Origin of the sequence: Collinsella aerofaciens (assembly GCF_028206995.1) — a bacterium.
Classification (GTDB): domain Bacteria; phylum Actinomycetota; class Coriobacteriia; order Coriobacteriales; family Coriobacteriaceae; genus Collinsella; species Collinsella aerofaciens_AQ.
On the sequence record NZ_JAQLFL010000011.1, the window covers coordinates 1 to 55,280 of the forward strand.

At 60.4% G+C, this 55,280-nt stretch carries 45 protein-coding genes and 1 tRNA gene; 29 read left to right on the forward strand and 17 right to left on the reverse strand.

Annotated elements, in window-relative coordinates; all coding sequences use genetic code 11:
- Positions 1-196: 196 nt before the first annotated feature.
- Both trmB and PMX60_RS08125 read right to left on the reverse strand, forming a co-directional pair.
- Positions 197-1,036, reverse strand: coding sequence for a tRNA (guanine(46)-N(7))-methyltransferase TrmB (gene trmB, locus PMX60_RS08120; protein WP_260699364.1), 840 nt, complete (start codon positions 1,034-1,036; stop codon positions 197-199).
- A gap of 118 nt (positions 1,037-1,154) precedes the next feature.
- Entirely contained in the window at positions 1,155-2,027 is an 873-nt protein-coding gene (locus tag PMX60_RS08125; RefSeq protein WP_271747506.1) for a methyltransferase domain-containing protein, read from the reverse strand.
- Between the two features lie 267 nt (positions 2,028-2,294).
- Between PMX60_RS08125 and PMX60_RS08130 the strand changes: the two genes are divergently transcribed.
- From PMX60_RS08130 to PMX60_RS08145, 4 genes are all read left to right on the forward strand, one after another.
- Positions 2,295-3,017 (forward strand): helix-turn-helix domain-containing protein, encoded by a 723-nt coding sequence (locus tag PMX60_RS08130; protein ID WP_271747507.1) that lies wholly within the window; start codon positions 2,295-2,297, stop codon positions 3,015-3,017.
- Positions 3,017-3,916, forward strand: a complete 900-nt coding sequence (locus tag PMX60_RS08135; RefSeq protein ID WP_271747508.1) for a DUF4097 family beta strand repeat-containing protein — start codon at positions 3,017-3,019, stop codon at positions 3,914-3,916. The genes PMX60_RS08130 and PMX60_RS08135 overlap by 1 nt, the downstream gene beginning before the upstream one ends.
- Positions 3,917-4,014: 98 nt before the next feature.
- Complete coding sequence (locus tag PMX60_RS08140; RefSeq protein ID WP_271747509.1) at positions 4,015-5,922, forward strand: elongator complex protein 3; 1,908 nt, start codon at positions 4,015-4,017, stop codon at positions 5,920-5,922.
- Positions 5,923-6,801, forward strand: coding sequence for a spermidine synthase (locus PMX60_RS08145; RefSeq protein ID WP_271747510.1), 879 nt, complete (start codon positions 5,923-5,925; stop codon positions 6,799-6,801).
- Positions 6,802-6,827: 26 nt separating this feature from the next.
- Here the strand turns inward: PMX60_RS08145 and PMX60_RS08150 are convergent, their stop codons facing one another.
- The 9 genes from PMX60_RS08150 to PMX60_RS08190 form a co-directional block, all read right to left on the reverse strand.
- Complete coding sequence (locus PMX60_RS08150) at positions 6,828-9,272, reverse strand: DEAD/DEAH box helicase (protein ID WP_271747511.1); 2,445 nt, start codon at positions 9,270-9,272, stop codon at positions 6,828-6,830.
- A 116-nt stretch (positions 9,273-9,388) separates the two neighbouring features.
- On the reverse strand, positions 9,389-10,693 hold the full coding sequence (locus tag PMX60_RS08155) for an ATP-binding protein (protein ID WP_271747512.1): 1,305 nt from the start codon (positions 10,691-10,693) through the stop codon (positions 9,389-9,391).
- A complete protein-coding gene (locus PMX60_RS08160) occupies positions 10,686-12,446 on the reverse strand; it encodes a TerB N-terminal domain-containing protein (RefSeq protein WP_271747513.1) in 1,761 nt (586 codons plus the stop codon). Before PMX60_RS08160 ends, PMX60_RS08155 begins: the two co-directional genes overlap by 8 nt.
- An 88-nt stretch (positions 12,447-12,534) precedes the next feature.
- The gene (locus tag PMX60_RS08165) at positions 12,535-13,251 is read right to left on the reverse strand and encodes a DUF554 domain-containing protein (RefSeq protein WP_271747514.1); all 717 of its coding nucleotides are present in this window, start codon (positions 13,249-13,251) and stop codon (positions 12,535-12,537) included.
- 118 nt (positions 13,252-13,369) lie between these two features.
- Positions 13,370-14,800: a hypothetical protein gene (locus PMX60_RS08170; RefSeq protein ID WP_271747515.1), complete on the reverse strand. Its 1,431-nt coding sequence runs from the start codon at positions 14,798-14,800 to the stop codon at positions 13,370-13,372.
- Between the two features lie 18 nt (positions 14,801-14,818).
- On the reverse strand, positions 14,819-15,100 hold the full coding sequence (locus PMX60_RS08175; protein ID WP_035137055.1) for a hypothetical protein: 282 nt from the start codon (positions 15,098-15,100) through the stop codon (positions 14,819-14,821).
- Positions 15,084-15,683 (reverse strand): hypothetical protein, encoded by a 600-nt coding sequence (locus PMX60_RS08180; RefSeq protein ID WP_195363185.1) that lies wholly within the window; start codon positions 15,681-15,683, stop codon positions 15,084-15,086. The genes PMX60_RS08175 and PMX60_RS08180 overlap by 17 nt, the downstream gene beginning before the upstream one ends.
- A gap of 90 nt (positions 15,684-15,773) precedes the next feature.
- Positions 15,774-16,283: a hypothetical protein gene (locus PMX60_RS08185; protein ID WP_195363184.1), complete on the reverse strand. Its 510-nt coding sequence runs from the start codon at positions 16,281-16,283 to the stop codon at positions 15,774-15,776.
- The gene (locus PMX60_RS08190) at positions 16,280-16,576 is read right to left on the reverse strand and encodes a hypothetical protein (protein WP_117746255.1); all 297 of its coding nucleotides are present in this window, start codon (positions 16,574-16,576) and stop codon (positions 16,280-16,282) included. The genes PMX60_RS08185 and PMX60_RS08190 overlap by 4 nt, the downstream gene beginning before the upstream one ends.
- 346 nt (positions 16,577-16,922) lie before the next feature.
- Here PMX60_RS08190 and PMX60_RS08195 point away from each other — a divergent pair, with 346 nt between their 5' ends.
- Genes PMX60_RS08195 through PMX60_RS08205 form a run of 3 tightly spaced genes read left to right on the forward strand, consistent with a single transcriptional unit; the run spans position 16,923 to position 20,548 of the window.
- Positions 16,923-18,524 carry an FAD-binding oxidoreductase gene (locus tag PMX60_RS08195; RefSeq protein WP_271747516.1) on the forward strand — a complete coding sequence of 534 codons (1,602 nt, stop codon included), beginning with the start codon at positions 16,923-16,925 and terminating at the stop codon, positions 18,522-18,524.
- A gap of 2 nt (positions 18,525-18,526) precedes the next feature.
- A complete protein-coding gene (locus PMX60_RS08200) occupies positions 18,527-19,342 on the forward strand; it encodes an electron transfer flavoprotein subunit beta/FixA family protein (protein ID WP_271747517.1) in 816 nt (271 codons plus the stop codon).
- The gene (locus tag PMX60_RS08205; RefSeq protein WP_250786996.1) at positions 19,343-20,548 is read left to right on the forward strand and encodes an electron transfer flavoprotein subunit alpha; all 1,206 of its coding nucleotides are present in this window, start codon (positions 19,343-19,345) and stop codon (positions 20,546-20,548) included.
- On the opposite strand, the gene PMX60_RS08210 is transcribed toward PMX60_RS08205, so the two are convergent.
- Positions 20,545-21,357: an HD domain-containing protein gene (locus PMX60_RS08210; RefSeq protein WP_271747518.1), complete on the reverse strand. Its 813-nt coding sequence runs from the start codon at positions 21,355-21,357 to the stop codon at positions 20,545-20,547. The genes PMX60_RS08205 and PMX60_RS08210 overlap by 4 nt on opposite strands.
- A gap of 162 nt (positions 21,358-21,519) precedes the next feature.
- Here PMX60_RS08210 and PMX60_RS08215 point away from each other — a divergent pair, with 162 nt between their 5' ends.
- The 4 genes from PMX60_RS08215 to PMX60_RS08230 all read left to right on the forward strand — a co-directional run bounded on the left by PMX60_RS08215 (position 21,520) and on the right by PMX60_RS08230 (position 24,984).
- Positions 21,520-22,176 (forward strand): AzlC family ABC transporter permease, encoded by a 657-nt coding sequence (locus PMX60_RS08215; RefSeq protein ID WP_271747531.1) that lies wholly within the window; start codon positions 21,520-21,522, stop codon positions 22,174-22,176.
- Positions 22,166-22,489 (forward strand): AzlD domain-containing protein, encoded by a 324-nt coding sequence (locus tag PMX60_RS08220; RefSeq protein WP_271747519.1) that lies wholly within the window; start codon positions 22,166-22,168, stop codon positions 22,487-22,489. Before PMX60_RS08215 ends, PMX60_RS08220 begins: the two co-directional genes overlap by 11 nt.
- A 141-nt stretch (positions 22,490-22,630) precedes the next feature.
- A complete protein-coding gene (locus PMX60_RS08225; RefSeq protein WP_195246483.1) occupies positions 22,631-23,653 on the forward strand; it encodes a 2-keto-3-deoxygluconate permease in 1,023 nt (340 codons plus the stop codon).
- Between the two features lie 188 nt (positions 23,654-23,841).
- On the forward strand, positions 23,842-24,984 hold the full coding sequence (locus tag PMX60_RS08230; RefSeq protein ID WP_271747520.1) for a GGDEF domain-containing protein: 1,143 nt from the start codon (positions 23,842-23,844) through the stop codon (positions 24,982-24,984).
- Positions 24,985-25,172: 188 nt separating this feature from the next.
- On the opposite strand, the gene PMX60_RS08235 is transcribed toward PMX60_RS08230, so the two are convergent.
- Together PMX60_RS08235 and PMX60_RS08240 are read right to left on the reverse strand one after the other, a co-directional pair.
- The gene (locus tag PMX60_RS08235) at positions 25,173-26,108 is read right to left on the reverse strand and encodes a DMT family transporter (protein WP_271747521.1); all 936 of its coding nucleotides are present in this window, start codon (positions 26,106-26,108) and stop codon (positions 25,173-25,175) included.
- 99 nt (positions 26,109-26,207) lie between these two features.
- Positions 26,208-29,954 (reverse strand): phosphoribosylformylglycinamidine synthase, encoded by a 3,747-nt coding sequence (locus tag PMX60_RS08240; protein WP_271747522.1) that lies wholly within the window; start codon positions 29,952-29,954, stop codon positions 26,208-26,210.
- A gap of 184 nt (positions 29,955-30,138) precedes the next feature.
- Between PMX60_RS08240 and PMX60_RS08245 the strand changes: the two genes are divergently transcribed.
- A complete protein-coding gene (locus PMX60_RS08245) occupies positions 30,139-31,701 on the forward strand; it encodes a cation:proton antiporter domain-containing protein (RefSeq protein WP_006234446.1) in 1,563 nt (520 codons plus the stop codon).
- A gap of 283 nt (positions 31,702-31,984) precedes the next feature.
- Here PMX60_RS08245 and PMX60_RS08250 read toward each other — a convergent pair whose 3' ends face one another.
- Both PMX60_RS08250 and PMX60_RS08255 read right to left on the reverse strand, forming a co-directional pair.
- Complete coding sequence (locus PMX60_RS08250; protein ID WP_271747523.1) at positions 31,985-32,734, reverse strand: SDR family NAD(P)-dependent oxidoreductase; 750 nt, start codon at positions 32,732-32,734, stop codon at positions 31,985-31,987.
- Positions 32,735-32,950: 216 nt separating this feature from the next.
- Positions 32,951-34,294, reverse strand: coding sequence for a homoserine dehydrogenase (locus tag PMX60_RS08255; RefSeq protein WP_271747524.1), 1,344 nt, complete (start codon positions 34,292-34,294; stop codon positions 32,951-32,953).
- A gap of 250 nt (positions 34,295-34,544) precedes the next feature.
- Here PMX60_RS08255 and PMX60_RS08260 point away from each other — a divergent pair, with 250 nt between their 5' ends.
- The 8 genes from PMX60_RS08260 to PMX60_RS08295 all read left to right on the forward strand — a co-directional run bounded on the left by PMX60_RS08260 (position 34,545) and on the right by PMX60_RS08295 (position 42,644).
- The gene (locus PMX60_RS08260; RefSeq protein ID WP_271747525.1) at positions 34,545-35,711 is read left to right on the forward strand and encodes an ABC transporter substrate-binding protein; all 1,167 of its coding nucleotides are present in this window, start codon (positions 34,545-34,547) and stop codon (positions 35,709-35,711) included.
- Between the two features lie 271 nt (positions 35,712-35,982).
- Positions 35,983-37,170 (forward strand): ABC transporter substrate-binding protein, encoded by a 1,188-nt coding sequence (locus PMX60_RS08265; RefSeq protein ID WP_117758807.1) that lies wholly within the window; start codon positions 35,983-35,985, stop codon positions 37,168-37,170.
- Between the two features lie 139 nt (positions 37,171-37,309).
- Positions 37,310-38,191 (forward strand): branched-chain amino acid ABC transporter permease, encoded by an 882-nt coding sequence (locus tag PMX60_RS08270; protein ID WP_035137220.1) that lies wholly within the window; start codon positions 37,310-37,312, stop codon positions 38,189-38,191.
- A gap of 9 nt (positions 38,192-38,200) precedes the next feature.
- Positions 38,201-39,280 (forward strand): branched-chain amino acid ABC transporter permease, encoded by a 1,080-nt coding sequence (locus PMX60_RS08275; RefSeq protein ID WP_117758808.1) that lies wholly within the window; start codon positions 38,201-38,203, stop codon positions 39,278-39,280.
- Positions 39,270-40,130, forward strand: coding sequence for an ABC transporter ATP-binding protein (locus tag PMX60_RS08280; protein ID WP_055310550.1), 861 nt, complete (start codon positions 39,270-39,272; stop codon positions 40,128-40,130). Before PMX60_RS08275 ends, PMX60_RS08280 begins: the two co-directional genes overlap by 11 nt.
- Positions 40,131-40,844: an ABC transporter ATP-binding protein gene (locus PMX60_RS08285; RefSeq protein ID WP_006234438.1), complete on the forward strand. Its 714-nt coding sequence runs from the start codon at positions 40,131-40,133 to the stop codon at positions 40,842-40,844. It begins immediately after the preceding gene.
- A gap of 318 nt (positions 40,845-41,162) precedes the next feature.
- The gene (locus tag PMX60_RS08290; protein ID WP_271747526.1) at positions 41,163-41,840 is read left to right on the forward strand and encodes a copper homeostasis protein CutC; all 678 of its coding nucleotides are present in this window, start codon (positions 41,163-41,165) and stop codon (positions 41,838-41,840) included.
- A gap of 3 nt (positions 41,841-41,843) precedes the next feature.
- Positions 41,844-42,644 (forward strand): DUF4931 domain-containing protein, encoded by an 801-nt coding sequence (locus PMX60_RS08295; protein ID WP_271747527.1) that lies wholly within the window; start codon positions 41,844-41,846, stop codon positions 42,642-42,644.
- A 27-nt stretch (positions 42,645-42,671) separates the two neighbouring features.
- Here PMX60_RS08295 and PMX60_RS08300 read toward each other — a convergent pair whose 3' ends face one another.
- Positions 42,672-43,670, reverse strand: a complete 999-nt coding sequence (locus PMX60_RS08300; RefSeq protein WP_215673385.1) for a bile acid:sodium symporter family protein — start codon at positions 43,668-43,670, stop codon at positions 42,672-42,674.
- A 276-nt stretch (positions 43,671-43,946) separates the two neighbouring features.
- Between PMX60_RS08300 and recJ the strand changes: the two genes are divergently transcribed.
- From recJ to rplT, 9 genes are all read left to right on the forward strand, one after another.
- On the forward strand, positions 43,947-47,234 hold the full coding sequence (gene recJ / locus PMX60_RS08305; RefSeq protein ID WP_271747528.1) for a single-stranded-DNA-specific exonuclease RecJ: 3,288 nt from the start codon (positions 43,947-43,949) through the stop codon (positions 47,232-47,234).
- Positions 47,235-47,249: 15 nt separating this feature from the next.
- A complete protein-coding gene (locus tag PMX60_RS08310; protein ID WP_271747529.1) occupies positions 47,250-49,610 on the forward strand; it encodes a RelA/SpoT family protein in 2,361 nt (786 codons plus the stop codon).
- Between the two features lie 88 nt (positions 49,611-49,698).
- Positions 49,699-50,382 carry an MBL fold metallo-hydrolase gene (locus tag PMX60_RS08315; protein WP_334203716.1) on the forward strand — a complete coding sequence of 228 codons (684 nt, stop codon included), beginning with the start codon at positions 49,699-49,701 and terminating at the stop codon, positions 50,380-50,382.
- Positions 50,383-50,576: 194 nt separating this feature from the next.
- The gene (gene fba, locus PMX60_RS08320) at positions 50,577-51,443 is read left to right on the forward strand and encodes a class II fructose-1,6-bisphosphate aldolase (protein ID WP_217107712.1); all 867 of its coding nucleotides are present in this window, start codon (positions 50,577-50,579) and stop codon (positions 51,441-51,443) included.
- A gap of 255 nt (positions 51,444-51,698) precedes the next feature.
- Positions 51,699-53,132, forward strand: coding sequence for a transglutaminase-like domain-containing protein (locus tag PMX60_RS08325; protein WP_271747530.1), 1,434 nt, complete (start codon positions 51,699-51,701; stop codon positions 53,130-53,132).
- Positions 53,133-53,171: 39 nt separating this feature from the next.
- A tRNA-Leu gene (locus PMX60_RS08330) sits at positions 53,172-53,258 on the forward strand.
- A gap of 433 nt (positions 53,259-53,691) precedes the next feature.
- The gene (infC, locus tag PMX60_RS08335) at positions 53,692-54,261 is read left to right on the forward strand and encodes a translation initiation factor IF-3 (RefSeq protein ID WP_006234423.1); all 570 of its coding nucleotides are present in this window, start codon (positions 53,692-53,694) and stop codon (positions 54,259-54,261) included.
- 32 nt (positions 54,262-54,293) lie between these two features.
- Entirely contained in the window at positions 54,294-54,485 is a 192-nt protein-coding gene (gene rpmI, locus PMX60_RS08340) for a 50S ribosomal protein L35 (protein ID WP_006234422.1), read from the forward strand.
- A 46-nt stretch (positions 54,486-54,531) separates the two neighbouring features.
- The gene (gene rplT, locus PMX60_RS08345; protein WP_006234421.1) at positions 54,532-54,891 is read left to right on the forward strand and encodes a 50S ribosomal protein L20; all 360 of its coding nucleotides are present in this window, start codon (positions 54,532-54,534) and stop codon (positions 54,889-54,891) included.
- Positions 54,892-55,280: the final 389 nt, after the last annotated feature.

Sequence of the window (55,280 nt, forward strand, 5' to 3'; positions counted from 1 at the left end):
TATTACGAGCTCCTGTGCGAATTGGAGAGAGCGCTCCCGCAAACTGCCTCTTGACAACTTATAGGAGCGTCGGTTTTAGTTTTCGTTATGCGGGTTGTGCTTGGCTATTGCAAAAAAGTCTACTCACTTAGGTTTGAGGGTCGTTCGCTGACGCCTATTTTCACTTGTTTGCCGACGCCGCGACCATCAGAAGCCCCTAGGACTCCTGCGGCAGGCGCTTCTTGCCTTTGCGGGCGCGGTTTCTAAAGTTCTCGACGGCCTCTTCCATGCCCAGAGGTACATAGGTGAGCGCATCGAGGTTTTCGGGCAGGTAGCAGGCAAGGCTTTGCTCCTGCGCGCGGCCCGCCGCGAGCTGTTCATCGCTGGGCTGCGCTCCAGGTGTGGCGCGAATGCCATAGACGGCGGCACCCATCTCGCGCGTGCGGCGCTCGTACTCGGTCTCGGGATGCTCGGGATGGTCGCGGCGTACGTCGTCACTTACCCAAAGCGTGTCGTAGCCGGCCGCGGCAAACTGTCCCAGGGCGTAATCGCGCAATGGTTTGCTGTCGGTGCGCAGCGTGACGGTGGCGTTGGCTGCAAAGAGCGGGCGGTAGAGCATCAAATGGTCGACATGGACGAGTCGTTTTTTGGCGTACTTGGCCTTGGGCTGCGGCGTGGGAAAGTTGATGGTGATGGCATCGAGCTCGCCTGCGGCAAATAGCTGTGGCAGCGATGCGGCGCCTCGGGGCAGGACGAGTGCGTTGGATAGCTCCTGCTCGCAGATTTTCTGCGCGGCATAGGCAATGCAGATGGGCTCCTGGTCCATGCCGATAAAGAGGGTGTTTGGCTCGTGGCCCGCGCGTTCTACAAGGTACGTTCCCTTGCCACAGCCAAGATCCAGGTGAAGGTGCTCGAAGGGCTTGCTGCCTGCGGGCGCACAGGCCTTGCGCCAATCTCCGGCATAAGCCTCGGGGTTTGTCTCAATCGCATCGGCGTAGCGTTCCAGGCGCTCCTCGAGCACAAAGTTCTTAGGCGTGCGAACGTGGACGGCTCCCATGAGGCTCCTTGGTCATAAGTATGGAACGCATAGCTGCACGTTCCGTCAATGGATTGAAAAAGGGCGGGCATAGTTTGCCCGGAAGATGCGGTGCGGCTCGGCGGCGAGTCGTCGATGCCTACAGGCGCTTGAGAATCACATAGCGGTTGAGCTCGCCGCTACGACCGTCGGCATGGAAGCGCTCAAGCTCACGCACGGGGACCTCGCCGCTCTTGTAGAACGTACGGACGCCGCGCACCAGGTCGGTGATCTGCTGATCGTCAAAGTGATGGCAATAGCGGTAGGCGTGGCGGTCGTTTTGCCAGCCAATGAGGTGGTCGCCGGCTTCAAACTGGGCGGAATCGTAACCCTCAAACGGCGGGGTGAGCTCGGCGCGGGCTTCGGCGCGAACAGCCTTGCGCGCCATGCGCTCGTCGTTCATAAACTCCCAAAAGCTGATGGCGATGATGCCGCCCGGGCGCGTCTGGCGCACCAGGGCGTCGAGCACGCGTACACGGTACTCGCACGACGGCACATGGTGCATAAAGCCAAAGCAGACCGAGATGTCGGCGAGCGGGGCGTCGAAAAGCACGTCGGGCGTCTCGGCGGGGTTGAGCTTCATAAGGGCGTCGAGCACGTCGAGTTCCTGGAAGTGCAGGTTGGGAATGCGCAGCGCGTGGCCATGTGCATCGATGGCCAGGTCTTGGCACGAGTCGACACCATAGAACTCAAACGGGCAGCTGGCATCTGCCGAGGGGTTTGCGCCATCGACGCCCTTGGCGGCAAGTGCGCCGCCGGCGGCAAAGTTCTCGAATCGCATATTGCCACAGGCAAGATCGAAGACGCGGACGGGATGCTCGATCGTGGCGACGTCGAGCTGTTCGAGCGCGATACCCATGGTGCGTACCCAGCCGGGCCACGGGGCCTGGCGCGTATCGGAAAAGGAAGCGGAGTGCTCGCGATAGAACGTGTTGTTGAGCTGGATGAGCGATGAGGCGAAATCGCGGTTCACGGCGCGGAACTCCCTCCGTTGGCGGTGCGGAATAAACAGTACGACCATACTACCGTTAACGCCGCAACGGGGACAACCAAGCTACGGGTCATTGCTTTGTTTGGACACATTTCCGCAGCTCATATGCGCCCGCAACCGCCGGTTGTCAAAAATCTCACTAGAATAGGTGGCATGCTTTTGGCGGTGGCGGATAGATTTTTAACTGTGCAAGGCGCCTTAAGAACAAAAGCGGTCCGGCGGTACGGCTGGCATCACATAGGAGGAACCATGAATGTAGAAACTGCGCAGCGGCTCGCCGACCTTCGCCGCAGCAAAGGCTTTAGTCAAGAAGGACTGGCACGAAAGCTGGGACTGTCGCGCCAGGCGGTCAGTAAATGGGAGCGCGCGGAGAGCTCGCCCGATACCGAGAACCTGATCTCGCTCGCCAAACTCTATGGTGTGAGCCTGGACGAGCTGCTCAATCCGAGCGACGAGATTGAGGACGATATCGAGTTTGAGAACGAGGACCGCGCTCGTCAGCGCGAGGCCGAGGCGGCAGAGCGCGCACGCACCCATGAGGCGGCGGCACGAGCTACCGAGGCGGCAACACAGGCGAGTGACGCCGCCGCCAAGGCGGCGCAGGCGGCAAGCTGGAGTGCGCAGGCTGCCAATGCGGCGACGGCTCAGGTGACGGGTACCGGTGCGGCTGGTTCGACTCCGGTGAAGGGTCCGTTCCAGTCATTCCCGTATTGGGCCGTGTGCTGGCTGCTGTTCTTTTTACTGATGTTCCTGTTTGGTGCCGGCCCCTTTGCTGCGCTGATCTTCTTCACGATTCCCATCTATCACTGGGTGGCGCGTGCACTCGATGGCGATTGGGCGCGCGGGGATATTCAGGTTGGTCCGGCACCGGTGGCGGTCAGGGCCCAGGGGAAGGATACTTCTGCGGAACCTGATGCTGACGTGGCTACCGCGGCCACCGCTGAGCCATGTGCCAAAGAAGGTGACGAATGATGAAGCTTTCGCATGAATCCAAGCTGCGCCTGGGCGTCGGCATCGGAGCGTTTGTACTGATTATCGGGCTTGTTTTTGGCGTTTCGCGGACTTTGATTCATTTTGATGGCCCGTGGGATCTCGACGATGTTATACCCGGCTTGTCCGGTATGGACGATGTGGTTGATGACGACGATTTTATGAACGATGGCGGTAACTATTCCGCTCGGCCTCAGCAGCTTTCGTGTACGACCTTTGATGCCGATGAGTTTCGCTACCTCGATTTCGATATCGATGCGGCTACGGTGGACGTCAAGGTTATCGATGGTAACAAGGCTCGCGTTATCGAGCGGGGACGCGTTGCCAATGGTATGGATGCCTCCAAGGCCGCGACGCAGAACATCGCATCCGTCGAGGACTCGACGCTCAAGGTTTCCCAGTTTGGAAGTGATGACGGTAAGGCAATCGATCGCTCAGTTACGGTCGAGCTGCCGCGCCGTGTTGCCGAACATCTGAAGGGAGTCAACGCGCACGTGGGCTCGGGTGATCTGCAGATTGCCGGTGTCACCTGTGATGGTTTCGACCTTTTCCTGGGTGCGGGAGATGTAGAGTTTGCGGGCAGCGTGACTGATGCGCTCAGTGCTGAGGTCGGTTCGGGCGATGTGACGTTCGAGCTCTACCAGGCCCCCGCGAAGTCGATGGACGTGAGTGTGGGCTCGGGCGATGTGGAGATGATGGTTCCGAACTCGACGGGCTTTAAGGCGAGCCTTACCTTGGGCAGCGGCGACTTCGAGAGCGATTTCCTTCCGCTTGGCTACGACGGCGAGACCATTTTGAATCTTGAATTCGATAACGGCGATAAGTCTGCTACGTATCGTTTTGAGGTCGGTTCGGGCGACATGTCATTTAATTCAGAGTGACGGGCGGTTATCGAAGACTTATATACCATAGCTGCGCTGTTTGATGGAGGCGTCGGAGCCGTGACGGGCTCCGACGCCTTTGCCTTTACAATGGGGTCATGGAACAGATTATCTTGAACATACTCGAGGCTCTGCGTCGCGGCGAGACCGTGGACGACAAAGCGCTCGTCAAACTGATACATGCCGAGGCGCGCCGTGAGGGTGCCGACAAACGCGATTTGGCCAAGCGCCGTCTGCTGCCGTTCTACCAGCGGGTAAAACGTGAGGAGCCGGCTCGTTGGGCTGGGTGGAATGTCGATGCCGAGCTGGAACGTCGACTGCTGCAGGTGCTGCGTATGAAGCCTCGTCGCACGGCTTCGGGCGTGGCGACCATTACCGTTATCACCAAGCCCTGGCCATGCTCGGGCGATTGCCTGTTTTGTCCCAACGATCTGCGCATGCCCAAAAGCTACCTGCACGCCGAGCCGGCGTGCGCCCGTGCGGAGCAAAATTGCTTTGACCCGTATCTGCAGGTGAGCGCTCGTCTGACCGCGCTTTCGCAGATGGGGCACGCAACCGATAAGATTGAGCTCATCGTGCTCGGTGGCACCTGGAGCGACTATCCGCAAGGGTATCAGACGTGGTTTATGTCGGAGCTTTTCCGTGCGCTCAATGACGATGCCGTCGCCGGCGTGGCGGCCAACCCCATGCTGGCGCGTCCGGGCATCAGCCGTGCCGAGGTGGGGCGCCTGCTCGATGACGCTCCCGCCGATGCGCTGCCGCCGGTGGTAACAGAGCGCCGCGAGCGCTATCGGGTTGCCGGCATTGCGACAGACGAGGCTGAGCTTGCTGCTGGCGTTGCCGACGAGCAGGAGCGTGTGGATGCTGCCGTGGGCGGCTACAACCGCGCGGTGCGTCGTCTGTACGGCCCTGGTACGCCGTGGGGCGAGGTTGCCAAGTGGCAGACGGCAACGATGGAGGAACTTGAGCGTCAGCAGCGCATCAACGAGACGGCGAAGCATCGCGTGGTGGGGCTCGTTATCGAGACGCGCCCCGATGCCGTAACGCCGCAGGCGCTTACGCTCATCCGCCGCCTGGGCTGCACCAAGATTCAGATGGGTATTCAGAGTCTCGACCAACATTTGCTCGATATCAACGAGCGTCGTATTTCGGTGGCGCAGATCGAGCGGGCGTTTTCGCTTGCGCGCCTGTTTGGCTTTAAGATCCACGCGCATTTTATGCTTAACTTGCTGGGCGCCACGCCCGAGGGGGACAAGCGCGACTACGAACGCTTTATGACCGAAGGGGCCTTTATGCCCGACGAGGTCAAGGTTTACCCGTGTGCGCTCATCGAGGGCTCGCGTCTGGTGGGCTGCTACGAGCGCGGCGAGTGGCGTCCCTATACCGAGGAAGAGCTGCTCGATGTGCTGGCCGACGACATCGTGGTGACGCCGGCGTTCTGCCGCATCAGTCGCATGATCCGCGACTTTAGTTCCGACGACATCATGGTGGGCAACAAGAAACCCAACCTGCGTCAGCTCGTCGAAAACCGCTTGGCCGCTCGGGGTGACGGTGCGACGGTGCGCGAGATTCGCTATCGCGAGATCAGCACGGCGGGTGCCGACTTGGATGAGCTATCTCTTGATGAGGAGGTGGCGTACGAGACGCCGGTGACGCACGAGTGCTTTTTGCAGTGGGTGACGCCGCAGGGCAAGATCGCGGGCTTTTTGCGGTTGTCGCTGCCCGACCATTCGTTTGTTGCCGCGCATGCGGACGAGTTGCTGACGATGCCGGACGAGGCGATGATTCGCGAGGTACACGTGTATGGCATGGCGGCGCGCGTGGGGTATCAAGGCCAGGCGGCCCAGCACCATGGGTTGGGGCGTCTGCTCGTAGAGCGTGCGTGCGAGATTGCCCGGGATGCGGGTTATACGCGCATCAACGTGATCAGCGCGATTGGTACGCGCGAGTACTATCGCCATTTGGGTTTTTACGATCATGGACTCTATCTGCAAAAGGAGCTCTAGATGAACAAGCCGAGTGTTTCTGCTGGCGTCGTTGCCGGCGTTGCCCTGGGAGCCGCGGCGCTTGGTGCGGCCGCCGTCGCTGTTCGTGCTGCCTGTCTGCAGGTTGCGCGAACCCGCAATGGGTTGGCGCGTGTGAAACGCGTGCACGATGGGGACGGCGATGAGATTCGCGTGTTGGTGCAAGGCGGCGTCTACCAAAGCGCAAGCTACGTTGGTGAGCGTTGGGCGGAGCCCGTCTTTGCGTACTATCGTGCGTTTGACGACGTGTTTGAGTCCGAGGATGCGATGCACGATGCTTATGGTCACGGCATCAACCGCATGCTTGTGCTGGGTGGCGGCGGGTTTGCCTATCCTAAGTTCGCGCTGATGTCGCACGAGGGCTTGCGCATGGACGTCATCGAGTATGACGGAGAGATTACGCGCCTGGCGCGCCGCTGGTTCTACCTAGACGAGCTGGAGCGCGCGGCGGGCGATCGCCTGCGGGTGATAACCGCTGAGGCTCGCTCGTATTTGGGTGTGACGAGCGTGGGCCATCGTCGCTACGACGTGGTCGTGAGCGATTGCTTTGGCGGTGCCGAGCCCGTACGCGAGCTGGCGACGGTTGAGGCGTTGCGTTTGGTGCGAGGCAGCCTGAACCCCGGGGGTATCTACGTTGCCAATATCGTGAGCGCAAACGAGGGGAGCGACGTAACGTTCCTGCGCGATTGCGCCGCCACGGCGCTCGAGGTGTTCGCCCACGCCTGGGTGGTCCCATGTGGCGATGCAGAGTTCGGCGGCGAGGAGAACTACCTGCTCATCGCCAGCGACGGCAACTACGCCTTTGCCGAAGCCGTGCCCTTCGACACCGACTTCCTCGGCACCGTTCTTCACGACAAATAGGTCTCCCCGTCCCAAAAAGACTGGTCTTAGGCGTGGTCGCGCCAGCCGAGAACGCGCTGCTTCATGCCCTCTATGTCGAGCACGCCTTCGGCAAAGCCCTTGCGCACGAGCTCTTCGGGAACAAACTCGTCGTAGCGGTCAAAGTAAGGCACCTCGCCAGGATAGACGAGCTCGATGGGATCGAAGTCTTTCTCGGCCTCGGCGGCGAGTACCTCAAAGAACGTCTCCTCGTCGGCCTTCATCTTAAACTGCATAAAGTACGGGCGTGACGGGTCGAGTCCGCGAAGGCCCAGCTCCGCGGCACATTTAATCTTGAGCATGCGCTCGAGCGCCAAAAAGGCGTAGCTTCCCAACCAGGGGAAGAGCACCCAGGTGTCGCCGCCCAGGTTAATGAGCGGCTTGGTTCCCGCGCCCGAAATCTCGGCGGTATGACGAGCCTGCGCAAGGCGGGCCCGTGCGTTACCCATAAGGTACGGATATGCTGCGTGCTCGTTGAGCGCCTTGCGCATGCGCTCGAGTACGTGTGTATTGATATCACCGGGGCAGTCGCCAAAGTAGGCCGGCACCCGGCCCTTGACCTGCGTGGCAAAGACGGTGTGGCGCTTCCAGTCCACTTCCTCGACAATCCAGCAGTGTCCGGCGATGGCGATGCGCTCACCGGGCGGTGGCGGATTGACGATCGTGCCCAACTCGGCCGACTCACTGCGAACGGTGAACTCCTCGTTTTCCTGGAACACAGCGTAGAACTTAAAGTTGTTAATGATGCGCTCGCCCGCGAGGCCCACGATGAGCCCGCCGCCCTCGGTGACTTGGATATGGTCGATCTTAATGAGGTGACGCAGCAACACGCGATAGTCATCGGCCGAGATGCGATGAAAATAGCTGAGTGTGAGCACGCGCTGGGCAAGCTCTGCCGGCGTGAGTTCGCCGGTGCTGGCAAGCGTCGACATAGTCTGGTGGTAGAGCAGGCTGTAGGGGAGTCGATCGAGTTCGGGTGGCTCGACCCACTTTTCCTCGCGATAGAGTTGTACGAGCGCGATGCCCTGCAGGAGCTTCCACGGAATGGTCTCGGGCATCATCGTGCGCGGCTCGGGTTCTTCCTCGCGCATGACAAACCACATCTCGGGCGGAAGATCGCGGCGCCCCGTGCGGCCCATTCGCTGCAAAAAGGAGCTGACGGTAAACGGTGCATCGATCTGAAACGCACGCTCCAGACGGCCGATATCGATACCGAGCTCCAGTGTAGATGTGGTGACGGTTGTCTGTGCCTGCTCCTCATCGCGCATGAGCTCTTCTGCCGTCTCGCGCAGCGATGCTGAAAGATTGCCGTGGTGGATGAGAAAGCGGTCGGGCTCGTGCCGGCTCTCGCAGTAGCTGCGCAGCATGGAGCACACGGCCTCTGCCTCCTCGCGCGAGTTGGCAAAGACCAGGCACTTGCGGCCGCGTGTGTGCTCAAAGATATAGCCCATGCCGGGGTCGGCGTTGTCTGGCGCCGTGTCGGTGGGGTTGAGTAATGCCTGTTCGGGTGCTCGGGGGATGTCGACTTCGCCCTCGGGGGCCGACGAAGTGCGGCGATCCCTGGAGGTAGCCTTGTCCCGTGCCCGCTCACGACGTTGACGGCGCTCCTCTTGTGTGAGCTGTCCGCTGTGACGCATGTCTTGGGCGCCGGCGGGCAGTGCCGCGGGTGCCGCTGCCTCAATGCACTCGCACGCAAGCACTTCGGCCTCTTGAGGACCCGTGCTCTCGAATCCTCGTTGTTGCGCCTGGGGACCCGAGTTGTAGAAGTGCTCCATGGAGATACGCCACACGCGGCGCGGCTCCTCAAAGCGGGGGATGATGCAATCGCGTCCTGTTCCCTGCGAGAGGAAGGCACCCGTACGCTCGGGGTCACCGATGGTGGCCGAAAGGCCGATGCGGCGGGGCTGCACGCCTGCCATGCGCGAGAGGCGCTCGATAAGGCAGAGCGTCTGACCGCCGCGGTCGCCGCGCATGAGCGAATGGACCTCGTCGATGACCACGTAGCGCAGGTCGCAGAACATGCGCGGGATCGCCATGTGCTTATGGATTAAGAGCGCCTCGAGTGACTCGGGCGTAATCTGCAAGATGCCGCTCGGTTTTTTTATGAGCTTAGCCTTGTGCGACTGCGAGACATCGCCATGCCAGTGCCAGACAGGGATATCGGCCTCTTCGCAGAGGTCGTTGAGACGGACGAACTGATCATTGATGAGCGCTTTGAGGGGGCCGATGTAGAGGGCGCCTACGCTCGCGGGCGGGTTCTCCCAAAACTCGGTCAGGATGGGAAAGAAGGCTGCCTCGGTTTTGCCGGAAGCCGTGGATGCCGTCAGGAGCACATTATCTTGCGTGTTAAAGATGGCGTCTGCCGCTGCAACCTGGATAGAGCGCAGACTCTCCCAATCGTGGGAGTAGATGAAGTCTTGGATAAACGGAGCATATCGGTCAAAGGCGTTCACGGGGCCTCCTCTCAAATACGAATCTCTTAACGCGGTGAGCAGTGGCTCGCTACATTACTGTCTCGACGTTTGCCCAGATAAAACCTGCCAAAATAAACCTGTCCCTTTTTGGCAGGTTAGATGGTGAACTCGGCGAAGTTGCGGTCTTCGCTTGCGGTGTCGGTGTTGTCCGTTACGGCTGCCGGCGCCAGCGCGTCGCCACCGACGCTTTGCAGCAACTCGGCCACGTTAGCATCGGGGTTTTGGCATAGGATGTCGAGCAGCTCGATAAAGTCACGAATGACTTCACGCGGCGTTAAGTGCGTATCGGCTCCCACGCGGCCAAACTCAATCTTGAGGAAGTCCACCAAGTCGTTTTCGGTAAGCGAGGGCGTCCAGCCAAAGTAGCCGGCATGGATCTGCATGAGTTTTTCGATCAGCACCAGCAGTTCCTCATAGGTGAGTGGCTGTAGGCGGATGATGGGCGCGAGCATGTCCTTAAGGTCCTCGCGCGCAAAGCGGCCCTGAGCGAGTCGGCTGCGCAGGGCTTCGTAGGAGAACACGCCGCGGCGGCGGTCTTCGATGGAGGTTGGCGTGCCGCCCATAATCATGCCCAGGTACTGCGCTTTGCCCTGAAGCGTGTCGTTGTACATGGTCAGGATTTTCTCGTAGTTGTACTGGCGCGTGATAGCGTTGGGAATCTTATACAGATTCACGAGCTCGTCGATGAGCACCAGCATGCCCTTGTAGCCGCTGCAAACCAAAAAACGAGCGATGAGTTTGACGTAGTCGTACCAGTCGTCATCGCTGATGATGGTTGAGGAGCCCAGCTCGGCGCGTGCCTCACTCTTGGTGCGGTACTCGCCGCGAATCCATTTGGTCACGCGGCTCATAGCTTCTTCGTCGCCCTCGGATACGGCCGCGCGGTAGCGGCGGAGCATACGGGAGAAGTTGAAGCCGTGGACCATTTCCTCGAGCGGGGCCAGTTGGGCATTGACGGCAGACTCATCGGCATCGGCACACGAGGCGACCCAGCGATCCAGGATAAGGTTGAGTGCACCGCCCTCGGGGCGCGTTTTAGTCGATATGTTGCGGATGAGCTCACGGTAGGTGGCAAGGCCCTGTCCCTGGCCGCCCTGCAGGCGGCGCTCAGGGGATAGGTCGGCATCGGCGACGACGAATCCCTCGCCCATGGCGTGCGTGCGGATGGTCTGGAGCAAAAAGCTCTTGCCGGCTCCGTAGCGACCGACTAAAAAGCGGAAGCTCGCGCCGCCATCGGCGATGAGACTCAAATCGGTGAGCAGGGCGCGAATCTCGACCTCGCGTCCCACGGTGATATAGGGAAGGCCGATGCGCGGGACCACGCCGCCCTTGAGCGAGTTTAGGATAACGGCGGCGACGCGTTTGGGTACGCGGGGCGCTGCGGATGCGGTGTCACTCATGGTCTAGGTATCCTCTCACGTCTGCTTCGTAATCCTCGATAATCTGCGGTCCTGCCGTTCCAAACTCGATAACGGTGTCACCCACCAGGTCAAAGAGCGCCTCGTTGATGGTATCGACGAGCATGTCCTCGCTCTGGCCCGATTGCACTACCGCCGATTCCGCCTGTACTGCGTTGTGCTCGAGCAGCGCGCGGAGATAGGCGTCTGCGGCAGGCGTGAGTTCGTTCGTGGCGTCAGCGGGCGCAACAGCTGCGAACGCGGGCGTCGGCGCGAGAAGCGGTGCCACGACACCAAACTGTTCGGTGGATATGGTTGGCTCGTCGGTCTCGTCCTGCCGAATGGGTGCCGCGACCGCCTCGACAATCGCGTCGGCTACGGGCTCGGCTTCCGGTTGCCCTGAGTCCGCTGCCTCGGCTTCCACAGGTGCGCCGTCCTCGCGCTCTTCGTCGATTAAAAGTGCTTCGCGCGTTTGCGCAGCGGCGCTCCGAATGTGCCCCAGCTGAGTCAGGTCGATATCGATCTTGACGGGCTGGTGTGCGGCGTCCCACGAAAGCCATGCCACAATCTCGTCATCGATAATCTTGGCCAGATATTTGGGGACCTTTTCTTCCTTAAGGGGATGGGCGGGGTCCAGCGCCAGGCGCAGGCGTTGGTCGCAGGCGCGCATCATTTCACCGAGCTTGCTGCTCTTTTGCCTACTACCATGGATACGCATACATTCCCAAAAGCCGTTTTGGCAACGGTAGATATGGATGGGATCCAGGCGGTATTCGCAGTTCTCGTGGCGCTCGGGCGCAAAGAATACGGCCGAGGCAAACATGGTGTAGGGCATGGCCGTCTCCTCCCCAAACAAGCTCGCTACGATGCCGGTCTTTCGATGCGTGTCATAGTAGCGCGCCATGCGGACATACGCGGCGCATGCCACGTGGCGCAGATCGCGGTGGTGGCTGCGGTCGAGCCGCGAGTTACTTAGGTTGTACGTGGAGAGGGCGTTGATGGCGGCCATGAGTCGCTCCTCGCGCACCTCATCGGGCGGAAGGGGGAGCGTGGGCTCGGAGGTTTTGCGACGTTTGGGGGTCTGGTCGGACGGTGCCGGTGCCGGTACAAGGTCTCGTGCCGCGCGCCGCAGCTCGATAAGGGCGTTATCGAACATGACGGTTTTAGAGTCGCGGAGCAGCTTGGGGTCGAGCCCATGGAATACGGCGTAATCCTGCAACCACACGCGTGCAAACCGATCAATGCCGGGCTCGAAGGCGCGATAGACATCCCAAAAGGCCTTGATCTTGTTAAAACCGTCGAGCGGGTCATCTACGCCAATGCCGCAAATCAGCTCATAGAGATACAGAAAGGCAAAGGACGTAGACGTTTCCTCGACGGTTCCGCGGCGCACTTGGGCACGCCAGGTAAAGTAGCCGCGCAGCTGCCGGTCGCTCATGGCGTTGTAGGTGGGAAAGTACGACTTAAAGGTGCCGTTGTAGGGACAGTCGTCCTCAAAGTCGGCCATCAGCAGGCCCTGGCGGTAAAAAAGCTCGGCTTCCGAAAGCCAGCGGCCCGCACCGCCCTTGGGGTCATCCTGCCAGCGCGATATCTCGCGCATTTTACGGTACTGGTCGGGGAGGAAATTCTGCATCTGTCGGCCGGTTTTGAGAATCGGCTCGTCTGCGTAGATTTCGTTTGAGAAGCGGGTGGACTGATGGGTCCGGGCCTCGGCCATAATGCGCTCGATGAGCATCTTGATGTCCTGGTCGGCCACCGCTTCTCCTCTCCTAACGCAGCTACGGTGACCTCATATCATAGCACAGCATCAAACAGATGTTCGAGATACCGCTGCGTTGATAGATTTAGAACAGGAGGGCGTAGATGACGGCGATGACGACGGAGGGGAGCATATTGGCCGTGCGGAAGGTCTGAGGACGGATGAGGTTGACGCCGACGCAGAAGATGAGCATGGAGCCTACGAGCGAAAGGCTGTCGAGGGCTGCCGTGGTCATGATGGGGGAGAGCGCGCCGGCAAACAACGTGATCGTCCCCTGGAACACGGCGACGGGCAGGGCGGAGAAAATGCAGCCGCGGCCAAGCGACGCCGTCATGGTGCAGACGATGATGCAGTCCAATGCGCCTTTCAAGGCAAGCGTTGACCAGTCACCGAGCAGACCGTCCTGGATCGATCCCACGATAGCCATGGCACCGATGCAGACGGTCAGCGATGTCGAGACAAAAGCGTTGGTGAACTCGTTATCGCCCTCACTGCCAGTCTTGCGCTTGAGCCATTCGCCAAGGTTCTCGATGGCGGCCTCCAAGTTGATGGCCTCGCCGATGAGCGAACCGAGCGCAAATGAGACGATGAGCATGGTGGTACCGGTGGTCGCTAGCGCCTTTCCATCGATGATGAGCATCTTTTGCATGGTGCCGCCCAGGCCGATAAACAGGACGCACAGCCCCGATGCTTTCATGAGCGTGTCTTGGATGCGCGGTATAATGAAGCGGCCGCCCGCTAATCCCAAAAGACCGCCCGCAACTAAAAGCACAACGTTGATGATTGTTCCCAAGCCCGGCATGAGCCCTCCTGTATTGATGCCAACGTGGCAATCGTAGCAGAACGAAATGCGAGGCACATCGCGACTCATCTAATACGTTATATAAGTGGTGTTAGGAATGATGCGCAGCATTTAAGCCTCAGGTGGTTGTCGGGACATAGGGATAGTATTCAAAGCGCAGTGTCATAAGCCGCTGCGGGAATTCAATAGCCGCGGCGATGATATTGGCATCGCGGGCACGATCAAACCCTTCGAGTTCGATCTGATACGAGACGTCTTGCATAATGTCCAGACGCCGCCAGGCTAGGAGTGTGTCGCCATCGAATTCCAAGGTCTTGCCTCCATCTGGAGCAACGGCGTATAGACGCAGCTTGGCGGTGGTTGCAGGGTCGACAACCGTGACCTTTTTAATTTCGTTTCGAGTATTCTTGGCGCCCAACAAGGTGAGCAGTGTTGGGGCCACGACCTCGCCCGATGGCAAAAAGACGACTTCGATGGATTCGGGAAATGCGATGATGGCCGACTTGCGGACGGGTTGATTGGCGGCGGCAACTTCGATGTTCGCAGCGTCGATGACCTCTGTGTGGTCGAGCGCGGCAAGCACGCAGCAGTTACCTTCATCGATCTCTTGAGGATCAGCAAGCCCCAGACTGTCCGCGAGTTCGGAATCGTTTGGATCGGTAGCGGGTTCATTCGGTGCTTCGAGAGAAGCTGGGACGCTGTTTGTCGGCGACGGCGTGTCGCCCGCACCTGCTTCTTTGTCCGCGCTCTCTTCTTGTATGGTTGCGTTGATGGGTTCGTCGTTTGGGGGGAGCGTCTTGGCGTCAAACGCGGAGGGGAGAATTCCGATAGCTCCGGATCCGTTCCACTCCATTTCGAGAAGCGCCGGGTCGGCAAGAATGCGTTGCCTGCTTTGCGCGTGGGAATCGATTTCAAAAGGACCTGCCTCTATCCCTCGTGTAAGGCTGAGTGATCCGGCTGGCTTCTCGAAATGAGCGTCTGTGTCTTTGGTACTGACGGCGTAGAACAGCAGGGACGCTTCTCCCGCCGCGATGGCATCGGTGCCGGCTTTGGTCAGCCGCAATGATGCCGTGAATGAGAGGGTGGGCTGCGCATCGTCTGCATTCGCGGCGGCGCAGCCCAGACATATACCGCCTCCTTTCTCAAAAAACGTACCGTCGAAGGCGACCTTCGCTCCGTTCGCCGAGTCATCGACCGAAGCGATGTCGATGCACAGCTCTAAATTGCATGGATCGCCATCTGCATCGAGCACAGCCGAGCGCCACGTGCAGACGGCGCACCCCGCCCGGGAGCCGTTTGCCTTGTTCGAACGATCGATATCCACGACTATCGAGCCGTCCGTATTACGACGAAGACATCCCGAGGTCGAGATTGCGGCCTGTGCGATCGAAAAACGCTTGCACGCAATGGCGCTCGATGGATTTGGTGCGGAACTTAGGGCTGCTGGTAAGGAGTCTGCCATGACGGGAGCCGCCCAAGCGGCGACAGACGTTCCGGTTGCGAGCGCGCCGCAGAGTGCGACGACGGGCAAAAGGTTCTTCGATGCCATGGGGTCTCCTTAGCTAATTTAGTGCGGCCTGTCCGTGTTTTGTTTCTGGCTGCGTTTGATGTGCAGACCGAGGCCGGCGGTTCCCGCGCCTGCTGCTGTGGCGCCTGCTGCCAAGAGCCATCGTCTGTCGCCTGTCTGCGCCAACGGTTCCTCGCGGTCGCCGCGGTCGAGCTCCGAGAGGTCGACCGTCACTTGCGTGGCGGCCTGCGCCTGTTCTTGCTGGGCAAAGGCCATGGCTGGCCCAAACGCTAGGATGCTGACGGCGGCGGCCAGGGCGACGGCCTTATGCCGTGTGCGCACCGGGCTCGACCGTCCAGGTGATCGTTGCAACCTGATCGCCTTCGCCGGTTACGCGGAAGATGTCGCGCGTGACGCGGGCGACGTTTCCGCTTGTCTTGAGCTTAATTTTGTCCGTGCCGCCGGCAATGCCCTGGTAGCCCATGTCGAAGGCTGCGTTCTTGGAAAGATCGAGGCCCGTCTCCTGCATTGCGGCGCTGGCGTTTTGGAGTGCGCCGTCGGGGCCGACCTTAAAGTCGATGGAGTTCTGTGCGGTTCCGGCCTTGGCGTCGGCGGCAATGGTCCAGGTGTTCATGGCGTCGATCTTCATGTTGGTGACATGGATGCCGTAGGCCGAATGATTGTCGATGGTGGTCGCGTCTTCTGAGGGGCCCTGAAGCGTGCCGTCGGCCTTGGCGACGAAGGGAATAACCGTCGGAACTTTGAACTCAACGTTGTCGATCTCGGTCCTGACCATTACTTTCGTGGTTCCAACGCGCCCGGCTGCCATAGCTGGCGTCGGGACGGCGCCCATTGCGAGCGCGAGCGCGAGCCCTGCGCCCACGACGAGCGCTCTGGCTCCGTTCATGTTCCTGGTGATGTCCATGGTCGTTCCTTTCTATTCGCCGCGGGCCGTCCCCGCGATGATTGGACGAATGCTGGTGAATTGCGTGCGGTGTCGCGTCGACCGGAAAAGCTAGTTCTCGGTTTGCTCAACCCGCACCTTGACACGTGTCGGATTGCCGTGGCTGTCGAGGGTCTTGGCATCGAGTGCCTGGATCTCGATGTACGCCTCGCCTTCTTTGATGTCGCCGGCGGGGCACGTCTCGATTGTCTTGCCGGTCTCGACCACACCGGATTCGTACATGGTCTCGTCGTTTTGGATGACGCGGAATCGCTGGGGAAATTTATTGTCTTGGACGTTTTGCACGTTGACGCGCAGCTTGCCGTCCTCCTGCAGCTGAGCGACCGGTGCGACCGAAATCGTCATCATGTTGTCGCGGACTATGGCGTCGAGCTCATCTTGGATTTCCTGACGCGTTTTGCCCTCGGCCGTCGTAACCGAAGCGCCCGCCTCGGGTACGGGCTGCGACTGCCAAGCGTATAGTCCTACGGCGACAAGGGCACAGACGATGGCCAAGCAGGCAACGATGAGCTTCTTGCGACGACCCAGGCCTGCAAAGTGGGGTGGCTTCTTCGCGCTCATGCGGCATCCTTGGCGGTATAGATGCGCGCAAAGGTGGACGGGTTCGCTCCAAAGAGCATGTGAAGCATCAGGCGGCGTGAGTAGACAAGCTCGTCGAAGTCGGGAGGGAGCTCGATGTCGTGGATATGCGCGATGCGGTGGGCGAGCGCCGAGAACGACTCGGGGTCGCAGATCACATCGGTGGTAACGTGGTAGACCGTCGTATCGGGGAATGCCTCTTCGTCGAAAGGCAGGAGATGGGGATCGTCGTCGACTTCGATGGCGATGCCGTACTGGGGCCAGTAATATGCCATGGGAACCTCCCTGCTTCTGGGGCCAAAACTTCTGTCGGTTTTGGCTGTCGATGCCGACCGTATCAGCCGTTACTTGACCAATTGCTGACCAAATGCTTGACGGATTGGCGTCTCCGCAGGTAAAAGGCGGCAAAAAATACTCCAACTTTTTTCGAGCGGCAATCGCGCGGTCAGTGACGGCGGGGCCATATGTGTTAAAAGCATCGTCTGCCGAGGAAATCCAGCCGCTCGCCGAATTGCACGAACGTAAAAATCGCCAATTATGGAGACGGTCTCGAACACGTCGACGAAACGATGCGGTAACATCTCCCTGCAAACACTGTAGTTAGCTAAAGGGGGAGTTCGCGTGTCTGTAACCATCAAACCCTTCACCGACGAGTTCGAAGAGTATGGCCGCGATGAATCTCGCGCATCGGGCGAAGCATCGAGCATCTCGTTTCCGACAACGGAAGACGAGGTCCGTGCCATTTTGGAAAAGCTCCATGCCGAGCGTGTCCCGGTAACGGTTCAGGGCGCCCGAACCGGCCTTGCCGCCGGTGCCGTGCCCCACGGCGGGCATATCCTCAATACTTCCCGTATGAATCGCTACTTGGGCCTTCGCCGCGATGAACAAGGCCAATTTTTGCTGCGCGTGGAGCCGGGCGTTGTGCTCTCGGAGCTGCGCAAGCAGCTGAGCAAGAAGGTGCTGCCGACCGCTGGTTGGGACCAGGCATCGCTTAAGGCCTACGATGAGTTTCAAGAGGCCCCCGAGCAGTTCTTTCCCACCGATCCCACCGAGGCGTCTGCCTGTCTGGGCGGCATGGCGGCATGTAACGCCTCCGGTGCCCGCAGCTACGCCTACGGCCCCATGCGCCCGCATATCACGGGACTCCACGTCGCGCTGGCTGATGGCGATTTGCTTGAGCTTCAGCGCGGCGAGGCTTTTGCCCAGGGCCGCCACCTGTCGCTCGTGACGGCAGTGGGCCGTACGCTCGAGCTCGATCTTCCCGGCTATACCATGCCCAAGACAAAAAATGCCTCAGGCTATTTCGTTGCGGACGAAATGGACGCCATCGACCTCTTTATCGGTGCTTGCGGCACGCTCGGCGTTATCACCGAGCTCGAGATTGCCCTGCAGGCGGCGCCTGCGGTCGTTTGGGGCGTGAGCTGCTTCTTTGACAGCGAAGACAAGGCTGTGTCCTTCACCGATTCTGTGCGTCCCGTCCTCTCCCACGCGGCTGCCATCGAATATTTCGATGCGGGCGCTCTGGATATCCTGCGTCGTCAGCGCGAGCAGTCGACGGCGTTTGCCTCGCTGCCGGCGCTCGACAAAGAGGCCATGGTCTGTGTCTACGTGGAGCTCGACTGCGATGACGAGGCCCAGGCGACCGAGGAACTGTACCACCTGGGATGGGTGCTCGAGTTTGCGGGTGGCCGCGACGATGCGACATGGGTCGCGCGCACCGAAGTCGATCGCGAGTGTCAGCGATTCTTCCGCCATGCGGTGCCCGAGAGCGTCAACATGCTCATCGACGAGCGTCGCCGCACGGATCCTACTATCACCAAACTGGGGTCGGACATGTCGGTGCCCAACGCACGCTTGGCCGATGTCATCGCCCTTTATCGCCGTACGTTGTCCGAAAGTGGGCTTGAATCTGCCGCCTGGGGGCACATCGGTAACAACCATCTGCATGTGAACATTCTGCCGCGCGATGCGCAGGATTACCGCCGCGGCGGAGAACTCTTTGCCCAGTGGGCTTCCGAGGTCACGGCCATGGGCGGTGCCGTTTCTGCCGAGCATGGCGTCGGCAAGATCAAGGCGGGCTTCTTAGAGACGATGTACGGTCACGAGGCCATGGTCGAGTCGGCGCGGCTCAAGCTCCAGCTCGATCCCGACGGGCAGCTGGGTCGCGGCAACCTGTTTTCGGAGAAGCTCTTGGATGAGCTCGTCCAGAAAGGGGGCGCGTGAAGATGAGCGATTTCCATATGGTGGTGTGCGTCAAGGCCGTGCCGGGCAGCACCGAGGTCAAGATGGACCCCAAGACCAATACCATCGTGCGCGATGGCAAGCAGGCGGTCATTAATCCCTTTGATGCGAGCGCTTTGGAATGCGCGCTGGCGCTGAAAGACGACTTTATCGGCTTTGGCATGGACGTGCGCGTAACGGTGGTGTCGATGGGCATCCACGCGACCGAGCCGCTGCTGCGCGACTGCATCGCTCGAGGCGCCGACGACGCGCTGCTGCTGACCGATCGCGCCTTTGCAGGTGCCGATACTCTAGCCACCACCTATGCCCTCAAATGCGGCATCGAGGCTCTCGACGAGGACTTCGACCTGCTCATCTGCGGCAAGATGGCAGTGGACGGCGATACGGCCCAGATCGGCCCCGAGCTGGCCGGTGCTTTTGAGATTCCCTGTGTGACCGACGTGAGCTGCGTGCAGAGCGCGGGCTTTACGACCTGTGGTTCACTAGCGCTTGTTCACGGCTGCGATGCCGGCGAGGAGACGGTCTATCTTGAGATGCCGTGTGCGATGACGACCGCCAAGGAGATTGGCCAGCTGCGTATGCCGAGTATTGCCGGTATCCGCGCATCCGAGGATGCGGACGTGCGCGTGGTCAGCGCTGCCGACGTGAACGCCGACCCCTCGCGTTGCGGTCTTGCCGGATCGCCGACGCAGGTCGTGCGCTCGTTTGTGCCCGACCGTGATCAAACGTGCGAGGCCGTTGACGGAACGGCGTCCGAGCAGGCGGCAAAACTTGCCAAGATCATCGAGGGGATGGCATAGATGAGCGGACTGATTATCGATAGCGAAGCCTGTATCGGCTGCGGTCGCTGCGTTCGCGCCTGCGCCTCGGGCGGCATTGTGGTGGAGGGCGAGCGTCCCAACCGATGCGCCCGCGTAACCGACGGCTGTATCCTATGCGGTGGGTGCGTCGACGCCTGCCCTGTCAACGCTATCTCGATCGAGTGTGACGAGGCCGCTGGTGCGGTGGACCTTGATGCATATCGAGACATTTGGGTCTTCGTGCAGACCGACGAGCACGATACGGTGACTCCTGTTGCCTATGAGCTTATGGGCAAGGGGCGCGAGCTTGCCGATGCTCGCGGCTGCCGTCTGGTGGCACTGGTCGGCATGAGCCCCGAGGGCTCGCTCGGGGACCTGGAGCATCTGGTTTGCGCGGGCGCCGACGAAGTCCTGGCCTGTCGCGACGAGCGCCTGCGCCAAAACGATGCGGAGGTCTACGCCCGCTTGATCTGCGATTTGGTAGCCGAACGCAAACCCGAGGCCATCCTATACGGTGCGACCGCTTTTGGTCGCGAACTGGCACCCGGCGTTGCCGTGCGTTTGCAGACGGGCCTTACGGCTGACTGCACCGTACTTTCGATGGATACAGAGACGGGACTGCTGCAACAGACGCGTCCGGCGTTTGGCGGCAACCTGATGGCCACCATCATTTGCCCCAACCACCGTCCGCAGATGGCAACGGTGCGCCCCGGTATCTTTAAGGCTCCCGACTTCGACTACGGCCGCTCTGGCACGATCACCCAGATATCGCTTGCGGATGATGCTAAGGCTCGTGTCGAGATCTCGATTCCCGCCGAGGAGTGGGGACAGCAGCCCTCGATCGCCAATGCCGAGCGCCTGGTCGTGGTGGGTCGCGGCATTGGTTCCAAGAAAAACCTGCCGTTGATGCGAAGGCTCGCCGAGGCTCTGGGTGCCGAGCTTGGTTGCACGCGTCCCGTCGTGGAGGCGGGTTGGCTGGAGTATCGCCACCAGATTGGCCAGACGGGCGTATCGGTTTCGCCCAGGCTTCTCGTGAGTATCGGTGTTTCGGGCGCCATCCAACATCTTGCCGGCATCGGTGGGGCGGAGTGCATCATCGCCATCAACGAGGACCCGGATGCCCCCATTTTCGGTGCTGCCCAGTACAAGGTTGTTGGGGACGCCGTCGAGGTCGTCGAGGAGCTGCTGGCCCAGCTTGAGCGCTAGGCGCGCGCCAGCCAGTCGCGCATCTCGTCCTTTAGGCGGCTCCAAGTTGCCTGCGTGGCGGGGTCGGTAAAGGGCCGCGTAATGCCAAAGGGCGCGTCGAGCAGGCGGTGGATATCGCCCTGTTCGCGCGCCAGCGCGCGGCTTGCTGGATAGACGAGCTCAAACATAAAGCAGATAAGCCCCACCAAGAAGTCGGCGGGCCCATCGCGCTCATCGCGTGCGACGCAGCGGTGCTCGTCAAAGGCGGCAAGTGTCGGCGACGAGAAACGGCTGCCGAGAAACGTCTTCTCGTCCACCTTGAGGATAGTGTCGACAGTGCTGTCGGCGATGGTGCGCATAATGTCGATCTTGTCGCCATCGCGCACGATATCGCAGAAGCTCCGCGTGCGCTCGTCGAGCTGCGCGGGTAGACGGAAATCGCTGTGATAGGCAATGCTCGCTCGGATGAGCTCATCTTCTGCCGGGTCATCGATAAAGTCGCGGATGCTCGTTACGGCGGGTGCATCGGCGGGATTCTCGCCAAAGAGGACCTCGATGCCCAGCGCCGCATGGCTCATGCTCTCGGCGTCCTTAAAGGTGTCCCAGCGTCGCAGCTGCTCAAAGCGGCCCATATCGTGTAGCAGGCCGCAAAGCCATGCCAGGTCAATATCTTCTGACGACCAGCCCTGCTCGCGCGCTACGGCATCGCATGCCTCGGCCACGTGGTACGTATGCTCGATTTTGAGCGCGATGCGTGGGTTGGTGGCGTCGTAGGCATCGGTGTAGCTTTTGAAGGCCGCGCGCGCCCGGTCTCGATCGATAGCTGTCATAATGACTTCCTAAAAAGTTGTGTCTTTCGATCCGGTGGCAATTGTAGGTGAACTCGGTTGCTGCCGGATGATGATTCTGCCGTGTCGCTACATGCGGCTCGGAGACCTTGTCAGGATGAGAAACGTATGGTGCTCAAAATCGTTAGAACCGTCTGGCCAGTGATGCTTACCTATGTTGCAATAGGCGCGCCGTGCGGAATGATCATGGGGCAGACGGGAATGGAGCCCTGGATGGTCTTTGCTCTAAGCAGTACGTTTGTGACGGGCAGCGGCCAGTTTATGATCTGCAACCTGTGGCTGGCGGGTGTGCCTGCAGCATCGATCGTCGCGAGCGTCGCCGCAATCTCCTCGCGCTTTGCGCTTTACTCGGCATCGATCGCACCGCATCTGAGGGGTGCCTCGAAGCGTCAGACGCTGGCTGTTGCCGCGACACTTACCGAGGAGGCATATGGCATCTCGCTTGCCAAGTTGGTTGAAGGGGAGGATTGGGGCCCGCGCGAGTCCTTTGTGCTCAACGTAATCCTCATCGCAACATGGGGCGTTTCGTGTACGATGGGCGCCATCGTCGGCGCCGTTGTCGATGTTCCCACCGACATTGCAGCCTTTGTCTGCACCTCGCTCTTTATCTGCCTGCTCTTTTCGCAGCGGCTGTCGCGCGGTAACGTTGTCGCGGCGGTTTCGGGCGCGGTGTCCGTCGCCGTATGCAAGTTCTTGGGCCTCGCGAATATTGCCGTGCCGGCAAGCGTCGTGGTCGGCATTGCCATTGCGCTGGCGTGCGATGCTGTATTTGACGGAAGAGGTGCCCGCGATGCCCGCTAACGAGTTCTTGGTTCTGTGGCTGTCGTCGTGGGCTGCTATCGCGTTCTTTCGCATCGCGCCGGCGTTCGCCTTGCGCGGGCGGACCCTGTCGCCCCGCATTACCGAGGCCCTGGGCTATATCCCGCCCGCTGCCTTTGCCGCGCTGGTCACCAACGACTTGGTGAACCCCGGCGCGTTCGACGCGGGACTCTGGCCTGCCTTGGTTCCCTGGATTGCGGCCACCGGCGTCGTGGCGGTGGCAATCAAGACAAAGTCGATGTTGTGGTGCTGCGTTTCGGGCATCGTGTTCTATATCGTTTTGAGCCTCGTATAGGAGCAGGACGCGTTATCGTCCCGGCCTAACGAATCGAATTTCTCACCGAGGCGGTCTGCTTCTTCTGGTACCATGGTCAAACTTTACTGTAGCAAAGCGTGACGTGGGCTTTTGTTCTGCGTCAGCGGAAATGGGGGTTTCATGGCACAGGAAGCGACCGCCAGCGAGCAAAAGAAATTCAAGGTACCGCGCATCCCGGGCGACATCATGATCTATCCGATGATCGTCGGCCTTTTGCTCAATACCTTCTGCCCGCAGGTCTTTGAGGTCGGCGGCTTCTTTACGGCTGCCTGCCGCGGCGGCTCCAACACCATCGTTGCCGCGATCTTGCTGTTCGTGGGCGCCGGCATCAGCTTTAAGTCCACGCCGGGCGCCATCAAGACCGGCATCGTCGTGCTGATTCCTAAGCTTGTAGTGGCAGCCGCGCTGGGTCTGGGCGTCGCGTACTTCTTTAACGATAACTTTTTAGGCCTGAGCTCGGTTTCCATCATCGGCGGCATTACGTTTTGCAACATGGCGCTCTATACGGGCATCATGGGCGAGTTCGGCGATGAGTCCGAGCAGGGCGCTGTCGGTATCCTGTTCTTTACGGCCGGCCCCGCCGTCACGATGATCATCCTTGGTGTTTCGGGTCTCGCCAACATCCCCGTCGGCACCATCATCGGATCCATCCTGCCGCTTGTTATCGGCATGGTCCTGGGCAACTTGTTCCCGTTTATCAAGAACCTGCTGGTTCCCGGCGCCAATCCCGCGATCGCTGTAATTGGTTTTCAGCTCGGTGCGTCCATGAGCCTTTCGAGCTTCATCGCCGGTGGCATTTCGGGCATCCTGCTGGGCCTCATCACGCTCTTTATCGTCGGTCCCATTACCTTTGCCTTCGAGCGCCTGTGTGGCGGCAATGGTAAGGCGGCTGTGGCATGTTCCACCATTGCCGGCACGGCCATGACCACGCCGGTCGCCCTCGCCGAGGTCGCTCCGCGCTATGCCGAGCTTGCGCCCACCGCGTATGCGCAGATCGCCACTGCCGTCATCATCACGGCAATCATGGCCCCGATTCTGACCGGCTGGGTCGATAAGAAGTTCTGCCAGGGCAAGGAAGACCTGTCGCCTGCCGGTGTCGAGGCCATCGAAGAGGCTGTCGCGACCGACATCGATGGCGAGTAGCAATCGATACCCATCAATGATTCCGGCGTGCAACTCGCGCCGTTTGAGCGCCCGAACGAGAGCTGTCTTGCAGTGACGTTCGGGCGCTCTGCTATTATTCCCCTTACCCCTGCGGAGTAGGGGGTGTTTGTTGCCCAGATTCGAATTGGGCGATTCTGGCCACTTGGATATTGAAGGGAGGGCGTCTAGTGGTAAAGGCACTCAAGATCGAGATATTCCTGCTGTGCATGATTATTCTTATCGGACTTGCCGTACGAAGCCGTCGCTCCCTGTTCTCGAGCACCCAGCAGCTTTTGTTTAGCATGCTGGGCTACACGTCTGCTGCCTACATTTTCTTCGATATGATCTGGACGCTCTCGGACGGCGTGAGCACTCCTGTAGGCATCACGGCCAACTGGATTTCCAACGCGGTTTCGTTTTCGCTGTTCGCCATCGCGTGCCTCATTTGGTTTTTCTATTCCGAGACGATGCAGGGTTCTCACCTTGTGACCTCGCGCTATAGGGTGGTGCTTGTAACGTTGCCTACGGCTCTGGTGGTCGTGCTGGCTTTTACCAGTTACTGGACGCACGCCCTGTTCTATATCGATTCGCAGGGCGTGTATCGTCGCGGCTTTGCCTATATGATCCAGCCCATTGTCAGCTACTGTTACGTTATACATACGTCCCTGCATGCGTTTGTGCAATCTCGCAGGGTCGAGAGCCTGCAGACGAAGGCTATCTATCGAACCTTAGCATTTTTCGCCATTCCGGCCCTGGTGGGCGGTACCTTTCAGATCGTATACTCGGTGCCTGGCCTTTGTGTCGGCATAATGATTAGCATGTTGCTGCTCTATATCATCTGCCAGGAGCAGCTCATCTCGACCGACCCGTTGACTGGCCTCAACAATCGCAACCGTTTTGAGACCTATATGCTGTCGCTCTTCTCAAATGTTGGTCATACGGACGATGTGTATCTTCTCATGATGGACGCTGACGGCTTTAAGCAGATTAACGATCGCTATGGACATGTGGAGGGTGATCATGCTCTTCAGGTCTTATCTGCTGCGCTCAAAAAGGTCTGCACGGCGTCTGGCAGCTTTATCGCACGTTATGGCGGCGATGAGTTCGTAGTCCTTCAAAAGGCGGCAGCGGAACAGGACATCATACGTCTGTGCGCGGCAATCAACGACGAGCTCGCGCGCGCCGAGGTGCCGTATCTGTTGCGGATGTCCATCGGCTACGCACGGGTCGGTGACGGCGTCGATACCTGGCAAGACTTGCTTCGCGCTGCCGACGCGGAGCTCTACCGCGTCAAGGCCGAGAAAAAGAAGGCCGGCGTCCAGATACGCTAGGAAAAGGGGCGCACGACCGTGGTGGTCGTGCGCCCCTTTTTGCGTTTGTGGGGGCCACCGGCCATAATGCCCAGGCGCGGTGCGGCAAGACGGGCGTCTGCCGCCGCGACTCGGTACGAAATCAACGAGAACCAGTGTGCTCCATTAAGCTAAAGTTTGCGAACATCCTCTCTAAAAAGGTGAACTCGCTAGGCTTTTTTGGGTTTGTTGACGATGATGATGCCGCCGCAGACCAACAGCAGGGCAACGATGACGGTAACGGGGCTCGTGCCAGCGCCCTCGCCGAGCAGCAGCGCGCTCAGCACCACACCAAAGACGGGGTTCATAAACCCAAAGACCGAGACGCGGCTGACGGGGTTGACGGCAAGCAGGCGCGACCACAGCGAGTACGCGACGGCGGAAATGAGTGCCATATAAATGATGAGCGCGATGGCGGGGGCGATTTCGGTGGGGGACAACGTGCCGCCCATCAAAAACCCGATGGCGGTAAGGACCACGCCACCGACTAAAAACTGCCACCCGGCAAGCAAGACGCCGTCGTGCTCGCGCGAGAATATGCCGATCAGGCAGGTCGATAGGGCGCCTGCAACAGTGGAAGCCAAGATAAAGCCCTCGCCGTCGAGCGTAAAGCCAAAGGTGCCGTCCGCGCCCGAAAGGTTGACGAGCGCGACGCCGGCAAAGCCCAGCGCACAGCCAAGCACCTTGGCCGTATTGAGCTTCTCGGTGTGAAATGCCAGGGCGGCAAAGAGGATTGCGAGGAAGTTGGCGCTGGCCTCGATGATGGAGCTCGACATGGCGCTGGCGCGCGAGAGGCCCAGATAGAAAAAGAAGTACTGCCCGATAGTCTGGAAGAGCGACAAGACAAAGATGGGCTTGATGTCGCGCGCTTGCGGTATGAGGGGGCGGCGTTGGGCCGCGCTCATCCCAACGATAACCAGGGCGCCGGCAAGCGTAAAGCGTAAACCTGCAAAGAGCAGCTGCGAAGCGCTATCGTGCGCTGGGATGCTAAAGAGTGCGTAGCCGATCTTGATGCAGGGAAAGGCCGATCCCCAGAGTGCACAGCAAACAAGACAGCCCAGGATGAGTCCGGGCAGGGTGGCGAGATACGGCTTGCGGCTTTCCATGATGTCCTTCCTACATGCGCGAAGTAAAAAAGAACCCGCCACCGGATGTGTCGGTGGCGGGTGTTGTTACCCGAAGGGATTGTACCTGATGGAAAAGGTTTAAGCGAAGTAGGCCACGCCGCTCTCAAAGATCGGCATGAACTTATCGCCGGGGACATGCTCGGGCACGTTGCGGTACAGGTTGTCGCCGCGACGCTCGGCATGGCCCATCTTGCCCAGGACGCGGCCGTCGGGGCTCGTGATGCCCTCGATGGCGAGTGCGGAGCCGTTGGGGTTGACGGAGAGATCCATGCTGGGCTTGCCGTTCTCGCCCACGTACTGCGTGGCGACCTGGCCGTTGGCGATCAGCTGGGTGAGCACTTCGTCATTGGCGACAAAGCGGCCCTCGCCGTGGCTGATGGCGACGGTGTAGGGGTCGTCCAAGCTGCACTGCGACAGCCACGGGGACAGGTTGGACGAGATGCGGGTGCGCACCAGACGGCTCTGATGACGACCGATGGTGTTGAACGTCAACGTGGGCGCATCGGGCGTGGCGTCGACGATGTCGCCATAGGGCACCAGACCGAGCTTGACCAGGGCCTGGAAGCCGTTGCAGATGCCTAGCATCAGGCCGTCGCGGGCCTTGAGCAGGTCGCGAACTGCCTCGGTGACCTCGGGAGCGCGGAAGAACGCCGTGATGAACTTGGCAGAGCCGTCGGGCTCGTCGCCGCCCGAGAAGCCGCCGGGGATCATGACGATCTGGCTTGCACGGATGCGGCGGGCAAGCTCGTGGGTGCTCTCGGCGACGGCCTCGGGCGTGAGGTTGTTGATCACGAAGGTGTCGGCTTCGGCACCGGCTGCGCGGAAGGCACGTGCGCTGTCGTACTCACAGTTGTTGCCGGGGAACACGGGGATGATCACGCGCGGACGGGCGATCTTGGCGCCGCTGTACACGTGGATGTCCTTGGCACGGAAGTCGATGGTCTCGACCTCGGGGGTCTCGTCGGCGCTGCGGTAGGCAAAGACGCCCTCGATGCCGCTCTCCCAGGCCTCCTGGAGCTCGGAGAGCTCGATGACCTCGGAGCCGGTGTCGATGACATAGCCCTCGACGGTGGTGCCCAGGGGCTCGACGACAACGCCGTCGGCGACCTCGGGCAGCTCGGCATCCTCGGCGAGCTCGACGATAAAGCTGCCGTAGAGCGGGGTGAAGAGGCTCTCTACGTCTACATCATCGGCAAGCTCGATGCCGATCTGGTTACCGACGCACATCTTAAAGAGGCTCTCGGCACCGCAGCCGTAGCCGGGCGTGGAGACGGCCAGGGCGTCGCCGGTGGCGGTGAGCGCCTCGACGGCGTCAAATGCGGCGAGAAGCTGCTGAGCATCGGGACGGTAGTCCTCGCCATAGGTGGCGGGGGCGATACGGACAACGCGGTGCGTCAGGCCCTTGAACTCGGGGGAGACGGCGCGCGCCGCGCGGCCCACGGCGACAGCGAAGCTGATCAGGGTCGGCGGAACGTTGAGCTCGCCGGCTTCGTCCTCAAACGAGCCGCTCATGGAATCCTTACCGCCGATGGCGCCGGCACCCAGGTCGACCTGGGCCATAAGGGCGCCCAGGACGGCTGCCATGGGCTTGCCCCAACGCTCGGCCTCGGTGCGCAGACGCTCGAAGTACTCCTGGAAGGAGAGGTAGGCGCGCTTGTGCTCAAAGCCGGCGGCAACGAGCTTGGCGATGGACTCGACCACGGACAGGTAGGCGCCCGCAAACTGGTCGGCCTCCATCAGGTAGGGGTTGAAGCCCCATGCCATAGCGCTCGCCGTGGTGGTCTCGCCGTCCACGGGGAACTTGGCGACCATGGCAGAGCTCGGAGTGAGCTGCGTCTTGCCACCAAAGGGCATGAGCACGGTCGCGGCACCGATGGTGGAGTCGAAGCGCTCGGAAAGGCCCTTGTTGGAGGCGACGTTAAGATCGGTGACAAGCGAGGTCATGCGCTCGCCGAGCGTGGTGCCGGCCCAGCTGGGCTGCCACACGCTACGGGCGCACACGTGGGCGACCTGGTGCTTGGGTGCGCCGTTGGAGTTGAGGAACTCGCGGGACAGGTCGACGATGGCGACGCCGTTCCAGGCCATGCGCATGCGCGGCTCGGCGGTAACCTCGGCGATAACGGTCGCCTCCAGGTTCTCCTCGGCGGCGTAGCCCATGAACTCCTCGACGTCACCGTCGGCGACGGCGCAGGCCATGCGCTCCTGGGACTCAGAGATAGCGAGCTCGGTGCCGTCCAGGCCGTCGTACTTCTTGGTCACGGTGTCCAGGTCGACATACAGGCCGTCGGCAAGCTCGCCCACGGCGACCGAGACGCCGCCGGCGCCAAAGTCGTTGCAGCGCTTGATCAGGCGGCAGGCGTCGCCGCGGCGGAAGAGGCGCTGCAGCTTGCGCTCGACCGGGGCGTTGCCCTTCTGGACCTCGGCGCCCGAGGTCTCGATGGACTCGGTGTTCTGGGTCTTGGAGGAGCCGGTGGCACCGCCGATGCCGTCACGGCCGGTGCGGCCGCCCAGCAGGATGATCTTGTCGGTGGGGGCGGGGCACTCGCGGCGCACGTGGTTTGCCGGGGTAGCGCCCACGACGGCGCCGACCTCCATGCGCTTGGCCACGTAGCCGGGGTGATAGAGCTCGTTGACCTGACCGGTGGCAAGGCCGATCTGGTTGCCGTAGCTGGAGTAGCCGGCGGCGGCAGTAGTCACGAGCTTGCGCTGCGGCAGCTTGCCCTCGAGCGTCTCGGAAACCGGGACGGTGGGGTCGCCGGCGCCGGTGACGCGCATGGCCTGGTACACATAGCTGCGGCCCGAGAGCGGGTCACGGATAGCGCCGCCCACGCAGGTGGCGGCACCGCCGAAGGGCTCGATCTCGGTCGGGTGGTTGTGGGTCTCGTTCTTAAAGAGGAATAGCCAGTCCTGGTCCTCGCCATCGACATCGACCTTCACCTTGACGGTGCAGGCGTTGATCTCCTCGGACTCATCGACATCGGTCATGACGCCGGTCTTCTTGAGGTACTTGGCGCCGATGGTGCCCATGTCCATGAGGCAGACGGGCTTGGCGTCGCGACCGAGCTCATGGCGCATCTCCATGTAGCGGTCGAAGGCCTGCTGCACTACGGCGTCGTCGATCGTCACGTCGTCCAGGACGGTGCCGAAAGTGGTGTGGCGGCAGTGGTCGGACCAATAGGTGTCGATTACGCGGATCTCGGTGATGGTGGGGTCGCGGTCCTCATCGCGGAAGTACTGCTGGCAGAAGGCGATGTCTGCCTCGTCCATGGCAAGGCCGCGATCGGCAATAAAGGCGGCAAGGCCGGCCTCGTCGAGCTTGCGGAAGCCGTCGAGCACCTCGACGGGCTGGGGCTCGGGAGTCTCCATGTACAGCGTCTCGGGCAGGTCGAGCGAGGCGATGCGCGCCTCGACGGGGTTCACCACATAGTGCTTGATGGCCTCGATGGCGGCTTCGTCCAGAGCGCCCGAGATGATATAGACCTTGGCGGAGCGCACGGCGGGGCGCTCGCCCTGGCTGATGAGCTGCACGCACTCGCTGGCGGAGTCGGCGCGCTGGTCAAACTGGCCAGGCAGGAATTCGACGGCAAAGACGGCGCCATCGCTTGCGGGGAGCTCGTCGTAGGTCACATCGACCTGGGGCTCGCTAAAGACGGTCGGCACGCAGGAGCGGAAAAGCTCCTCGTCGATGCCCTCGACGTCGTAGCGGTTGATGATCCTCAGGGCCTCGATGCCCTTGATGCCGAGAATTTCGGTCAGCTCGCCCTTGAGCTGCTGAGCCTCGACGTCGAACCCGGGTTTCTTCTCCACGTAGATACGAGAGACCATTGGTTCCTGCCTTCCTGATCGGTTGGGCGTACGGTACGGTATGCGGCAGCGGTCGGTTTGCGGGGTCTGCCCTGCGGTCGCCTTGAGCCACATGTTTGTAAACCTCACTATGATACGACAGCTCGCGGCGCGTTGAGGACGGCGAGGGTGCTACAGTGAAGCGCAAACAAGAGAAAGGCATCACATGGCATTCGTTTCGCTCGCCATCATCGCACTCGTGGCCTTTGCGAGTCCTTTTATCGCCTCGGCGATTCCCGGAAAACCCGTTCCCGAGACGGTCTTTTTGCTCGTGCTCGGCGCGGTGCTGGGACCCCATATGCTCGGCGTCATCCATGTAGATGCCGAGGTCTCGCTCGTATCCGAGCTCGGCCTGGCCTTTTTGTTCCTGCTTGCCGGCTTTGAGATCGACCCCAAGAGCATCACGGGTGTGGAGGGGCGCTACGGCTTGGCGACGTGGGTCGTCACGTTTGGTATCGCCTGGCTTGCCGTGCGCTTTACCCCGTGGTTCTCGGTCAGCCATTTCGACGGTATCGCCGTGACGCTTGCCCTCACTTCGACGGCGCTCGGTACGCTCGTGCCCATCATGCGTGAGCGCTCGCTCACCGGCACGCGCGTGGGCGACTCGATTCTCGCGTATGGCACCTGGGGTGAGCTCGGCCCTGTGCTTGCCATGTCGGTGCTGCTGTCTGCCCGCACCGGCATCCAAACGCTTGTAATCCTTGGCTTGTTTGCGGTGGTCTGCGTGTTGCTGGCCGTGGTCCCTAGCCGCTCCAAGCGCGTCGGCAGTCGCTTCTTTGCGTTTGTCGAGGAACGCGCCGATACCACGTCGCAGACCTTCGTGCGCCTGACGGTGCTCATCCTGGTCACGCTCGTGGCGTTCTCGGCTGTCTTTGATCTCGACATCGTGTTGGGTTCTTTTGCCGCCGGCTTTGTCTTGCGCTACATCATCCCCGAGGGCAACCATACGCTCGAGACCAAGCTTGATGGCCTGGCCTACGGCTTTTTGATTCCGGTATTCTTTACCGTATCGGGCGCAAAGATCGATCTGACGGCCGTGGCGTCGCGCCCGGGTCTGCTCGTGGGCTTTATCGTGGCGTTGTTGATTATTCGTGCCGTGCCCATACTTATTTCTATGAGCATTTGTCCTGCGACGCGCGATGTGTCGGCGTATGGTCGCATTACCGTGGCCCTGTACTGCACCACGGCCCTGCCGATCATCGTTGCCGTGACAAGCGTTGCCGTCAACGCGGGCGCGCTGTCGCAAGATATTGCGTCGGTCATGGTTGCTGCCGGTGCCATCACGGTGTTCTTGATGCCGTTGCTCGCGCAGCTCTTCTACCGCGTGGTCGACGCCGCGCCGGTTGCCGCCGTGGCAGAGGTTGCCGAGCATCCATCCGATGCGCTCGACATCCTGCGCGCCCACCACGACCTAGCGAGCTTGCTCGCGCGCGAGCATGAGCTGCTGACTTCGCATGGCCATGGTCGCGTATTCGAGGGCCTGCCTACGCTCGATACGATTGCCGAGCGTCTTTCCGCCGAGGCGGCGAGCGGCCATATCGATGCCCGTATTGTGGACGCGGCGCATCTTCTTGCCGATAAGACCTATGGAGACGAGGTCGACCCGTCCGAGCTGACCCCGCGCGAGCGTCGCCGCCTGGAGCGCGCCAAGCTCGCCGTGCGCGAATACCGCCGCCGCATGCTGGAGCTCTATGCAAGAGAAGAAGCCGAGGACGACGACGGCAAGTAGTCGATACTCTCTCGGGGAAGCCGCGTCCTGCTTTGAAGGCTCGGAACGGGATGTGGTTTCCGAAACGGGGGCCGTTGGGAAACGGTATCCCAGAATCGGCGTTCAAAACGGGGCGCTCTTTCCGAAACATGGCCCTGAGGGAAGCTGCGTCCCGGTCTGAGTCGGAATTCCGGGACACAGCTTCCCTTTCAAACAGAAGAAGGCGCGCTGCCTGCAGTTGATGCAGACGGCGCGCCTTCTTTGTTGGACTATGTTGAGGCTGGGAGCTGAGGCTTGTGGTCCCTTAAGAGCGGGCGGCTCCGTCGACGGGGAGCACGGCGCCCGTGACATAGGAGGACATGTCGCTCGCTAGGAAAACGAAGGCGTTGGCGACGTCCTCGGGCTCGCCCATGCGGCCGAGCGGAATGGTGGCGATGATGGGCTTGATGACCTCTTCGGGAAGGTTGGCGACCATATCGGTCTTGGTCACGCCGGGAGCGACAGCGTTGACGCGAATGCCCATGGGGGCGAGCTCGCGCGAGAGCGACTGGACCATACCGTTGACGGCGAACTTGGACGTGGGATAGCCAACGCCGGAGGGCTGACCGTACTTGGCGACCATCGAGCTCGTGGTGGTGATGGTGCCGCCGTGGCCTGCCTCGGCCATAATCTTGGCAGCGGCTTGGTGGCCGTTAAAGACGGCGACGACGTTGAGGTCCATGACCTTGGCGAACTCTTCGGCCGTGTACTCCAGAAGCGGCGAGCGCTGGGAGATGCCGGCGTTGTTAACGACCGTGTCCAAGCCGCCCATGTCGTCTGCGGCCTGCGTAAAGGCCTCGGTCACGGCCTCGAGCGAGGTGAGGTCGCAGGAACGACCCCAGACCTTGGCGTCGGGATAGGCGGCTGTCAGCTTCTCAACGGCCGCGTCGGCAGTCTCCTGGCGCGAGCCAAAGACGGTGACGGCAGCGCCTTCCTCGATAAAACGACAGGCGATGGCATAGCCGATACCGCGCGTGCCTCCGGTGATGATTGCTTTCTTGCCCTCGAGCAACATGGTGCCTCCATTCTTCGGGGGTGGACGTACGCAGCACAGCGTAACGGGAGCCGGAATCGGTCGCGTTCGCATATCGGTGAACGGTAATCCGCGCCACCGATGAACGGCTCGTGCAAATGCCGCTTTGCCGCTGTGCTTGGAAGCCGGATAGAAAAGGGCTCCCGTTCCACATCGGACGGGAGCCCTCAAAGCGCGTATTGCTAGGCGAGCGTTGAATTAGTTGGCCATGACGCCTTCGGTCCAGGCCTCGACGTCCTCGATACGCAGGACGTTGGCGACCTCGGCCACGCAGTCGACGCTGGTAAGCTCGGCGGCGGCAGCCTGGACGTCCTTCTCGAGCGCGCGGTGCGTCAGGAAGATGACCGAGCAGGTATCGCTGGCGCCCGACTTGCCGTCTTCGACCTGGTTGATGAGCGAGATCGAGATGTTGTGCTTGGCAAAGATGTCGACCGTCTCGGACAGGGCGCCCACGCGGTCGGCGACCTTCAGGCGCACATAGTACTTGGTCTGGAGCTCGTCCATGGGCTTAAAGGCGAGGTTGTGGCCATAGGGCTCAATCTCGGGCAGCGGAGCCACGCCGCGGCTGATCTGCTCGGAGAGCGACAGGATGTCGCCCACGACGGCACTCGCGGTGGGGAAGGAGCCTGCGCCCGCACCGTAGAACATGGTCTCGCCCACGGCGTCGCCTACCACGTAGACAGCGTTCATGGCGCCGTTGACCTTGGCGAGCATGTGATCGGCGGGGATCAGCGTGGGATGCACGCGGACGTCGACGCCGGCGTCGGTGTTGCGGGCGATGCCGAGCAGCTTAATGGTGTAGCCGAGCTCGCGAGCCTGGGCGATATCCTCGGCGCCGATGGTGCGAATACCCTGCTGGTATACGTCGTCGGTGGTCACGCGGGTGCCAAAGCCGATGGAGGCGAGGATGGCCGTCTTACTGGCGGCGTCGAAGCCGTCGACGTCGGCGGACGGGTCGGCCTCGGCGTAGCCCTTGGCCTGCGCGTCGGCAAGCACGTCGGCATAGTCGGCGCCCTCGGCGTCCATGCGCGACAGGATGTAGTTGGTGGTGCCGTTGAGGATGCCGGCGATGGTCAGGATCTTGTTGCCCACCAGGTCGTGCTCGAGCGTGCTCACGATGGGGATGCCACCGCCGCAGCTGGCCTCGCACTTAATCTGCACGCCGCACGCGCGCGCCTTCTCGGCGAGCGTCTCGACATGACGGCCCAGCAGGGCCTTGTTGGCAGAGACGACGTGCTTGCCGTTCTCGAAAGCGGTGGTGAAGATCTCGGTCGCGGGGTGCTCGCCGCCGATGAGCTCGACGACGATATCGACGGCGGGGTCCGTGACGACGTCATGCCAGTCGCTCGTAAAGGCCTCGCGCTCAATACCGGCTGCTTCGGCCTGCTCCCAGGCAAGCGCACAGGCGCGGGTCAGCTTAAGGTCGATGCCGTAGGCGGCCAGGTACTCATCGTGGTGGCTCTTGATCAGACGGGCCACGCCGCCGCCGACGGTTCCCAGACCGATGAGGCCGACGTTCACGGTGCGCAGGGATTCGCTCATAGATAGCTCCTTCGTGCATCTTATAGATGGATTAACCAATTGCAGGTTGAGTGCATTCTAGCGTGAACCGAGGGCGTGTGCTTGCCAGGCAACAGGAGCCGCATAAAACGGCACCCCCGAAACGCTGCGGAAACATTGGAAAAACGCTCGCTACAAACGGAACTCCGTAACAAACTGTCAACGTTTGCACCATAAGGTTTGCCCTGTACCGCAAGACGGCCGCACCGCGGCCAGCGAAAAGGGGGACACCATGTTTAGCATCAACAACGTACTTAACCGCAGGAGTTTCTTGGCTGGCGCCGCGGCGCTCGGTGGCACCGCGGCGCTCGCTGGTTGCTCGTCGGGTGGCTCGGAGGGCGGCTCCGCCGATGACGGCAAGACCTTCAAGATCGGTGTCATCGGCCCTCTGACCGGCGCCGCGGCAACCTATGGCGTTTCGGCCGAGAAGGGTGCCAAGCTCGCCGCCAAGGATTTCTCGACCAAGGACCTCAAACTCTCGCTTAAGTCCGAGGATGACGTCGCTGACGGCGAGAAGGCTATCAACGCCTTCAATACCCTGTGTGACTGGGGCATGCAGGCGCTCGTCGGTCCGGTCACCACCGGTGCTGCCGTCGCTGTCTCGGGCGAGATTGCCGACGACATGCTCATGGTCACGCCCTCGGCCTCGTCTCTCGACGTCACCAAGGATAAGACCACGGTCTTTCAGGTTTGCTTCACCGATCCCACCATGGGCGCCAGCGCCGCGAAGTTCTTGGCCGAGAAGTACGCGGATGCCAAGATCGCCCTGTTCTACAACTCCGGCGATACGTACAGCTCGGGTGTTGCCGATGCCTTTGCCGAGCAGGCCAAGGAGTCCAAACTTGATATCGTCGATACCGAGACCTTTAAGGACGATTCCTCCACGAGCTTTACCAACCAGCTCACCAAGGCCAAGGAGGCCGGCGCCACGCTCATCTTTGCGCCGATCTACTACACGCCGGCGTCCGTTTTGCTCAAGAACGCCAAGGACATGGGCTACGACATGACCCTCATGGGTACCGACGGCATGGACGGCCTACTCTCTGTGGAAGGCTTCGATACCTTTCTTGCCGAGGGCGTACTGCTCATGACCCCGTTTTCGGCTGACGATGAGAAGAATGCCGACTTCGTCAAAGCCTATAAGGATGCCTACGACGAGACACCCAACCAGTTTGCCGCCGACGCCTACGATTGCGTCCACGCCATTGTCGAGGCCATCGACAAGGCGGGGATTGACATTACGGCCGACGGTGCCGACATTGCCGGCGACCTTGCCAAGGCCATGCGCAAGATCAAGATCGAGGGCCTGACAGGCGAGCTGACGTGGAATGACGAGGGCCAGGTCGAAAAGCCCGCTACGGCCTATGTGATCCAGGACGGCAAGTACATCGCCGCCTAAGTGCGCATAAAGCGCGACCGGTGAGGCCGTTTTATTCAGGGAAGGGACGCCTGTAACAGAACGGAAACATTACTTTCACACAATAAAGTGGCCTTACTGCATAAAGTAATAGAAATACGCAGAATTATGGATAAATGAACAAATCCAAAGAAAAGTTGAAATAATCGCCACTTTCCTTAACTAAAGCGTCTAGTATTTTGCGAACGCCGAACACGGCGAAGGATGGCCTGTCGGGTAACCGAAACCCGACGAGATTTGAGAGGAGAGCCGCATGTCGAGCCTCACCGGTAAGTCATTGAACCCTGTTATGAATCGCAGGAGCGTTATCGCGAGCGCAGCAGGTCTGGGGGCGATGTCCATTCTAGCCGGCTGCTCCTCCAACGGCGGCGATAGCGGTTCCGCTTCGGGCGACGCTTCGTTTAAGATCGGCACCATCGGCCCGCTGACCGGTGCCAACGCGTCCTACGGCAAGTCCGTTACCCAGGGTGTCGAGCTTGGCTGCAAGGATTTCTCGACCAAGGAGCTGCCGCTTGCCAGCAAGGCCGAGGATGACCAGGCCGACGGCGAGAAGGCCGTCAACGCCTTCAACACCCTGCTCGACTGGGGCATGCAGGCCCTCGTCGGCCCGACCACCACGGGTGCGTCGGTTGCCGTTGCCGCCGAGTGCGGTAACGACCCCAAGACGTTCATGATCACCCCGTCCGCGTCCTCCGAGGACGTCACCGACGGCAAGGATTGCGTCTTCCAGGTTTGCTTCACCGACCCCAACCAGGGTGTCAACGCTGCCAAGTTCCTGGCGCAGAAGTATGCGGACGAGAAGTTCGTGCTGTTCTATAACTCCGGCGACGCATATTCTTCGGGCATCGCAGATTCCTTTAAGGCCCAGGCCGCTGAGTCCAAGCTCGAGATTGTTGACGAGGAGACCTTTAAGGACGACTCCGCCACGAGCTTTACGAACCAGCTGACCAAGGCCAAGCAGGCCGGCGCCACCATGATCTTTGCGCCGATCTACTACACGCCGGCGTCCGTCCTGCTCAAGAACGCCAAGGACATGGGCTACGACGTCAAGATGATGGGCTGCGACGGCATGGACGGCATCCTGGGCGTTGAGGGCTTCGATACCTCTCTTGCTGAGGGTCTGCTGCTCATGACCCCGTTCTCCGCCGACGACGAGAAGAACGCCGACTTCGTCAACGCTTACAAGGATAAGTACGGCGATACCCCCGACCAGTTTGCCGCCGACGCCTACGATGGCGTGCACGCGGTGGCCGAGGCCCTCAAGGAGGCCGGTCTTGGTGTCGACGCCGACCCGACCGAGGCCGCCGAGAAGCTGTCCAAGGCTATGCTCAAGATTACCGTTGACGGTCTGACCGGCAAGCTCACCTGGAACGATAAGGGCCAGGTCCAGAAGGAGCCCACGGCGTACGTCATCACCGACGGCAAGTACGTACAGGCCTAATTGGCCGCCTTACATAGAGCGGTTTTGATCCCAAGCAGGGGAGGTTTTGGCCTTCCCTGCTTGCTTGGTATCTAGGGACGATGTAACGTCCCTGTTTCATACATCAACTGGAAACCTATTCGAAAGGGGGATGTGGAACATGACGGTCTTTATCCAATACCTGGTCAACGGCCTGTCCATGGGCAGCGTCTACGCCATCATCGCGTTGGGCTACACCATGGTCTACGGTATCGCCAAGATGCTGAACTTCGCTCACGGCGACGTCATCATGGTCGGTGCCTATGTCTCGTTCTGCGCCACGTCGTATCTCGGCCTCCCGGGCTGGGTATCTGTAATTCTTTCTTGTGTGGTCTGCACGGTTCTCGGCGTTCTCATTGAGGGTCTGGCCTATAAGCCGCTGCGCCAAGCAGGCCCGCTGGCCGTTCTGATCACGGCTATCGGCGTGTCTTACTTCCTGCAGAACGCCGCGCAGCTTCTGTGGGGCGCCACGCCCAAGAACTTCACTTCGCTCGTCACCTTCCAGGTGCCGGAGTTCTTGGCCAAGTTCAACGTAAGCGCCGTCTCGCTCGTCACCATCGTCGCCTGCCTGGTTATCATGGCCGGCCTGATGTTCTTTACAGGTAAGACCAAGATGGGCAAGGCCATGCGCGCCGTGTCCGAGGACAAGGCCGCCGCTCAGCTCATGGGCATCAACGTCAACCGCACCATCTCGATGACGTTTGCCATCGGCTCGGCGCTTGCCGCCATCGCCGGCGTGCTCCTGTGCTCCTACTCGCCGGTGCTGCAGCCCACGACGGGTGCCATGCCTGGCATCAAGGCCTTCGACGCCGCCGTCTTCGGCGGCATCGGCTCCATCCCCGGTGCCTTTGTCGGTGGCATTCTCATCGGCATCATCGAGGCGATGGCGCAGGCTTACATTTCCACGAGCCTTGCCAACTCCATCGTCTTTGGTGTTTTGATCATCGTCCTGCTCGTCAAGCCTGCCGGCCTCTTGGGCAAGTACGTCCCCGAGAAGGTGTAGGTGAGCGTTATGAAGTTTCTTAAAGACAAGCAGACGCGTCACGACTTTGTCACGTACGCCATGTGCATCGTGGCCTTCGCCATCGTGTTCTTTATGCAGTCTAACCACATGATTCCGCGCATGATCGCCGGTCAGCTGGTTCCCATCACGGCCTATATCGTCATGGCCATTTCCCTCAACCTCGTCGTCGGCATCGCGGGCGACCTGTCGCTGGGCCACGCAGGCTTTATGAGTGTCGGCGCCTATACGGGAATCGTCACCGCCGTCGCGCTGGAGAGCGCCGTTCCCTCCGATCCGGTTCGCCTTATCATCAGTATCGTGGTCGGCGCCATCGCTGCCGCCATCCTGGGCTTCTTGATTGGCATCCCGGTCCTGCGCCTGAGCGGCGACTATCTGGCTATCGTGACCCTGGCTTTTGGCGAGATCATCAAAGAGATCGTCACCTGCCTCATTGTGGGCGTCGACTCCCGCGGCCTGCACGTGATCTTTAACATCACGGGCAACTCTACGATCGACGACCTGCACCTGCTCGAGGACGGCACCGCCATCATCAAGGGCGCCCAGGGCGCCTCGGGCGTGTCGACGTACTCGACCTTCCTCGCCGGTGCCATCCTGGTCATGGTCGCACTCGTGATCGTGCTCAACCTGGTTCGCAGCCGTACCGGCCGTGCCATTATGGCCGTGCGCGATAACAAGATTGCAGCCGAGTCCGTAGGCATCTCCGTCACCGAGTACCGCATGATCGCCTTCGTGGTTTCCGCTGCCCTCGCCGGTGCCGCCGGAGCCCTCTTCGGCGGTAACTTCTCGCAGCTCTCCGCCACCAAGTTCGACTTCAACACGTCCATTCTCATCCTGGTGTTCGTGGTCCTGGGCGGTCTGGGCAATATGCGCGGCTCCGTCATCGCGGCGGCGCTGCTCACGGTGCTTCCCGAGCTGCTTCGTCAGTTCTCGGACTACCGCATGCTCATCTACGCCATCGTGCTGATCCTGGTCATGATTTTTACCAACAACCCGCAGCTCAAGGCGTTCTTCGGTCGCGTCAAGGACCGCTTTGCTTCCAAGAAGGAGGTGGCAGCCGATGCCCAGTAAATTTGAGTTCAAGAAGGGCAAGATGGTCCCGTATCCTTCTGGCGCCATCGTTCCCGATCGTGACCTGGGCGAGCGCCCTGCACTCGAGTGCATCCACCTGGGCATTGAGTTCGGTGGCCTTAAGGCAGTCGACGACTTTAGCCTGACTATCGGCAAGACCGAGATCGCCGGTCTGATCGGTCCCAACGGCGCCGGCAAGACCACGGTCTTCAACCTGCTCACCAAGGTGTACCAGCCCACGCATGGCACCATCCTGCTCGACGGCGAGGACACCTCGGGCAAGTCGGTCTACCAGGTCAACCGCATGGGTATTGCCCGTACCTTCCAGAACATTCGCCTATTCAACACCATGACGGTGGAGGATAACGTCAAGGTCGGCCTGCATAACCAGGAGCGTTACTCCGGCTTTGAGGGCGTGCTGCGCCTGCCGACGTATTGGAAGCACGAGAAGGCTGCTCACGAGCGCGCCATGGAGCTGCTGTCCATCTTTGATATGGAGCATCTGGCAAACGAGCAGGCCGGATCGCTGCCTTACGGCGCTCAGCGTCGTCTGGAGATCGTCCGCGCGCTTGCCACCAACCCCAAGCTACTGCTGCTCGACGAGCCTGCTGCCGGCATGAACCCGTCTGAGACCGCGGAGCTCATGGAGAACATCGTCAAGATTCGCGACACCTTTGGCATTGCCATCATGCTTATCGAGCATGATATGTCGCTCGTTATGAACATCTGCGAGGGCATCTGCGTGCTCAACTTTGGTAAGGTCATCGCCAAGGGCACGGCAGAGGAAATCCAGAACAACGACGCTGTTATTGAGGCATATCTGGGCAAGCAGGATAAGGGGGAGAACTAAATGGCAGAGCCGATGCTTTCCGTCTACAACATCAACGTCTGGTACGGCGCCATCCACGCCATTAAGGACATCTCCTTTAACGTTAACGAGGGCGAGATCGTGGCCTTGATTGGTGCCAACGGTGCCGGCAAGTCCACAACGCTCAAGACCGTCTCGGGCCTGCTGCGTTCCAAGACCGGTTCCATCAAGTTTATGGGCGAGGACATTACCCATACGCCCGCCGACAAGCTGGTTGGTAAGGGCCTGGCTCAGGTCCCCGAGGGTCGTCGCGCCTTTTTGCAGATGACGGTCGAGGAGAACCTGGAGATGGGTGCCTATACGCAGCCCAAGTCCACGGTGGCTCCGGGCCTGGAGCGCGTCTACGAGCAGTTCCCGCGCCTGAAGGAACGTCGTCGCCAGGTCGCCGGCACCCTTTCGGGCGGCGAGCAGCAGATGCTCGTTATGGGGCGCGCCCTTATGAGTAACCCCAAACTGCTTATGCTCGACGAACCTTCCATGGGTCTGGCACCGATTCTGATCGAACAGATCTTCCAGATTGTCGAGGACCTGCACAAGGCCGGTACCACGGTACTTCTGGTCGAGCAAAACGCGCAGATGGCGCTTTCCATCGCCACGCGCGGTTACGTGCTCGAGACCGGCAAAATCACCATGACCGGCACCGGTCAAGAGCTGCTGCACGACGATAACGTCCGCAAGGCCTATCTGGGTGGCTAGGAGGTTCCGCCGTTCTACCGAACGGCGGACCAGTCGACGCTGCGCGGGCACCAGAGCGACAACTTGTCATTCAAAGAGGGCGGCATGACCAGAAGGTCTATGCCGTCCTCTTTTCATGCCAATTTGTTCGCTCTGGTGCCCGCTCGCTGTCCGTCCTCTGCCTGCGGCGTTACTTTGGTTCTGCCCCCTTTATGTTGCGGTGGAATAGGGACTAAATGGGAGTCTAAGAGGCCAAAACAGTCCCTATTCCACCGCAACTTCATGGGGATGTGTGAAAATGCCCGTCGGAAAACATCTGCTGTCTTTGGGGGTCTATCTATGGTGTACGAGTTTTGTGCCGAGAACTTTGAGCGGGTGCCGGCGGCTATCGATGCCGGTGCAAGGCGTATCGAGCTGTGCGACAACCTTGCCGTTGGTGGCACCACGCCTTCGGCCGGCGTTATCAGCGCTACGACCAACTATGCCCACGAGCACGATGCACGGGTGATGTGCATGATTCGCCCGCGTGGCGGCGACTTTCACTACAACCAGGACGAGCTGCGTATGATGGAGATGGACCTGGGCCTTGCCGTGAGCGCCGGCGTTGACGGCTTGGTCTTTGGCTGCTGCAAGCCCTGCGCTGGCGGATGGGCGCTCGACGAACTTACGCTTGGCGCCCTCGTGATGGCTGCGGGCTGCGCGACCGAGGAATGTAAGCGTGAGCCCATCGACATCACCTTCCACATGGCGTTTGACCAGCTCTCGCCCGAGGCTCAACTCGATGCCGTCGACACACTCGCCGATTGCGGCGTTACGCGCATCCTGACGCACGGCGGTGCCGCCGGCACGCCGATCGAGGACAACCTGGAGCATCTGTCGCGTCTTATCGAGTGTGCGGGAGACCGCCTGACCATCCTTCCCGGCGGCGGCATTTCCACGGCCAACCGCGATACCGTGGCGGCGGCACTGGGCGTCTCCGAGCTCCATGGCACCAAGATTGTGCCGCTGGAGGTATAACCCGTGGCGCTGGTATTTGACGTTCAGCAGGCGAACGGTAAGCCCGACGACAACCGTCGTCCCGGCACCGCGTGCCCCTTTTGCGATACCGAGGAACTCGCCAATATCATCCGGCGCGACGGTGACTGCATCTGGCTCGAGAATAAGTTTAAGACCTTGCGGGCCACTCGCCAGACCGTATTGATTGAGTCGTCCGACCACGACGCCGACCTGGTGACCTATGCGTCGGACGAGCTGCATCATGTTATGCGGTTTGCTCTGGATTGCTGGCAGCAGATGATTGACTCCCGGCAGTATCGCAGCGTTCTCATGTACAAGAACAAGGGCCCACTTTCGGGCGGCAGTCTGGTCCATCCGCACATGCAGATTGTGGGTTTGGAGCAGGAAGACGGCTACGCTTCGCTGATTTCTGCCAATTTCGAAGGCATCAATGTCTGGCGACAGGGGAGAATCGCGGTCAACATCTCAACCGAACCGATCATGGGGTTCTTTGAGATCAACGTTTCAGCCCCGCAGGGAATCGCCGCCAGCGATGACACGAGAGACCAAGCCGAGGCGGATCTCTTCGCCGACGCAATCCAGGTAGCTCTGCGCTATATCTTGCACGAGCACCATGGCGGTCGTGCAGAGTCGTACAACCTGTTCTTCTATCACATGAGCGGCCGGACCATTGCCAAGGCGCTTCCACGTTGGGTGGTTTCACCCTACTTTGTCGGGTATCGGCTGGCTCAGGTCAATGCTGAGACCACGCTCGATGTCGATGCGGAGCGACTCCGCGCACATCTGGAGGCGCTCACATCGTAAAGTGAGCGCCCGCACACTGCGGACGGTTTAGCGCGCCATTGCATCGCGGCCGGCCTCGACGCGCTTGCGCTGGGCGGCGCGCTCCTCGCCGGTCAGACGCTCAAAGAAGTGCCCGATAAGCGAGGCGAGCACCTGCTGAAACAACGTTCCACACATGACGGGAAACACAACTTCGCCCGGAAAGTATTGCGTGGCGATGACGGCGCCCGAAGAGATATTGCGCATGCCGCAGGTAAAGCACATGGTGGTCGTTTCGCTATATGGCAGATGCAGCGCGCGGGCGACCAGAATGCCGACGACAAAGCCGCTGATGGCGAAGACCAAAATAAAGAGGGCGACTTCCAAGCGCACCGCGTTCATGTGCAGCACGTACTCGCTCATGGCGGTGGAGTTGGAGGCGATAACACCCATCATCATGAACTTGCAGGCGGGCGAGAGCGCGGGGGAGAGTTTTTCGTGCCCCCATCCGCGCGTGAGCTCGTTGATCACGATGCCGAGCACGGCGGGGATGGCGATCATAAAGGCCATGTTCTGCATCATGCTCGGCACGTCGATCGAGACGGTGGCGCCCAGCAGGAGCTTGAGCGTAAGCGGAATCGTCACAGGGGAGATGACCGAGGACGTCAGGATGATGGTGAGCGCGAGCGGGCCGTTGCCGCCGAACATGCTGATCCACATAAAAGCGGTGACTGCCACGGGCACACTGTATTCGAGCACGATGCCGCAGACAAGGTTGGGGTTGGAACCAAAGAACAACGATCCCATGGCATAGGCCGCGATGGGAATAAGCGCCGCCGAGACCAACAACGCCAGAATCAGGTGCAGCGGACGGTGGAACACCTCGGCTACCTGGTGAAAAGTGTTGCTGAGCGCACCTTGGAACGTCATAAAGGCAAACAAGGTGGGAACGATGGGCTTGAGCACGCCGATTTGTTGGGGAAAGAGCACGCCGAGCGCCACGCAAATCGGAACGATGATTTGCATGTGCCCCGCGAGAAACTTGCCCAGTCCAACCCATTGTTTCATATGCTCTTGTGACTCCCTTTGCTCGTGAATCCGTTTTGACTGGATATGCTAGACGCTCACATGTGTCCGTGCGTCAGAAACGCTCGATTATTTCGAGGCTATTACCGGCATCGTTTACCGAAACCGCGGCGTGCTGCGGCGATTTGCGTCCGCGCCGCACGGTATAATAAATCCGTTCAACAGATCTGCCTGCCGAAGCGGGCGTACACAGAGGACTCATCGCTATGAACCGTGAGAGGTATCGCGGCGACCTGCCCCTATCGGGGGTGGGTGCCTATGTCATCGCTTAAGACGACGCATCGCTGGGCGGTCGCTCAGCAAAACCCCGAGCTCGAAAAGGAGCTTTCGGCTGGTCTGGGCATTCCCGGGCTGGTGGCGCGCATTATGGTCGCGCACGGCATTGGCTCAATCAAAGAGGGCCAATTGTTTTTGACGCCTTCGCTCGATCGCGACTGGGCCGACCCACTCATTATCCCGGGCATGTCGGTCGTTGCCGACCGCGTCGAGCGTGCTATTCGCAACCACGAGCACATTGCAGTCTTTGGCGATTTTGACGTTGACGGTATTACGTCGACCTGCCTGTTGACCGAGGCGCTGCGCACGTTTGGCGCCGATGTCACGCCGTTTATTCCGCATCGCTTTGATGAGGGCTACGGTCTTTCGCGCGCGGCGCTCGACCGCGTTAACGAGCTCGCTCGCCCCCAGCTGATCGTGACCGTCGATAACGGCATTGCCGCCAAGGAAGAGGTTTCCTATCTGAAGAGCCTGGGGATCGATTTGGTGGTCACGGACCATCACGAGCCCTCCGATCAGGTGCCGCAGGGCGTACCCCTGACCGACCCTAAGCTCGATGACGATGGTCCTTCGCGTGAGCTTGCCGGTGCCGGCGTGGCACTCAAGTTGGTGCAAGTCCTGGGCGAGCGTCTGGGCAAGCCGTCGTATTGGCGTTCGCTAATCGAGGTCGCGGCGCTGGGCACCGTGTCCGACATGATGCCGCTCACGCCCGAGAACCGCGCGCTGGTTGCCGAGGGCATCCAGCAGATGCGCGTAACCGCTCGCCCGGGCTATATCGCGCTTGCCGCGCTCGCCAAGGCGGACCTTTCGAGCATTACGGCGGATGGCCTGTCATTCTCGCTCATTCCCCGCTTAAACGCTGCCGGGCGCATGGCTGATCCCAAGCTGGCGCTCGACCTGCTGCTTGCCCGCGATCCCATCGAAGCAAGCGCACTGGCGGCTGAGCTCGAGGAAATCAACCGCCAGCGCCGTGAGATCGAGGCGGAGCTCACGCGCGATGCCATGGCAAAGGTCGAGGAGACCTATGACGGCGGACGCGCGATCGTCGTGGGCGGCGAAGGCTGGCACGAGGGCGTCAAGGGCATCGTGGCAAGCCGTCTGACCAACCGCTACCACGTGCCGGCGCTGCTGTTCTCGATCGAGGACGGTATCGCGCGCGGCTCTGGTCGCTCGGTGGGCAAAGTTAACCTGTTTGACGCCATCGAACGCTGTTCCGACCTGATGATTCGTCGCGGCGGACATGCCGGTGCGGTGGGTGTGACCATCGAGGCATCCAAGCTCGATGAGTTCCGCCGTCGCCTTTCCGTCGTGTTGTCCGAGCTTCCCGCCGAGGACTTTGAGGACACCGACGAGGTTGCCGCCACGGTCGACCTTTCCGAATTGAATATCGAGACCATCGAGCAGATTTCCCGCCTTGAGCCGTTTGGCCAGGGTAATAAGGTGCCGCTGCTGGCTGCCGAGGGCGTGACGATGTGTGATCGCGCCGTGGTGGGTAAGACCGGCGAGCACATGCGCTTTGTGGCGACCGATGGCGCCGCGAGTGTGCCGGCTATTATGTTCCGCGTGCCGCAAATCGATAAGCTCATCAACTGCGATAGCGCTGTCGACTTGGTGTTCGAGGCCGTTGCCGAGCATTGGCAGGGTCGTGTGAAGCCCAAGCTCATGGTCAAGGATGTTCTGGTCCGCGATACCACGCTGCCCAGCGTCGACGATCCGGCATGCGAGCTTCGTCGTGGCGTGCAGCCGGCGGATTCCGGCCTGCGCTTGGAGTCGCGCAAGCGCGAGACGCTCGCCCAGCTTTCCTATACCGAGCTCACGCGCTCGCTTATCCATAGCTTTATCGGCTCGAACCAGCCACATCGCGCGCAGGTCGAGGCGCTCGATGCCCTGGCCGATCACCAAAGTGTTCTGGCCGTTATGGGAACGGGGCGCGGCAAGTCGCTCATCTTCCATGTGCATGCCGCGCGTGAGGCGGTGCTTCGCGGACGTTCGAGCATCTTTGTCTATCCGCTGCGTGCGCTCGTTGCCGACCAGGCCTATCACCTCTCGTCGACGATGGCAGCGCTCGGTATTGGTGTTGACGTGCTGACCGGCGAGACCGTGGAGGCCGCACGCGATGATGTGTTCGCCGGCCTAGCTTCGGGCCGCACCGGTATCGTGCTCACGACGCCCGAGTTCCTATCTATCCACCGTGACCGCTTCGCACGTTCGGGCCGCATCGGCTTTGTCGTTATCGACGAGGCGCACCACGCCGGCCTTGCCAAGGGCGGCGACCGCAGCGCCTATCTCGACATGCCCGATATCCTCAAAGCCCTGGGCGACCCGGTCGTTATGGCTGCGACGGCCACCGCGACGGCTCCGGTCGTGGCCGAGCTTGCCCGCATGCTGCCGATCACTCGCACGGTGGTCGACGAGACGGTGCGCGAGAACCTGCGGCTCGAGGACGACCGTGATCTTGCAAGTCGCGAGAACCGTTTGGTGTCGATTGTGGCGACGGGGGAAAAGACCGTCATCTACGTCAATTCGTGCGACCAGTCCGTGGCGCTCGCCAAGACGTTGCGCAAGCGTGTGCCCGATTGCGCAACCCATATCGCGTTCTATAACGCGGGGCTTGCGCGTTCCGATCGCCGTCGCGTGGAGGAAGCATTCCGAGACGGAAGCCTCAGCTGCATCGTCTCGACATCTGCCTTTGGCGAGGGCGTCAACCTTCCCGATATTCGCCATGTCGTGCTCTATCACATGCCGTTTGGCGGCATTGAGTTTAACCAGATGAGCGGCCGTGCCGGTCGCGATGGCCAGCCCGCCGTGATCCATCTGCTCTATTCGTCGCGCGACGCCCGCATTAACGAGCGCCTACTCGACTGCTATGCGCCCGAGCGCGACGAGCTCGTCACGCTCTATCGCGCGCTGCAGACCATGTGGCGCTCCAACCGCGGCAAAACCGGGGACGATTCCTTTAGCGCGAGCGATATCGACATCGCACAGATGTGCCTTGCCATCGATGCTCGCACGCCGGTCGACGAGCGTTCGGTGGAAAGCGGCCTGGGAATCTTCGAAGAGCTTGGTTTTTGTCGAGTTTCGGGGTTTGACGACACCCGTCGCATCGCGATGGCCGAAAACCCCGGCCGCGTGCAATTGAGTAGGTCAATTCGCTATTTGGAGGGCTTGCGCTCGCGCATGGAGTTTTCGGCTTTCCGGAGCTGGGCGCTCGATTCGTGCGCTTCTGATATGCTAGCCAAAGTTAACCGCCCGATCGTACCGCGGGCCTAGGGGAAGGGGACCTCGATGGATGCCGCAGCCCGTACCGCCCATGATTCCACCCTCCAGCCGTTTTCGGAGATGGAGCACTATAAGCATGCCGATGAGCTGCCGCCCGAGATTGTGGCGGACAGCTACGACAAGCTGGAGCGCCTGTGCCTCAAATATATGAATGAGGACGACTTCTCCAAGGTGGAGCAGGCCTACTGCTTTGCCGCCGAGAAGCACTGCAACCAAAAGCGCCGCTCGGGCGAGATGTACATTAACCATCCCGTCGAGGTTGCCATCATTTTGGCCGATCTCAAGATGGACTGCGATGTGGTGTGCGCCGCGCTGCTGCACGATACCGTTGAGGATACAGAGACCTCGCTTGCCGATGTTTCCGGCCTGTTTGGCGATACGGTGGCCGAGCTCGTCGATGGCGTGACCAAGCTCACCAACATCGAAGTCGACAGCATGGACGAGAAGCAGGCCCTCACGCTGCGCAAGATGTTCCTCGCCATGTCCAAGGACATCCGCGTCATCATCGTTAAACTTGCCGACCGTCTGCACAACATGCGAACGCTGGCAGCCCTGCGCGAGGATCGTCGCCTGTTTAAGGCTCGCGAGACCATGGACGTGTATGCGCCCCTGGCCGACCGTCTGGGCATGAGCTCCATTAAATGGGAGCTCGAGGACCTGTCCTTCTTCTACCTTGAACCCGACGCCTACCAGCGCATCGCGCGCATGGTGGCGGAGTCGCGCGAGGTCCGTGAGCGCTATCTGGCCGAGACCATCAAGACACTCACCGACGAACTCAACCGCATTGGCCTGGAGGACTTCCAGATTAACGGCCGTTCCAAGCACTATTGGTCCATCTACCAAAAGATGAAGCGCAAGGGCAAGGAATTCTCCGAGATCTACGACCTGGTGGCACTGCGTGTCATCACGCATTCGGTGCGCGATTGCTACTCCACGCTCGGCGCGGTGCATACGCTGTGGCACCCCATGCCCGGTCGCTTTAAAGACTATATCGCCATGCCCAAGGTCAATAACTACCAGTCGCTCCACACGACGGTCATCGGCCCCACGGCCCGTCCGCTCGAGATTCAGATTCGAACCTACGAGATGCATGAGCAGGCCGAGTACGGCATTGCCGCCCACTGGCTATACAAGAAGTCGGGCGGATCGTCTGCTTCCAAGACCAATGACGCTCAACGTTTGGACGACCAGATCAACTGGCTCAAGCATTCGCTCGATTGGGCTGCGTCTGATGAGATCACCGACGCCAAGGAATACCTGCATTCGCTGAAGGTCGACCTCTTCGATCAGGAGATCTTCGTCTTTACGCCCAAGGGCGAGGTCATGGCGCTTCGTGCCGGCTCCACGCCGCTCGACTTTGCCTATGCCGTTCACACCGAGGTGGGAAACCATTGCGTCGGCGCCAAAATCAACGGTGCGGTGGCTCCGCTCACGCACGAGATTAAGACGGGTGACCGTGTCGAGATCCTGACTAACAAGAGTTCCAAGCCGTCGCGTGATTGGCTCAAGATCGTTAAGACGCCTTCCGCCAAGTCAAAGATCCGCCGCTATTTTGCCGCTGCGACCAAGGATGACGACGCTGCTGCCGGCCGCGATATGCTGGCCAAGGACCTGCGGAAGCGTGGCTATGGCATTTCTACGCCGCGTTCGACGCGTGCGCTCAACGCCGTAGCGGAGCAGTTTAACTTCAAGCAGCTCGAGGACCTGTTTGCCGCCGTCGGCGCCGGCAAGGTTGCCCCGCGCGCTGTGGGCAATAAGGTCGAGCAAATCTTGGACCCCAAGCCCGAGGAACAGCTCACCAAGGCCGAGGCTATCGCCGAGGTCGTGAAACAGCCTGCTCGCGGCTCCAACCGCAAGCCGCAAAAGCGCGGCAAGAGCGCAAGTAACGGCATTATCGTCAAGGGCGAGAGCAACAGCGGCCTGCTGGTCCGTCTGGCTCATTGCTGCAACCCCGTGACGGGCGACGACATCGTCGGCTTCATCACGCGCGGTCGTGGCGTTTCGGTACATCGCGCCAACTGCCCCAACGTCAAGGGTCTTATGGAACATCCCGAGCGCATGATCGATGTGGAGTGGGACGGCGCTGTCGACACCCTCTTCCAGGTCGAGATCGTGGTCGAGTGCTTGGACCGTATGGGCCTGCTCAAGGATGTCACCATTGCCATTGGCGATGCGGGCGGCAATATCCTTTCTGCCGCCACGTCGACCAACCGCGAGGGTATTGCAACCCTGCGCTTTATGGTCGAGATCTCGGACGCGAGTGGTCTGGATCCGCTGCTGGCTTCCATCAGCAGTGTCGATTCGGTCTACGACGCTCGCCGTCTTATGCCCGGCGAAGGCGGAGCTCAGCTCAAGCGCCGTGTGTAGGTGCGAGAGCCTCTCAGCATCATAGATATTGGTTACGTTCGAGGCATCGTTTGGTGCCTCGAACGTATTTTAGAAGGAGGGTATGCGCATGGGCGATATGACTTTGGACCTGACACCCCGAGGTGCGGCTTCGATTGAGGCGCTCGTCAACGGCCCCATTCAGACCAACAGTTACGCCGTGATTTCGAATGACGAGTGCTTAATCGTCGATCCGGCGTGGGAGGGCGAGTGTCTTGTGGAGCATATCCGCACCGCGCATCCTGAGGTGCGCGTACTCGGCTCTGTCTGCACGCACGGTCATGCCGACCATGTTGGCGGGGTTGCCGGGGTTCGAGCTGTCGTTGGCGACAGCGCGCTATATGAGTTGTGCGCTAAGGACGTGACGGTACCTCGCGCAAATATCGAGGAGCAGCGCGCCATGTGGGGTATCGAGACACCCGATCCGGGTGAGCCGACGCGTTTGCTTGCCGAGGGCGATACAATCGAGGTGGGCGACGTCTGCCTGCAGGTGATCGAGACGCCGGGGCATACGCCGGGCGGCATCGTCCTGTTCGCCGCGACCGAGCGGGGGAACATCGCCTTTGTGGGCGACACGCTTTTCCCGGGCAGCCACGGTCGTACCGATCTTTCCGGCGGTGACGAGGCGGCGATTATGCGCTCGCTCTCCAAACTTGCCAAGATGCTTCCGCCCGATACCGTTTGCTTGACGGGCCATGGCGATTCGACCACGATGGCGCGCGAACTTATGCAGAACCCGTTTATGCAGATGTAGGCTCGAAGCCGTCGTCCGAACCACGAAGACCGCTCAATCGTCAAGCTATTTTCCCCAGTGGGTCGATTCTGTGGGGCAAACGGTCAAAATTTGTCCAATCGGATGGTATTCGTGAACAAACGGACGTTTATGCTCGGGTATGTCGTGGTAAAATCTCAGGCGTTATCGGAGCAACCTTACAGGAGGTTTCTTTTATGCTCGTCAACGCAGCAGACATGCTCAAGAAGGCCGAGGCCGGCAAGTACGGTCTCGGTGCCTTCAACACCAACAACCTCGAGTGGACCCTGGCTATTCTCCAGGCCGCCGAGGAGGCCAAGTCTCCGCTGATCCTTCAGTGCACCGCTGGTGCCGCTAAGTGGATGGGCGGTTTCAAGGTCTGCGCCGACATGGTCAAGGCTGCCGTCGAGGCCACGGGCGTTACCGTTCCCGTCGCCCTTCACCTCGATCACGGTTCTTACGAGGACTGCTTCAAGTGCATCGAGGCCGGCTTCACGTCCATCATGTATGACGGCTCTCACGAGGAGACCTTCCAGCTTAACCTCGACCGCACCAAGGAGCTCGTTGAGCTTGCCCACTCCAAGGGCATGTCCATCGAGGCCGAGGTCGGCGGCATCGGCGGCACCGAGGACGGCGTGACCTCCAGCGGCGAGCTCGCTGATCCTGCTGAGTGCAAGCAGATTGCTGACCTGGGCGTCGACTTCCTCGCCTGCGGTATCGGCAACATCCACGGCGTGTACCCTGCCGACTGGGCTGGCCTTTCCTTCGAGCGCCTGGGCGAGATTAAGGCTCAGACCGGCGACCTGCCCCTCGTCCTGCACGGTGGCACCGGCATCCCCGAGGATCAGATCAAGAAGGCCATCTCCCTGGGTATCTCCAAGATCAACGTCAACACCGATCTGCAGCTCGTCTTCGCCAAGGGCGTTCGCGAGTATATCGAGGCTGGCAAGGATCAGCAGGGCAAGGGCTTTGACCCCCGCAAGCTCCTCAAGCCTGGTCGCGAGAACATCGTTGCCCGCACCAAGGAGCTCATGGAGGAGTTTGGCTCCGTCAACAAGGCGTAAGTAGCGGTTTAACTTCCCGCCGGAGGCCCCGTTCACCCTACGCTTTTCCCTTGCGCTCACCTGACTTTGCCAGAAGTCGCGCAATGGGAAAAGCTCCGGGTGAACGGGGCCTCCTTTGTTAACTCGCTACAGGGTTACTGGGCTGAATTCATTTTTAGAGGTACCGTTTATCGGTGTTGAGGGTTCCTTTATTGGGGCTTTCTTTTTTATCTCGCTACAATGGGCTTCAAGAGTTCTAATGACTTGGAGTTTGGTATGGCTGTTATTAATGTGCTGCCTTCGGATGGGAAGGTCATTGACGAGGGTCCTGTTGGTTGCTCTGTTGATGTTTGCTGTGATGATTTCCGTCATCTCGATATTGGACTGCCGCCCGAGATTCTTCGTCTCAAGGATGCCGGATATTTGACGCAGGCTGTTGCGGCTTGTGATCGTCTTTTGGGGCAGAATCCCGATCCCTCGCTTGCTGCCTGCGTTCGTGCCGAGCGGTATCGCATGCTTGAGACGCCGCTTCTTTTTTCGGTGTCGCGCGATCGGGCTATTGCGATGATTCGCGAGGAGTGGCCTGAGTTTACCGAGGAGCAGTTTGACGATCTGATTGACCGTAAGCGTATTGACTGGCGCTTTATCGATGGCGAGCTGTTCGTTCTCGACAACTTCCTCGATTCGCTTCGCGTATATCCCAAAGAGGTCCCCGGCATGCGTCCCGATCCTACGGACGGAATTGCACTGCGCAACGAGATGCTCAAGGAGATGGAGTCACAAAACGGATTGACTCGCGTTATTACGCTTAAGGCGTCCTTGTCTGTCCCCGGCGCTCTAGAGGGGGAGACCGTTCGCGCTTGGCTTCCCGTAGCCGCCACCTGCCGCCAACAGTCTCAGGTCGAGATTCTCGACATGACGCCGGAGGGTGCTGTTGCTCCCGCGAACGCTTCGGCGCGTACCGCCTCGTGGTCTTCTTCGAGTGAGCGCTCATTCTCGGTGACTTATCGTTATCACATCGATGCTGCTTATTGTGATGTCTACGGTGGCACACTTCCGGTTCATCCGCGTATGGACGCGCCTCTGCCCGAGGATATTTCCGAGGACCGTCCGCACATTGCATTTACGCCGTATCTGCAGCAGCTGACGGCCAGCGTTGTTGGCGGACTCGAGGATCCGCTCGATCGCGCCCGTGCTATCTATGATTGCCTGACGCAGTATATCGACTATCGCTATCAGCCGCCGTACTTGCTTTTGGGATCTATTGCCGATGACTGCGCGCATTCGCTCCGCGGCGATTGCGGCGTTATGGCGCTCACGTTTATCACCATGTGCCGTATCGCGGACGTGCCTGCCCGTTGGCAGAGCGGCCTCTACGTTGCGCCCGATTCGGTGGGGTCGCACGACTGGGCAGAGTTCTATACGCCGCAGACCGGTTGGCTCAACGCCGACGTGTCATTTGGATCTTCTGCTCGCAGGATGGGGGAGGAGTGGCGCCGCCGTCACTACTTTGGCAATCTCGACCCATGGCGTATGGTGGCCAACAATCGATTCCAGGCAGAGTTTGAGCCCTCTTTCGACGGCATGCGCGAGGACCCTTACGATAACCAGATGGGTGAGGCTTCGGTCGACGGTCGCGGATGCCGTCAGCGCGAGATGCTACGCACGGTCGAACTCATCGAAATGTTCGAAGTTCCATTTTCGGACTAATCGGTAGAAAGCTGTGATAAACTAACTCACGCATTACGTGCCCGAGTGGCGGAATTGGCAGACGCAGTGGACTCAAAATCCACCGTTGGCAACAACGTGCGAGTTCGAGTCTCGCCTCGGGCACCATACATGCAAGTGAGCGTTCGAGGGGGGTTGCGGCCCCCTTTTTCGTGCCGAACTCGCGTGAGCGCGCGAAGCGTTAAGCAAACAGGCCTGTGGCCTGTTTGTAGCGGAGCGTGGCGAGGGCGCCGCGCGCCCGAAGCCCGGGGCTTCGCGAAGCGAAGGCCCTTCGAGTCTCGCCTCGGGCACCATACATGCAAGTGAGCGTTCAAGGGGGTTGCGGCCCCCTTTTTCGTGTACGTAATGTGATAACGCGCTGTACGTGTTATTATTCGCAAGGCGTTGTTCCCGCAATGCCCTAAAGAGGAACCCGAGGGTTCCCACCTTTTGGCGCCAATGAGCAGCTGACTGGTCATACAACTTAGATTCCCTTCCTCAAATCGAGGAACTCTATGTGTACGACCTGGTTGCTGAGAAGCGCCGGGTTATTTTTTTATGAATGGAGGTAGGGAAAATAGCTAAGTCTGATGACACCCGCATCAACGACGAGATTACTGCATCTTCGTGCCGTTTGATTGGCGTCGATGGCTCTCAGCTCGGCCTGTTCGCCATCCGCGATGCCCAGCGTGTCGCCGACGATCAGGGTCTCGACCTGGTCGAGATCGCTCCCAACGCGGAGCCGCCGGTCTGCAAGGTCATGGACTACGGTAAGTTCAAGTACCAGCAGGCCATGAAGGCCAAGGCTGCTCGTAAGAACCAGTCCAAGGTCGAGGTCAAGGAAATGAAGTTCCGACCCAAGATCGACGTTGGCGACTACGAGACCAAGAAGGGCCACGTTCTGCGTTTCCTCAAGAAGGGCGCACGCGTTAAGATCACCATCATGTTCCGCGGCCGTGAGATGGCTCACCCGGAGCAGGGCCTTAACGTTCTCGAGCGTCTCGCCGAGGATCTCAAGCCTTACGCTACGGTCGAGTCTAAGCCTAAGATGGAAGGCCGTAACATGCTTATGCTGCTCGCCCCGATTAAGGGCGCCTTCGATGAGGATAAAGCGGCAAGCGATACCAAGTAACTAGTGTTCTGTAACCGATTAAGGAGTATTTCATGCCTAAGATGAAGTCCCACAGCGGCACCAAGAAGCGTTTCCGCAAGACTGGCACCGGCAAGCTTATGCGCGCCAAGGCTTTCAAGAGCCACATCCTGAGCAAGAAGTCCACCAAGCGTAAGCGTGGCTTCCGTCAGGAGACCGAGATCGCCGCTGCCGACCGCAAGGTCATCAAGTCGCGTCTCGCCTAAGTTCGCGTTCCCGTTTTTCGTTTTACAGTCTAGGAGTTGATAGAACATGGCACGTATTAAGCGCGCTGTTGCCGCCAAGAAGAAGCGCCGTACCGTTATGCACCGTGCGAAGGGTTACTACGGTGCCGCTTCGCGTACTTACAAGCATGCTAAAGAGCAGGTCCAGCACTCTCTGCAGTATCAGTATCGTGATCGCCGCAATAAGAAGCGCGAGATCCGTTCTCTCTGGATCACTCGTATCAACGCTGCTGCTCGTCTGAACGACATCTCTTACTCTCAGTTCATGCACGGCCTGAAGGTTGCCGGCATCGAGCTCGACCGCAAGGTCCTGGCTCAGATGGCTTACGAGGACATCGAGTCCTTCAACGAGCTGGCTACCATCGCCAAGAAGGCTCTCGAGGCCTAATAGATTCTCTTGAATCGCTAGGGGAGTGTCGCGTTGTGCGCGGCGCTCCCTCTTTTTATCTGAAGCGCGGTTTACATTGCTAAAAGCGCGGGTAGATAAACACTTACAGGTGACCGATCTTTATATATCTTTTAACCGAAGGGTCATCATCTGATACGTGCAGTATTTCTGCACCAGCCTTTCTATGACATATATAGGAAGCGATGTATTGTGTAGGACTTGTGAAGAGTGGAATTCCCGCCCCCGGGGCCCCTCCGGTCTGGCAATATATCTCCTTGCCGCGCGGCCCGGTGCAACCGGGAACCGGCGCAGGCGTGCACCTTGAGAACCGGATACTGCGAGGATGGACACACCAGATGTGTCGCATCCGGGCAGACATCGAACCATTT

Excerpts from the sequence above, each read along its gene's own strand:
- trmB (WP_260699364.1), bottom strand. The coding sequence starts at position 1,036 with ATGGGAGCCGTCCACGTTCGCACGCCTAAGAACTTTGTGCTCGAGGAG.
- PMX60_RS08130 (WP_271747507.1), top strand. The coding sequence starts at position 2,295 with ATGAATGTAGAAACTGCGCAGCGGCTCGCCGACCTTCGCCGCAGCAAA.
- PMX60_RS08135 (WP_271747508.1), top strand. The coding sequence starts at position 3,017 with ATGAAGCTTTCGCATGAATCCAAGCTGCGCCTGGGCGTCGGCATCGGA.
- PMX60_RS08140 (WP_271747509.1), top strand. The coding sequence starts at position 4,015 with ATGGAACAGATTATCTTGAACATACTCGAGGCTCTGCGTCGCGGCGAG.
- PMX60_RS08145 (WP_271747510.1), top strand. The coding sequence starts at position 5,923 with ATGAACAAGCCGAGTGTTTCTGCTGGCGTCGTTGCCGGCGTTGCCCTG.
- PMX60_RS08155 (WP_271747512.1), bottom strand. The coding sequence starts at position 10,693 with ATGAGTGACACCGCATCCGCAGCGCCCCGCGTACCCAAACGCGTCGCC.
- PMX60_RS08165 (WP_271747514.1), bottom strand. The coding sequence starts at position 13,251 with ATGCCGGGCTTGGGAACAATCATCAACGTTGTGCTTTTAGTTGCGGGC.
- PMX60_RS08170 (WP_271747515.1), bottom strand. The coding sequence starts at position 14,800 with ATGGCATCGAAGAACCTTTTGCCCGTCGTCGCACTCTGCGGCGCGCTC.
- PMX60_RS08180 (WP_195363185.1), bottom strand. The coding sequence starts at position 15,683 with ATGGACATCACCAGGAACATGAACGGAGCCAGAGCGCTCGTCGTGGGC.
- PMX60_RS08185 (WP_195363184.1), bottom strand. The coding sequence starts at position 16,283 with ATGAGCGCGAAGAAGCCACCCCACTTTGCAGGCCTGGGTCGTCGCAAG.
- PMX60_RS08190 (WP_117746255.1), bottom strand. The coding sequence starts at position 16,576 with ATGGCATATTACTGGCCCCAGTACGGCATCGCCATCGAAGTCGACGAC.
- PMX60_RS08200 (WP_271747517.1), top strand. The coding sequence starts at position 18,527 with ATGAGCGATTTCCATATGGTGGTGTGCGTCAAGGCCGTGCCGGGCAGC.
- PMX60_RS08205 (WP_250786996.1), top strand. The coding sequence starts at position 19,343 with ATGAGCGGACTGATTATCGATAGCGAAGCCTGTATCGGCTGCGGTCGC.
- PMX60_RS08210 (WP_271747518.1), bottom strand. The coding sequence starts at position 21,357 with ATGACAGCTATCGATCGAGACCGGGCGCGCGCGGCCTTCAAAAGCTAC.
- PMX60_RS08215 (WP_271747531.1), top strand. The coding sequence starts at position 21,520 with ATGCTTACCTATGTTGCAATAGGCGCGCCGTGCGGAATGATCATGGGG.
- PMX60_RS08220 (WP_271747519.1), top strand. The coding sequence starts at position 22,166 with ATGCCCGCTAACGAGTTCTTGGTTCTGTGGCTGTCGTCGTGGGCTGCT.
- PMX60_RS08225 (WP_195246483.1), top strand. The coding sequence starts at position 22,631 with ATGGCACAGGAAGCGACCGCCAGCGAGCAAAAGAAATTCAAGGTACCG.
- PMX60_RS08235 (WP_271747521.1), bottom strand. The coding sequence starts at position 26,108 with ATGGAAAGCCGCAAGCCGTATCTCGCCACCCTGCCCGGACTCATCCTG.
- PMX60_RS08240 (WP_271747522.1), bottom strand. The coding sequence starts at position 29,954 with ATGGTCTCTCGTATCTACGTGGAGAAGAAACCCGGGTTCGACGTCGAG.
- PMX60_RS08245 (WP_006234446.1), top strand. The coding sequence starts at position 30,139 with ATGGCATTCGTTTCGCTCGCCATCATCGCACTCGTGGCCTTTGCGAGT.
- PMX60_RS08250 (WP_271747523.1), bottom strand. The coding sequence starts at position 32,734 with ATGTTGCTCGAGGGCAAGAAAGCAATCATCACCGGAGGCACGCGCGGT.
- PMX60_RS08255 (WP_271747524.1), bottom strand. The coding sequence starts at position 34,294 with ATGAGCGAATCCCTGCGCACCGTGAACGTCGGCCTCATCGGTCTGGGA.
- PMX60_RS08260 (WP_271747525.1), top strand. The coding sequence starts at position 34,545 with ATGTTTAGCATCAACAACGTACTTAACCGCAGGAGTTTCTTGGCTGGC.
- PMX60_RS08265 (WP_117758807.1), top strand. The coding sequence starts at position 35,983 with ATGTCGAGCCTCACCGGTAAGTCATTGAACCCTGTTATGAATCGCAGG.
- PMX60_RS08270 (WP_035137220.1), top strand. The coding sequence starts at position 37,310 with ATGACGGTCTTTATCCAATACCTGGTCAACGGCCTGTCCATGGGCAGC.
- PMX60_RS08275 (WP_117758808.1), top strand. The coding sequence starts at position 38,201 with ATGAAGTTTCTTAAAGACAAGCAGACGCGTCACGACTTTGTCACGTAC.
- PMX60_RS08280 (WP_055310550.1), top strand. The coding sequence starts at position 39,270 with ATGCCCAGTAAATTTGAGTTCAAGAAGGGCAAGATGGTCCCGTATCCT.
- PMX60_RS08285 (WP_006234438.1), top strand. The coding sequence starts at position 40,131 with ATGGCAGAGCCGATGCTTTCCGTCTACAACATCAACGTCTGGTACGGC.
- PMX60_RS08290 (WP_271747526.1), top strand. The coding sequence starts at position 41,163 with ATGGTGTACGAGTTTTGTGCCGAGAACTTTGAGCGGGTGCCGGCGGCT.
- PMX60_RS08300 (WP_215673385.1), bottom strand. The coding sequence starts at position 43,670 with ATGAAACAATGGGTTGGACTGGGCAAGTTTCTCGCGGGGCACATGCAA.
- recJ (WP_271747528.1), top strand. The coding sequence starts at position 43,947 with ATGTCATCGCTTAAGACGACGCATCGCTGGGCGGTCGCTCAGCAAAAC.
- PMX60_RS08310 (WP_271747529.1), top strand. The coding sequence starts at position 47,250 with ATGGATGCCGCAGCCCGTACCGCCCATGATTCCACCCTCCAGCCGTTT.
- PMX60_RS08315 (WP_334203716.1), top strand. The coding sequence starts at position 49,699 with ATGGGCGATATGACTTTGGACCTGACACCCCGAGGTGCGGCTTCGATT.
- fba (WP_217107712.1), top strand. The coding sequence starts at position 50,577 with ATGCTCGTCAACGCAGCAGACATGCTCAAGAAGGCCGAGGCCGGCAAG.
- PMX60_RS08325 (WP_271747530.1), top strand. The coding sequence starts at position 51,699 with ATGGCTGTTATTAATGTGCTGCCTTCGGATGGGAAGGTCATTGACGAG.
- infC (WP_006234423.1), top strand. The coding sequence starts at position 53,692 with ATGGAGGTAGGGAAAATAGCTAAGTCTGATGACACCCGCATCAACGAC.
- rpmI (WP_006234422.1), top strand. The coding sequence starts at position 54,294 with ATGCCTAAGATGAAGTCCCACAGCGGCACCAAGAAGCGTTTCCGCAAG.
- rplT (WP_006234421.1), top strand. The coding sequence starts at position 54,532 with ATGGCACGTATTAAGCGCGCTGTTGCCGCCAAGAAGAAGCGCCGTACC.